Source organism: Dactylosporangium sp. NPDC049742 (assembly GCF_040674675.1).
Taxonomy (GTDB): Bacteria; Actinomycetota; Actinomycetes; order Mycobacteriales; family Micromonosporaceae; genus Dactylosporangium; species Dactylosporangium maewongense.
The window spans coordinates 56,071-110,664 of the sequence record NZ_JBFANF010000016.1 but is presented as its reverse complement, the minus strand read 5'-3'; the positions used below and the strand labels follow the sequence as shown (position 1 = coordinate 110,664).

Genomic DNA, 54,594 nt, shown 5'->3' with positions numbered 1-54,594 from the left:
GAAGTACGTGCCGGGCCACATCTTGCCGAAGTTGTAGTCGAAGCCGCCGTCGAGGCAGTACGCCTCCTCGGAGCACGGGTGGTGCGCGAGCGGCACCTCCCGCCAGCCGGGCTTGGCCTTGATGAGCCGGGTGTAGAAGCCGGTCTTCTCGTCGCGGTGCAGCAGCTTGATGAACAGCCCCGGCACCGGCGTGCCGCCGAGGTCGAAGCGCATGGGGGAGCCGTCCTTGACGTCGATCCACGGCATCTGGGCGCTGTCGAGCACGACGAGCTTCTGGTCGGGCCGCACGGTTTCGCGGTCCTTCGTTTCGGGGTGGAAGTGCCAGTCGCCGTACTCGCGGAACAGCAGGATCTCCGTGCCGGCGGCCGCCGTGACCGGCGGGGTCCACACGCCGGCGGGCGCCGTCCAGTAGCCCTCCGGCCCGAGGACGGTGTCGCCGACGACGACCTGGCCGGACAGCACGAACCATTCGGTGTCCGCGTCGTGTACGCCGGCCGGCCGCGACCAGTCGCTGGTGAAGCGGACCTTCAGCGAGGCCGACCCGTCCTCCTCGTCGTAGCTGAGGTTGCGCTGCTCGGCGGTGCCGGCGGCGTGCTGGAACTCGGCGAGGTGCCAGATCAGGTCACGCTCGTCGACGATCTCCACGTGCGGGCGCATGGGTGCCTCCAGGCTCGGCAGCAGTTTCCGGTGCGGAATGTATCGCTTAATAGTTTCGCGTACAAGGTGTACCGTCAACGCTCGTGACCCGACCTGGCCGCCCCGCCGGCCCCACCTCCGACACCGAGACCGTCGTGCTGACCGCGGCCCTGGAGCTGCTGCTGGCCGAGGGCGCGGCGGCGCTGACCGCGCAGCGGCTGCACCAGGTCACCGGCGTGTCCCGGTCGACCATCTACCGGCACTGGCCCACGCCCGGCGCGGTGCTCGGCGCGCTGATCGACGTCGCGCCGCTGCCGCCCGGCGCGCCGACCGGCGAGCCGGCGCAGGACCTCCACGCCGCCGTCGACCAGCTGTGCGACCGGCTCCGCGACCGGCCCGTCGGCGCGTTCCTGCAGGCCCTCGTCGTCGCCGCCGCCTCCGACCCGGCGGCGGTGCCGCTGCGCCAGCGGTACGTCACCGACCTGCTGGCGCCGTTCCACACCGTGCTGCGCGCCGCGGGCACGTCGGCGAAGGACCGTGAGGACGCCGTCGCCGCGATCGTCTCGCCGCTTCTGCTCGACGCGCTGCTGCTGGACCGACCCGCCGCCCGCGCGCGGGCACACCGCATGGTCTCCCTCGTCTGTCAGGAGCTGACCGCATGACCAACGCCGTCGGGCCGCGCGCCGTCTTCGGCGTCATCGTCCCCAGCACCAACACCGTCGTCGAGCACGACTACTGGAGCGCCCGGGTGCCAGGGGTGGCGTTCCGCGCCGGCTCCATGCACATCCCGAACCCCGCGATGGGCGACGACGCCGGCTTCGAGGCGCTGCTGGTGCAGATCCGCGCCTCCATCGGCACCGCCGTGCGCGACGTCCTCACCGCCGAACCCGACCGCATGGTCATGGGCATGTCCGCGGAGACGTTCTGGGGCGGCGTGGAGGGCAACGCCGCGTTCGAGGACCGCCTGCGCGCCCGCACCGGCCTCCCGGTCACCACCGGCGCCAGCTCGTGCCGCGCCGCCCTGCGGGAGCTCGGCTGCCACCGGATCGCGGTGTTCTCGCCGTACCAGCCGATCGCCGACCGCGAAGTCGGCCGGTTCTTCACCGAGGCGGGGTTCGACGTCGCCGCCATCACGGGCCTGCGCTGCCCGACCGCGACGGACATCGCCCGCGTCCCCTCCGCACGCCTCCGCGCCGTCGTCGCCGAGCTCGACGCCCCGGACGTCGACGCGATCGTGCAGGTCGGCACCAACCTGTCGTTCGTCGCCCTCGCCGACACCCTGGAGGAGGAGCTCGGGAAGCCGGTCATCGCCATCAACGCCGCCACCCTCTGGCACGCCCTGCGTTCCCACGGTTTCCCCGACCAGCTCCCCGGCGCGGGCCGCCTGCTCCGCTCCCACTGACCGGCAGGACCTCACGCCCGCCGCCGCGGCAGGGCGCTGCCGACGGAATGCACGCGCCCTGCACTCGTACCTGGTCACCCTGGACGGCAGGATCCCGGCCGGACAGACAGGGAGCAGTCAACATCGACGCGACGCAGAAATTCATCATCGTCATGTTCTTCGGCTGTGCGCTGTGGGCGGCGTACGCCTGCTTCAGGGCGCTCCAGCGGGTGTATGCCGGGCACCACACGTCGGTCGACATCGGCAGGGCCGCCATGCTGTTCGTCATCCTGAGCGTCGCCGTCTACGCCCTCGTCGTCTGCTTCACCGCCTGACGAGCGACCGTTCACGACCTCCTCGGGCATCGGCGTCGGCGTCGGTACGCCTTTCGAAACCGGTCCCGCTCTTCCGGGGGTACTCATTACCTTGAATGCGACCTGACCCCGCCAGGAAGGGCGTGCTGCTCAAGGCCGCCCGGCAGGCGAACACGCTGGTGCAGACGTACCCGACCCGGGCGGTCGCCGAGCTGAACCGGCGCAACGTGCGGATCGTGATGATCGCGCGGGGGGAGCGGATGAGCTCCATCCCCGAGGTGTTCCGGGACGCCGGCACGTCGATGGATGAGCGGTACTGGGCCGGGATGGGCGGGCCGCTGACCGTCGGCACCGAGGCGAACCTGATCGACAACCAGGGCGGCGAGAACGTCTTCATCCACGAGTTCGGCCACACGGTCGACGGGTGGGGGCTGCGCTACGCCGACCCGCGGTTCGGTCCCGACCTCGACGCCGCCTACAGTCGCGCCAGGTCCATGGGCCTGTGGAACAACACCCATGCCGGCTCCAACGTCGGTGAGTACTGGGCCGAGGGCGTCCAGGACTACTTCGACCTCAACCGCGAGGGGCCGCCCGGCGGCGACGGCGGCCAGCTGTGGCATCTGGTCAACGGCAACCTGCGCAACCCGCAGTCGGGCAAGTGCCTGGACGCGGACGCCTGGGGGACCGCGAACGGCACGCAGCTGATCATCTGGTTCTGCGGCACCAACCAGTCCAACCAGACCTGGCGCTTCCAGCCGTGACAGTGACCGTGACCGTGCCAGTCCTGGGGCCGCGTCACGACGGGACGCGGCCCCAGGCGGAGATCATGGGGGAGGTGGCGAGGTCGAGGAGGCCGGCCTCGATGTTGGCGAGGTGCTGGTCGATCTCCGCGTCGGTGGCGAGGCCGGCCCTGGTCAGGGACGCGCGGATCTGCCGGGTGGTGGCGTGCTCCAGGGCGGCGCAGGCGGGCCCGGTGACGGGGAAGTACGCGTCGGCGGCGACGTCGACGAGGCCCGCCTCGCGCAGCAGGCGCGGCAGGGTGCGCCCGTAGGCGAGGTCGACGCCGCGGGCGGCCATGAGCGTGCGGAAGTCGTGCTTGAGCTTGTTCGCGAGGCGCTGCGGCGGGGCGTGCTCGTCGGGGCAGACGAGGGGCTGCAGCGACGGGTCCGCCTCCTCGAGCAGGAGCCAGCCGCCGGGCCGTACCGACGCCATCATCGCGGCGAGAGCGCGGGCGCGCTGCGGGACGTGGACGAGGACCAGGCGGGCGTGCACGAGGTCGAAGCGGTCGTCCGGCGGCGGGTCGACGCCCACGTCGTGGCGGCGGACCTCGTAGCCGGCGCCGCCGCCGGACCCGGTCCAGGAGGTGTCGATGTCGGTGGCGAGGACGTGCCCGGCCGGGCCGACGCGCGAGGCGAGCCAGGCCGGCACGCTCGTGCCGCCGGCGCCGACCTCCCAGCACCGCCAGCCGGCCCGAATGCCCAGGGCGTCGATGTGGCGGAACGTGGACGGGTCGAACAGCGCCTCCAGCGCGGTGAAGCGGGCGCCCGCCTCCGGCTGCTGGTTGTCGAGCAGGTACCCACCGCCGTCCGTCACGCCCGCATCATCGCATCATTCGCCGATGTTGATGGTGCGGCGGTTCGCCGCGTCCTTCGCCGCAGCCGCCCGTGCGGTCGTAGAGTGGGTCGGTGCCGACCGCCGCTCTCGTCTGCCAGGTCGAGCTCTCGCCACCGCTGGCATACGTGACGGTGAAGGGCCGCATCGACCCGCAAACCACACCGGAGCTGCGGCGCAGCGTGCTGGGCACGCTCGCCGCCGAGCCGGACGCCGTCCTCATCGACCTGGCCGGCGTCACCGGCACCGAGCCGATCGCGCTGACCGCGTTCGTGCCGCTCGCCCGGGCGGCCGCCGCGTGGCCGGGCGCCGACCTCGTGCACCACTCCGCGTCGCCGGCCCTGGCCAGGGAGCTCGAGGACCTCGCGATCGGCCGGCACGTGCCGCTCGCCGCGGACCGGGCGGCGGCGGAGGCCCTCGCCGCGGGCCGGAGCCGGCCGGTGCAGGTGCGGTGGGAGATCTCCGAGGGGCCGGAGGTCCTCGCCGGCGCCCGGGACGTGGTGCGGATGCTGTGCGCGCGGGAAGGGCTGAGCGCGCTGGCCGAGCACGCCGAGCTGGTCGTCATGGAGCTCGTCGTCAACGCGCTGGAGCACGGCGTGGGTCCGCGCACGGCACTGGCGTCGGTGCTCCGGCGCCGGCTGCACCTGGCGGTGTGCGACCACTCCCCGGCGATGCCCCGCCTCGGCGGCGCGGCGGAGACCGAGGCCGGCGACGGCGGTCGCGGGCTGGTGATCGTCGAGGCGTTCACGACCGCGTGGGGCGCCACCCCGACCCCCGACGGCAAGATCGTGTGGTGCACCCTCGGCGGGTAGCGGGCTATTCGGTCAGGCGGCGGTGCAGGGTCGACAGGGACTGGCGCAGCAGGCGTGACACGTGCATCTGCGACAGGCCGACCAGCGCGGCGATCTGCCCCTGCGGGAGGTTGCCGTAGAAGCGCAGGCTCAGGATCCGCTGCTCGCGCTCCGGCAGCTGCGCCATCAGCACCCGCAGCGACTCCCGGTGCTCGACCAGGTCATACGCCGGGTCCTCGGCGCCGACGATGTCCATCAGCGTCGTGTCGTCCTCGATGCCGGCGGAGGGCAGGTCCAGCGACAGCGGCTGGTGGCCGTTGCACGCGCCGATCATCTCGACGATCTCCTCCTCGTCGGCGCCGAGGCGCTCGGCGAGGTCGGCGATGGTCGGCCAGTGCCCGCGCAGCTGGGTCAGCTCGTCGCTGACCCTGTTGACCGACAGCCGCAGCTCCTGCAGCCGGCGGGGCATCCGGATGCCGTTCGAGCGGTCCCGGAAGTACCGCTTGATCTCGCCGAGGACCGTCGGCGTCGCGTATGCGCCGAACTCCACCCCGTGCGCGGGGTCGAAGCCGTCGACGGCCTTGACCAGGCCCAGCGCCGCGACCTGCGTCAGGTCGGCGGTCGGGCTGCCGCCGCCGCTGTAACGCCGCGCGAGGCGGTGGGCGGCGGGCAGGCACAGCTCGATGACGTCGTCGCGGGCCGGCGCCGGGCGGGGTCGGCGGGATCCAGCTCGCGCAGCCGCATCAGCAACTCGGTCGTGTTAGCCGGCCACTCGCCGTGACCGACGCGCATGCCGCCGAGGTCGACGGGTTCCCGTTGTCGCCGGTGTACCGGGCAGGCCAGCTCGTCGTAGACGCCCAGCTGCTTGGCGACGCCGGTGACCTCGAGGGTGGCCAGGACGGTGCCCCCGGCCTCCACGAGCCGCAGGTCGCCGCCGAGCTGCTCGGCGCGGCTCTGCGGGTACAGGAACAGCTTGATCGAGGCGGCATCCAGCAGGCGCAGCCCGGACAGGCCCACGACGATCTGGCGTCGGTGGTCGTCCAGCAGCTCGAACACGACGTGCCGCAGGTACGGCACCGACGCGTAGTCGAGGATGCCCGTCAGCTCGACAAGGTCCTCGTCGTCCCAGGAGCTGCACACGAACCGCGGCTTTCCGTGCGCTTCCGACAGATCCGACTTCGCCGTGCGGCGTACCGTGCTGCTCCTGACATTGTGCGACTGAGTCGCGACGTCCGGTAGGCCACGTCACGCGGGTCCCGCCGTCGGGGTCGACCGCGATGGACACGCCCGTCTCCGACGGTAGCGGATCGCCGACCATCAGTTCAGCGAATGGCCGGGCCCGACCGTCATCGACGCCGTCACGGCACCGGCGGAGCCGGGCCGCCGGCACCAGGGCGACCTCAGCCCAGGATGCGCGCGGTGCCGAAGCCGGCGGCGAGGGCCGACCCGGCGGCGAAGCGGCCGGGTGAGAACCGCTCGAGCCGCGGGTCGGCGTCACCGGTGAGCAGCCTGGCCACGTGGTCGCCCCACACGGGTGCGAGCTTGAAGCCGTGCCCGCTGGTGCCGGCGTCGACGTAGACGCGATCGGTGACCCGGCCGGTGACCGGCTGCCAGTCGGGGCTGACGTCGTACAGGGACGCCCAGCTGCGGTCCGCCGCCGCCCGGGCCCGCACCGGCGCCCGCCGCGCCGCGCGGGCGGCGAGCCACGCGAACTCGGCGCCGGTCACGTCGGGGGAGAAGTCGTCGGGGTCGGTGGCGGCGGTCGGAGCGAGCGGGCCGAGCAGGAAGCGGTGCGCGCCGGCCGGCCGGGAGTAGTACCCGTGCTGGACGTCGATCAGCACGTACGGCACCGCGTGCGGGACGGCCTCCGGCGGGTGCGCCAGCCCGGCGACGACGTGGCGCTCGGCGGTCAGCGGCAGTGTGACGCCGACCTGCGCCAGCAGCGGCCCGGTCCACGGACCGGCCGCGACGAGCAGCCGGCCGACCTCGTGCCGGCTCCGGTCGGCGAGCACGACCCGGACGGACCGCGGGCCTTCGTCGACGACCCGCACGGCGGCGTGCTCCAGCAGCGTCGCGCCGTGTCGTACGGCCGCGGCGGCGTACCCGAGTGCGGTGCGGTACGGGTCGGCGTACCCCGCGCGCTCCTCCCACACGCCGATCGCGGTCCCGTCGAGGTTCAGGTAGCTGAAGCGCCCCGCGAGGTCGTCGGTCAGGATCTCGTGGTCGCCGCCGGTGCGGAGGACGTCCGCGAGGTCGTCGGGGCCGTGCAGGTACAGCCCGCCGGTGCGCACATAGCCGCTCTCGCCGCCGACCTGCTCGGCGAAGTCGGCGAGCACGGCCGTGCTGTCGCGGGCGACCTCGGCCAGGAACCGGTTGGTGTAGTAGGCCCGCACCACCCCACTGGCCCGGCCGGTCGGGCCGGCGGCCCGCGTGCCGCGCTCGAACACGACCGTCGACACGCCCCGCCGGGCCAGGTGATACGCGGCGCTGAGGCCGTGCACCCCCGCACCGACGATCCCCACCTCATGGAAACCCACGGAAGTAATCCTATCGTTTGAGTATGAGATTCGCTACGCTGACCCGTATGGCGCTCGCAGGACAGCTCACGGGGCACGCGGCGGTCACCCGGCTCGCGAACCGGGTGATCCGGTTCGGCCACCGCCTGATCGGTTTCGGCGTGGCTCCGGCGGAAAGTCTCCCGGCGGAGTCCTGCCCGCCCGCCCTGACTGACGCGGCGGTGTGGGCCGAGATGGCGTCGGAGCTGCGGCTGCGCGCCCTGACCAGCACGGAGCTGTGACGATGGAGACGTGGGATGCGGTGCGGTCGCGACGTAACGTCCGCGAGTACAGGCCGGACCCGGTGCGGGCGGAAGACCTGCGGCGCATCGTAGAGGCGGGCTGGCGGGCGCCGTCGGCGTCCAACCGGCAGCACTGGGACTTCGTCGTCGTCACCGACCGCGAACAGCTGACCAGGCTCGCGACGGTCTGGCCCGGCGCGCAGCACGTCGCCGGCGCGGCGGCCGCGATCGCCCTGGTGCTGCCCGAGGCCCCGGACGAGCGGACCCGCCTCACCGACCGGTACGACCTCGGCCAGGCGACCTACGCCATCCTCGTCGCCGCCGCGGACCTGGGCATCGGCACCGGCCACGCGGGGGTCGGCGACCAGGAGAAGGCCCGCGAGATCCTCGGCGTGCCCGGCACCCACACCGTCGCCTACCTGATCGGCGTCGGCTACCCGGCCGACCGGCCGCTCCAACTGATCCGCAACCCCGCCCGCCGCCCGTTCGACGAGGTCGTCCACTACGGCACCTTCGCCTCCACCTCCTCCTCCTGAAGCCCTCCCGTCCTGAGGCCGCCCGTTCTGGAGCCGTCCCTGCCGGAGTTGTGCTGTCCGGAGCCGGAGTTGTGCTGTCCGGAGCCGGGGTAGCGTTGCTCCGGTGAGCGGCGGGGCGGCGCGGGTCTGGACGGTCGGGCACGGCGCGCGGCCGGTCGAGGCGCTGCTCGACATCCTCGCCGCGGCCGGCGTGCGCACGCTCGTAGACGTGCGCAGGTTCCCGGGGTCCCGGCGGCACCCGCAGTACGGGCGGGAGGCCCTCGCCGAGGCGGTGACCGGCGCCGGGCTGCGGTACACCTGGCAGGGCGAGACCCTCGGCGGGCGGCGGCACTCCACCCCGGGCTCTCGGCACACCGCGCTGCGCAACGCCGCGTTCGCCGCGTACGCCGACCACATGGACACGCCGGCGTTCCGCACCGCCGTCGACGATCTCGTCGGCCGGGCCGCGACCGAGCTGCCGGCCGTGCTGTGCGCCGAGACGCTGTGGTGGCACTGTCACCGCATGCTCGTCGCGGACGCGCTCGTCATGCGGGGCGCGGCGGTCGAGCACCTCGTCGACGCCGGCACCCGGCAGGCGCACCGCCTGACGGAAGGGGTCCGCCGGGGCGCGGACGGCTGGCCCGTCTACGACGATCAGCAGACGCTGCCCGGCCTATGATCCGCACCGGCTAAACCCCAGCCGTGCCCGCTTGCGTCTACCGGGGTGGAACAGCGGCCACCGGAGGGGGACGACGCGGGTGCGGGTCGACGAGGAGCACGAGTACGTCGAGTACGTACGGGCGCAGTTGCCTCGCCTGCACCGGGTCGCGTGGCTGGTCCTGGGCGACCGGGACCGCGCCGAGGACGCGGTGCAGAACGCGCTGACGACGCTCTACCGGCGCTGGGCGCGGCGCGGCGAGGTGGACAACCTCGACGCGTACGTGCACTCGATGGTGGTCCGGGCGTGCCTGAGCGACCAGCGCCGGCCGTGGACGCGGGTGTTCCTGCGGGACACGCCGCCCGATCACGCCGTCGAGGCGGCGATCGGGCAGGTCGACGAGCGGCTGCTGGTGCAGGACGCGCTGCGCCGGCTGCCGGAGCGGCAACGGATCGTGGTGGTGCTGCGGTTCCTGTGCGACCTGCCCGTCGCCGACGTCGCCCGGGTGCTGGGCCGCTCGGAGGGCACGGTCAAGGCGCAGACGTCGACGGCGCTGCGGGCGCTGCGCGAGCTGTTCGCGGCGACGCCGGTGACCGGCGCCGACCTGTCGATGAGGAGGCCCGCGTGACCCCCGAAGAGGTGCTGCGGTCCCACGCGGAGCGGGAGGCCCCGCCGGTGCGCCTGCTCGCCGACGACGTGCTCGCCAGCGCCCGCCGGAGCGTGCGGCGCGGGCGGATCAGGGCAGCGGCCGCGGCCGGGGTCGTCGCCGCCCTGGTGGTCGCCGGGGTGGTGGTCGGGTCGACGCTGCGCCGCCCCGACGGCGGGCCGCCCGCGGTGACCCCGACGCAGCCGGTCGCCCCGAGCCGGTCGGCGGTGCCGCTCACCTGCACGGCCACCGCGGTGCCGACCCCGGCGGGTCTCGCCGCCGGGCAGTGGGCGGTCTACACGGTCGACCCGACCGGGCGGTACATGGTCGGCGGCTACGCGTCCGCGTCCTCGGTGACCGGCCTGCTCGTCTGGACGGACGGCGTGCCGAGCCGGCCGGCGGCGGCGACCGGGTTCGCGCCGAACGCGGTCAACCGGGACGGCACCGTCGCCGGCGCCACCCGCACGGCCGGCGGCGAACGCCGGGCGGCCCTGTTCCGCGACGGCGCGGTGGTGCAGTTGCCGCTGCCGCCGGGCGCGACCGGCAGCGAGGCGGTCGCCGTCAACGCCCGCGGCGACGCCGCCGGATACGCGGTGGTCGGCGGCGGCAGCGTCGGGCTGCTCTGGCCGGCCGGCGGCGGGTTCGTCGAGCCACCCGCCGGCGAGGGCCGCAGGGCGCAGGTCGCCGGCATCAACGACGACGGCGTGGCCGCCGGCGCGTCGGTCGCGGACGGCGCGTCGGTCGCCTACCGGTGGGGCGGGGACGGCACGCCGCTGGCGAAGGGCGCCACCGGGGCGGTCACGGCGGTCGGCGGCGAGTGGGCGGTCGGGACGGCGCCGCTGACCCGCCCGCGCGACCCGGACGAGCTCGGCCCCTGGCACGCCCGGTGGAACCTGCGCACCGGCGCCGTCGAGCCGCTCGGGCTCTTCACCCCTCTCGCCGTGAGCGCCGCCGGGACCGTGCTCGGCATTTCCACGGAGCGCGCGTCTGGCCTGGCCCTGTGGCGCGACGGCGCGGTCACGGCGCTGCCCCCGCTGGACCCGGACCGTCCGTGGCGCTGGCGGGCCGGCATCACCGGCGACGGCACCACGGTCGTGGCCAGCATGGTCGAGGGCGACCGCCACGACCAGTTCGACAACACCCGCTGGACCTGCCGATGACGATCCACCTGAAGGAGACGACGAGGATGCGATTCGCCGGTGCGGTGCTGGTGGTGGCGCTCGCCACCGTCTCGGGCTGCTCTGTGCCGGCCACAGGGCCGGCCACCCCGGCTGCGCCGCCTCCCGGCGGGGGTGCCTGTGCCTCGTCGCCGCTGCCGCTGCCGCCGGACGCCAACGGGCTCGACATCCGCGGCGTGGACCCGGCCGGCCGGCTCGTGGTGGCGGTCCCCAACCACAACGGGTCGGAGCTGGGGGCGATGCTGTGGACCGACGGCGGGTCGCCGCAGCCCCTGCCCGCCGGCAAGGACATCTCGGTCGCGGGCGTCAACGCCTCGGGCGTGGTCGCCGGCTCGCGGCACGTGCCCGGCGTCGCGGGCGGGCAGGCCGTCCTCATCCGCGACGGCAAGGTGGTCCCGTTGCCGATGCCGGGCGCCGCGACCGCCACGTCCGCGGCCGGCATCAACTCCCGGGGTGATGTCGCCGGTACGGCGACGCTCAAGACCGGCGGGGAGCGGGCGGTGCTGTGGCCGGCCGGCGCCGCGACCCCGGTGCTGCTGGCCGTCGAGGCCCGCGACACCAGCGCCGTCGGCATCAACGACGACGGCGTCGTGGTCGGCAACGCGGGCCAGAACCGGCACGGGTACCGCTGGACCCCGGACGGCACCGCGACGGCCCTGGCCGTGCCGGACGGCTACCTGCGGGTCGCCGCGGTCGCGGTGGGTGGTGACTGGGCGCTCGGCGTGTCCGCGGCCGAACCCGTCGAGCGGGACGGGAAGCTGGTCGACGACCCGGCCCACCCGAGCCGCGGCGTGCGGTGGAACCTCCGCTCCGGCGCCGCCGAGATCCTCGACAAGATGGTGGGCCCGATGGCGATCGGCGCGTCGGGGGTGGCCGCCGGCGCGATCGACGGCACCGGTCGCCCGGCCGTCTGGCACGACGGCGCCGCCCTCGTGCTGCCGATGCCGATGCCGGACCCCGCGCCGAGCATGATCGACTGGGTCGGCCCGGACGGCCGCACGATGATCGGCACCGTGCGTCACGACGACCTCGGCGCGCAACTGGCCGTGTGGCGCGGCTGCTGAACGCCCGGATCCGGGGCGAAATACCAGGTCGTTGGTAGGCTGTACACAGGAAGCCGGGGCACTCTGAGGTCCAGTCGAGCACCATGATCGAACTGGAAGGACACTTACCGTGCGTCGCACTGTGAAGATCAGCCTCGCCGCCGCCGGCACCGCCGCGGCGGGCGCGCTCCTTTTCGGCATCCCCGCGGTCGCCGCCACTACGGCGCCGCCGTCCCCGTCGGCCAGCAGCTCCACCGCCCCCGGCCACCATCGCGACGGCGGCGGTTCCCGCACCGCCGTGACCGGTGACGAGCTGGCGAAGGTGACGGCGGCGATGAAGGAGAAGGACGCGTCGGTGACGGTGAAGGGCGTTCGGAAGGATTCGGACGGCTCCTACGACGTGTTCGGCACCAAGGACGGCGCGAAGGTGATGTACGAGGTGAGCGCCGATCTCAAGACCTTCACCGCCAGGACCGGCAGGGGCGACCACGACGGCAAGGGCCGCGGCGGCGCCGGCACGGCCGTGACCGGTGACGAGCTGGCGAAGGTGACGGCTGCGATGAAGGAGAAGGACGCGTCGGTGACGGTGAAGGGCGTTCGGAAGGATTCGGACGGCTCTTACGACGTGTTCGGCACCAAGGACGGCGCGAAGGTGATGTACGAGGTGAGCGCCGACCTCAAGACCTTCACCGCCAGGACCGGCAAGGGCGACCACGACGGCAAGGGCGGCGAGGGCGGCGGCGGCAGGGGCCCGAAGCCCACCGCCACCGCCAGCCCGACGAGCTGAGCCACGCCGGCACCCGGGTCAGGAACCGGTGACGCGGGTGCCGGGAGTGTCGCCGGGCAGCTGGCTCGCGTCGGCCTCCGCGACGTGCAACGGGGTGGTCGCCATCACCTCGCCGCCGGTCGCGTAGGCGGTGACGACGGCCGGGCTGCCCGGCGGGACGGTCGTCTCACCCGACCCGGACGCGTCCAGCGGCACCGGCACCGGCGCGCCGCCGCCGAACGTGACGGTGACCGACGCGGCGCCGGGTGGGGCGACCACGACCACCCGGTCGGTCACGGTGTCGCGGCCCTCGGCGAGCAGCCGCCACGCGTACGGCCGCTCGAAGGCGCCGTCGGCCGGCACGAGCAGCCGCAGGTCGAAGCGGTGGAGGGTGGTGTCGCCGTGAAAGGCCCACACGACGACGCCGCCGCCGGACGGTTGCAGGGTCAGCAGGCCGGCGGCCTTGCCGTTCACCGTGCCGGTCCACAGCAGCCTGAGGGTCACGTCCCGCAGGTGCAGGCGGCTGAGGTGCAGCGCCGTGACGGCGAACGTCAGGAACACCTGGTTGTCCAGGCCCGGGCCCCGGGCGCCGCGGGCGGCGGCGTCGAGCATCTCCGGCGTCGGGTCCTCGATCTCGCCGGTGCGGCCGGACCAGCCGCCGTTCAGCGGGCCGGCGTAGTACGGCGTGCCGTCGACGGTGACCTGCGTGGCGACCTCAGGCTCGCGGCCCGGCGGCAGCGCGACCACCGCGACGCCGCCGGCGCCGGTGGACGTGGCGAGCGTCCGCCGGACGACGGTGCCCTCGGCGGTGTAGACGGCGCCGCCGTTGATCGTCACCGCCGACCCCGGCGGCCCGACGACCAGGGCGAACCCGCCGCCGGTCACCGAGCCGTCGAACAGCGTCGCGACCGGCTCGCGGGCGTCCAGGGTCGCGTCGAACGTCATGCGGTCGGGTGCGGCGCCCGCCGGGCCGCCGTACCAGGCCATCGTCCAGCCGCTGACCAGGCCGAGACGCACCGGTAGCAGGGCGAGCGCGAGCCGGTGCCCGGGGACGTCGCCGGCGAACACGATCCGGATCGCGCCGCGGTCCGCGATCTCCCACAGCCCCTCGGGCTCGGTGATGCCCGGGATCTGGCGGCGCAGCCCGTCCAGCCAGGCGGTGTCGCCGGCGAGGCTGCCCCGGGTCGGCCCGACGGTCAGCCGGGAGGGTGCGGCGGCGACGGCGACGGCCGGCATCCAGCCCGGCAGCGGGACCACGTTGGTCTGGACGCCGACCAGCACCGCCAGGACTCCCGCGACCGCGGCGGCCGTCCGGCGCCGCCGCACCCGCCGGTGCGCCGACTCCCGTGCCGCGAAGCGGGGCCACGGGTCCTCGGGCGTGGTCATCCTGGCCGCCTCGCCGGCCAGGGCGTCGTGCAGCGCTGTCGTGACGTGGTGGGTCATGCCGGGTCCTCCTGCAGGCTGGTGGGGACGACGTGGTCGCGGAGGCGGGCGAGCCCGCGGGACGCCTGGCTCTTCACCGAGCCGGTCGAACAGCCGAGCACCGCGGCGACGTCGGCCTCGCTCAGGTCCTCGAAGTACCGCAGCACGAGGATCGCCCGGGTCCGCGGCGGCAGCCGGCGCAGCGCCGCGAGGAGCTGCTGCCGGTCGTCGACCCGGCCGTACTGGTCGTCCGCGGGTGTGTCGTCGGCCGGTAGCAGCGGCACCTCGGCGAAGCGTTTCCGCCGGCGCCACGAGATGGCGGTGTTGACCATCGCCCGCCGCACGTACACCTCGGGGGCGTCGGAGCGCAGGATTCGGCTCCATCGCCGGTGTGCCTTCTCCAGCACCGACTGCACGAGATCCTCGGCGGCGCCGCGGTCGCCGGTCAGCAGGAACGCGGTGCGGGTCAGCGGCCCCCACTGCGCCGTGACGAACGCCCGGAAGCCGTCATCGTGCTCGCTCATGCAGGGTATGACGCCTCCCGTGGCCCGGAGGGTTGAGCGCGGTCGCTCTTGACACCGGAAGTGTTATCGCTAACATTCTCGGAAAGTCACGCATCGACGGGCGTCCGCCACTCGGCCGTCGGTGGCACCCCTTCGTCGTCATGCGCAGATCGGTCGCCCGCGCCGCCAGGCGTGCGGGCGGCTGTCTGCGGCGCTCCATGTGAGCGCTAACAAGCACCCCTGCAGAGAGGTCTGCCATCGTGCACCTTCGTCGTCGTACCTTCGTCCAGCTCACCGGGTTGTCGGCCGCGGCCGCCGCGGTCGGGGTCGCCGCCACGCCCCGGGCGGCGCTCGCGGCGAACAGCGCCTACGTGTTCGTGTACTTCACCGAGACGCCGAACCAGAGCGGCGCCAACTACGGGCTGCACGTCGCGGTGAGCACCGACGGGCTCAACTGGGCGCCGCTGAACCAGAACAACCCGGTCGTCACCCCGACCGCCGGGACGCTCGGCCTGCGCGACCCGTTCATCCTGCGCAAGCAGGACGGCACGTTCGTCATCCTGGCCACCGACCTCAACGGCACCGACTTCGGGCAGAACAACCAGTACCTGCACGTGTGGGACTCGACGGACCTGACCAGCTTCACCGGCTACCGGCGGATCAAGATGCACGGCCTGGCGACCCACACGTGGGCGCCGACCGCCTTCTGGGACGCCTCGCGCGGCCAGTACGGCATCGTCTACTCCGCCAACAACGGCAGCGACGTGTTCATGGTCAACTACACGTCGGACTTCCGGACCGTCAGCGCCAACCAGGTGTACTTCAGCCCCGGCTTCTCCGTGCTCGACGGCGACATCGTCGTGGACGGCTCGACGTTCTACCTGTACTACAAGAACCTCGCCAACGGGCTCACCTACGGCGCCCGCTCCTCCACCGGCGCACCCGGCAGCTACACCACGTACACCGCCGGGCTGAAGCAGGGCAACGCGATGGAGGCGCCGATGCTGGTGAAGGCCAACAGCGGCTCCGGCTGGTGGCTGTGGGGCGACTCGTTCAGCCCCGTCAACAACGACTACTACGCCTGGTCGACCAGCAACGTCGGCGGCGGCGCGTGGACGGTGCTCAACCAGCGCGACTACACCCCGCCCCTGAACGCCAAGCACGGCTCGATCGCGGGCATCACCAGCGCCGAGTACAACGCGGCCGTCACCCGCTGGGGGCTGCCGGGCTGGGTGCGGCTCAAGTCGTCGAACTTCCCCGACCGGTACGTGCGGCACGCCAACAACGTCGCCCGCATCGACCCGTACCCGTTCGACCCGTACCAGGACCAGCTGTGGAAACTGGTGCCCGGGCTCGCCGACAGCGCGGGCGTGTCCTTCCAGTCGGTGAACTACCCGACCCGCTACCTGCGCCACTACAACTACGAGCTGCGCCTGGACGCCAACGACAACACGGCCGCGTTCCGCGCCGACGCCACCTTCCACCGGACCGCCGGGCTGGCCGACTCGACGTGGTCGTCGTTCCGCTCGTACAACTTCCCCGACCGCTACCTGCGGCACGCCAACTACGTGCTGCGCATCGACCCGCTGAGCGCGTCGTCGAGCGCGACCGACCGGCAGGACGCGACCTTCAAGGTCACCTCGTGAGACGGGTCCTGCTGGTCGTCGCGGCCGTCCTCCTGGCGGCGTTTGCCGCTCCTGTACGAGCCGAGGCCGGCCCGGCGTTCACGAACCCGTTGAACAGCTCGGGTCCCGACCCGTACATGACCTGGTACAACGGCAACTACTACCTGATGACCACGCCGTGGAGCGGCCCGCTGACGATGCGCAAGGCGCCCACGATCGCCCAGCTGAAGACGACCACCCCGACCGCCGTGTTCAGCGCGCACGCCGCCGGCCGGGACCGCAACGTCTGGGCGCCGGAGTTCCACCTGCTCAACGGCCCCAACGGGCAGCGCTGGTACATCTACTACTCGGCCGGCAACGGCGACATCGAGGGCCAGCGGGTGCACGTGCTGGAGAGCGCCGGCCTGGACCCGATGGGCCCGTACACGTACAAGGGCATGGTCTTCGGGTCGAACAACTGGTGGGGCATCGACGGCAGCGTCATGACCATCGACAACCAGCTCTACTTCATGTGGTCCGGGGTGCCGACCGTGCTGTGGCGCGACAGCGACCCGCACATCTACCTCGTCGCGATGAGCAACCCGTGGACGGTCACCGGCGCCCGCACCGCCATCTCCGAGCCGATCCTGGACTGGGAGCGGCAGGGCACCCCGATGAACGAGGGACCGGTCGCGATCCAGCACAACGGCCGCACGTTCATCACGTACTCCGCGAGCGCCTGCCAGGGGCCGGACTACAAGATCGGGCAGCTGACGTACACCGGCGGTGCCGTGCTGGCGGCGTCGTCGTGGGTGAAGAAGTCCACGCCGATCTTCCAGCGCAACGACGCCGCCGGCGTCTACGGCCCGGCGCACCACGGGTTCTTCAAGTCCCCGGACGGCACCGAGGACTGGATCGTCTACCACGCGAACGCCTCCGCCTCCGACGGCTGCGGATCCACCCGTACCACCCGGATCCAGCGCATCAGCTGGAACGCCGACGGCACCCCGAATCTCGGCGTCCCGGTCGCCACCGGGACCGTGCTCGCGCCGCCGTCCGGTGAGCCCGCCGGGCCCGCCGTGACGACGTGGCGGCTGCAGTCGTACAACTTCCCGGACCGCTACGTGCGGCACGCCGACTACGACGTCCGCATCGACCCCAACGTGAGCCCCGCCGCGGACTCGCAGTGGAAGGTCGTGCCGGGGCTGACCGGCGGCACCGGGTACGTCTCGCTGGAGTCGACGAACTTCCCCGGCTACTTCCTGCGCCACTCGAACTACGACTTCTCGCTGGTCCGCAACGACGGCAGCGCCGCGTTCGCCGCCGACGCGACCTTCCGGCAGGTGGCCGGCCTCGCCGACGCCGCCGGGGTGTCGTTCCAGTCCTACAGCCACCCCGACCGGTACATCCGCCACTACAACTACCTGCTGCGCCTCGACCCCGTCAGCACGGCCACCGCCCGCGCCGACGCGACGTTCCGGCTCGTCGCATGAGGCGCGCCGTCCTCCCGGTGCTCCCGGTGCTCGCGGTCCTGGCCGCGGTACTGCCGGGCACACCCGCTCTCGCCGCGCCGACCGTACCTACGGGCGCGCGCTCACTGGAATCCGTCAACTACCCCGGCCGGTACGTGCGGCATCTCGGCGGCCTCGGCCAGCTCGACCCCGTGTCGGCGGCCGGCGACGCCCAGACGAAGGCGGACGCGACGTTCACCGTCGTCAACGGGCTCGCGTCCCCGGCGTGCTACTCGCTGCAGACGAAGAGCGGGCTGTTCCTGCGGCACCGCGACTTCCGGCTGCGGGTCGACGCGAACACCGGCGACCCCACGTTCCGCGCCGACGCGACCTTCTGCCCCGCCGACGGCTCCGTGGCCGGGTCGGTCGCGTTCACCTCCTACAACTATCCGTCCCGCCGCATCCGGCACCGGGACTTCGCGCTGTGGCTCGACCCGTTCCAGGACACCGCCGCGTTCAAGGCCGACAGCTCGTTCCGCGTCACGGCGCCGTGGACCCCCAAGACGAGCAAGGGCCCGGTGATCCCCGGCCTGTTCGCCGACCCGCACCTCACCGTCTTCAACGGCCGCTACTACCTGTACCCGACCACCGACGGGTACGCCGGCTGGAGCAGCCCCTACTACAAGGCGTTCTCCTCCACCGACCTGATGAACTGGACCGACCACGGCGTGATCCTCGACCTCGGCCCCGACGTGGCGTGGGCCGACAACTCGGCGTGGGCGCCCGCGGTCGCCACCCGCAACGGCCGCTACTACCTGTACTTCAGCGGCGGCGCGGCCACCGGGGCGAAGCAGCTCGGCGTCGCGGTCGCCGACACCCCGACCGGCCCGTTCCGCGACGCCCTCGGCCGGCCTCTGGTCCGCGGCGACCAGTTCAGCGGCGGGCAGGCGATCGACCCGATGGTGTTCACCGACACCGACGGCCAGTCCTACCTGTACTGGGGTCAGGGCGTCGCCCGCGCCGTGCGGCTCAACGCCGACATGACGTCGTTCGACCCCGCACAGGTACGGGTCGTCACCCCGGCCGGCTACAACGAGGGGTCGTTCGTGTTCAAGCGCAACGGCACCTACTACTTCATGTGGTCGGAGAACGACACCCGCAGCGAGGACTACCGGGTGGCGTACGCGACCGGGCCGTCACCGCTCGGCCCGTGGACGAACCGCGGCGTGGTGCTGCAGAAGCGCCTCGACGCCGGCATCAAGGGCACCGGCCACCACTCCGTCGTGCAGGCGCCCGGCACCGACACCTGGTACATCGCCTACCACCGCTTCGCCGTGCCCGCCGGCAACGGCACCAACCGCGAGACCACCATCGACCCGATGACGTTCAACGCCGACGGCACCATCCGCCCCGTCGTCGTCTCCCTGTAGGAGCATCATGCGCAAACTGCTCGTCGCGATCCTGCTCGCCGCGTTCGCGGTCGCGTTCCCCAAACCCGCCGCCGCCGCGGACCCCTTCACCGGCTACCTCATGGCCCACTTCACCGGCGAGTCGTCGACCGCCCAGCAGATCTACCTCGCCCACAGCAAGGACGGCCTGCGCTGGACCGACCTCAACAACGGCGGTCTCGTGCTCAGCTCCAACGTCGGCACCCGCGGGGTGCGGGACCCCGCACTGGTCAGGTCGCCGGCGGGGGACCGGTACTGGATCATCGCCACCGACCTGTGCATCGGCTGCGGCCAGGACTGGCCGACGTCCATCAACAACGGCAGCCGCAACCTCGTCGTCTGGGAGTCCACCGACCTGGTCAACTGGTCCGCGCCGTGGCTGCTCAACGTCGCCGGCGCCATCCCCGACGGCCGCAACGCCTGGGCGCCCGAGGCGATCTGGAACCCGGCCACCAACGACTACGTCCTCTACTGGGCCACGAACGTGCCCCTGAACGGCGCGACCAAGCACCGCATCTACTACGCCCGCACCTCGAACTTCCGCACGATCACCACGCCGCAGCCGTACATCACCCGCCCCGGCGCACAGGAGATCATCGACACCCAGATCGTCGAGGTCCCCGCCGGCGTCGGCAACTACCGTTACGTCCGCACGTCCGGCGACGGCCAGATCACCATCGAGGGCAGCAACTCGATCCTCGGCACGTGGACCACGCTGGGCAACCTCTCCGGCATCGGCCTCACCGGCTCCCAGGTCGAGGGCCCCATGTGGGTCAAGTTCAACACCGGCAACTCCTGGGCGCTCTACCTCGACCAGTACGCCTCGGGCCGCGGCTACATGCCGGTCCTGACCGGCAACCCGTCCAGCCCCGCCGCCTACCAGCTGCCCGCGTCCGGCTCCTACAACATGGGCGGCACCAAGAAACGCCACGGCGCCATCCTCAACCTCACCGCCGCCGAGGAGAGCCGCGTCCTGTCCCGCTGGCCCAGCACCACGACGATCAACCGGCTCCAGTCGTACAACTTCCAGGACCGCTACGTGCGGCACGCCAACTTCGACGTCCGCATCGACGCGTCGGTCTCGCCCGCCCAGGACGCCCAGTTCCGCCTCGTCCCCGGCCTGACCGGCACCGGCACCGTCTCCATCCAGTCCGTCAACTTCCCCAGCTACTACCTGCGCCACTCGAACTACGACTTCGTCCTCGCCGCCAACGACGGCACCGCCACCTTCGCCGCCGACGCCACCTTCCGCCAGGTCGCCGGCCTCGCCGACGCGTCGTGGACGTCCTTCCAGTCGTACAACTTCCCCGACCGGTACATCCGCCACAGCAACTACCTGCTGCGCATCGACCCCATCACCACCGCCACCGCCCGCGCCGACGCCACCTTCCGCATCACCACCTGAGACCGGCGGCCGGCGCCCACCGCCAACGGGCGCCGGCCGCCGCCAGTAGGGTTGCCCAGTGCCCGCCGAACGCTTCCGCATCGCCGCCGCCGTGTACGGGATCCTGCGCGCCGACGGTCGGCTGCTGCTCCTGCGGCGGGCGGGGACGACCTTCCGGCACGGGCAGCTGAGCCTGCCGGCCGGCCACCTCGACGGCGGCGAGGACGCGCTCACCGGGCTCGTGCGGGAGCTGCGGGAGGAGCTCGGCATCGAGGCCGACCCCGGCGGCTGCCGGCTGGCGCTGCTCCTGCACACCGCCCCCGAGGACGCCGACGACCAGGAGTACTTCCACATGTTCTTCACCGTCGACCGGTGGACCGGCGACCCCGTCATCAACGAACCCGGCAAGTGCAGCGAGCTGCGCTGGGCCGACCCCACCGACCTCCCGCCCGACGTCGTCGACTACGTCGCCGAGGCCCTGGCCGCCATCACCCGCGGCGAGACCCTCGCCCTGCGCGGCTGGTGACAGGCCCGTGACGGTAGTGGGCATCGACGCCGACGTTCCCGCCGGCCGGGTGGTGGTCGTGATCGACGTGATCCGGGCGTTCACCACGGCGGCGGTGGCGTTCGAGCGCGGAGCGGCGGAGATCGTGTGCGTGGGGTCGGCCGCGGAGGGCAGGGCGCTGCGCGACCGGCACCCCGACCGGCTGCTCATCGGCGAGGTCGGCGGGCTCAAGCCGGACGACTTCGACCTCGGCAACTCACCGCTCGACATGGCAGGAGCGGCCGTCGGCGGCCGCAGCCTGATCCAGGCGACCTCCAACGGCACCCGCGGCCTCGTCCGCCACCCGCACGCGGTGGCGCTGCTCGCGGCCTCCGCCGTGAACGCCGCCGCCACCGTGCGCTGGATCGCCGAGCACCACGCGGGCGTGCCGTGGACGATCGTGTGCACGGGGCGGAGCGCCGAGGACTGGGCCTGCGGACGGCACTTGGATCTTTTGCTGGGCGGGTCCGCACCTGACAGGGCTGAACTGGTCGCCGGCATCAGGGAGGGCGCCGCCCAGCAAGCGCTCCGGTCGGCGGGCCGCCCCGCGGAAGAACGCGTCGACCTGACTCGCGACCTGCCGCTGTGCTGCGACGTCGACCGGTCGGCGTTCGCCATGGTCGGCGAGCTCCGCGACAACCGCGTCACCCTCGCCGCCGTGCCCTGCTGAACATCCCGCGCCCGAAAGGGCGTCAGGGACCTCCGGCCCGGCGTCGCCCTTACACTGCGCGGATGGTGACCCCCACGCTGACCGAGCGCCTGCCACCCTGGGTCGTCGTCACCACGGCCGACGATCCGTGGGTGAGCGACGAGATCGCCACACTGCGGCGGCTGGGCGGAGGTGTGGTCCGCCTCGACGGGCGGGCGCTGCAGGATCCGAGGTCGCTGTTCGTGGAGTTCGCTCGAGTACTGGGTTTCCCCGGCTACTTCGGCCACAACTGGCACGCACTCGTCGACTGCATCGCGGACTGGCATGGTCACGGCATGCCGAGCAGGGACGTCGCGGTCCTCATCGACGCCGCCGACGAGCTCGCCGACGCCGACTTCCTCCGCTCGTTCATGTGGGCGTTGTGCGAGGGGGCGTGGAACGCCAATCTCCAGCTCGACGCCGACGGCGTCCCGCACGGGGACTACCGGCCACCGTTCACGCTGCACTTCGTGCTGCTGCTTGACCAGACCGCGCCGGCGGCGTTCGCCGAGCCGGTGGCGAAGGACCCGTACGTCACCGTGGCCGCGGCCGGCGAACGCCTGACCGTCACGCTCGCGGATCCGCTCTAGGGCCCATCGACCTGCCGTCGGGCCGGACATGAAGCCGCCACGCGTCGAAGACCTGCCCGTTGGCGGACAGCGCGGCCAGCAGCGGCCCGTAGAACTCGCTGAGCTGCTGGTTGACCCGGGCCAGGCGTTCCTGGCGCCGCGCCAGATACATGTTGGTCAGATACGTGCCGACGATGCCGACGAAGGCGAGCACGATCGCGAGCGTCGCGGCTGACATGCCGGCCAGCATATAGAGCGGCCGACATGCCCGGCCGGCATCGAGAGGCGCGGAACTCAGTCGGAGAGGGCGGCGGCGAGGAGGGCCTGGGCGGTCCGGCGTACGGTCTCGGCGGCCTCGGCGTGGGTCTGGCCGGCGATGTCGAGCAGCCAGATGAGGGTTTCGATGCCGGTCGCGGACCTGATGGCGACGGCGAGCGCGCGGAGGTCGACGTCGGGGTGCGTGTCGCGCAGCGGGGCGAGGGCGTCCTCGATCCAGCCGATCGCCCGACCCTGTCGCAGCGCCGGGCGGCCGCCGCTGCCCCCGCTGCCGCCGGCGCCTGTCGCGTCGAGTGAGAGTCGCAGCGAGGTGCGCAGCTGCGGCTCCCAGTCCATGTTGTACCGGCTGAACGCGGCCATGAACGCGTCGAGCCGCGCCCGGGGCTCCCGCGGTGCGTCGGGGCCGAGCAGCGTGTCCGGCGAGATCTGCGGGTGGGCCGCCATGAGCAGCGAGCGCTGGTTGGGGAAGTAGCGGTACGCGGTCGTCCGCGACACCCCGGCCCGCTCGGCGGCGTCCTCGACCTGCGGGGTCGAGCCCTGCGCGAGCAGCTCGCGGGTCGCGTCGACGAGAGCCTGCCGGGTCCGTGACTTCTGCTGCGTTCTGCCCGTCGCCTCATATGGTACCGCCATGTCCATCATGGTACCGTAATCCCATGAACGGTCAGGACCCGGTCGTCACCGACCCGAATCTGTACAGCGTCCTGTTCGAGAACGAGCGGGTGCGGGTGCTCCAGTACCGCGACCGCCCGGGCGACCGGACCCACCCGCACCGCCACCCGGACAGCGTGATGGTCACGCTCAGCTCCTTCCAGCGCCGCGTCTCCAGCGGCGACCGCCACGCCGACGTCGAGCTGCCCGCCGCCCAGGCCCGCTGGGTCGGCGCCCAGGAACACGCCGGCGAGAACATCGGCACCACCGACACCCACGCCGTCTTCATCGAGCTGAAGGAGCCGGCCCCCACCCCGTCCTTCGGCGCCGCCCCGCTCGGCCCGTCCAACCACTGACCGCGTCGCGTCAGTCCTCTTCTGCCGCCCTGGCGTCGTGGACCGCGATGCTCCACCGCGGCATGCTAGACCTGGGGCGACTCGCGGCGGCCGACGCAGTCGTGGTCCCAGAAGGCGGCTGAGTAGACGAAGGTGCCGGTCATCCAGGGTTCGTAGGCGGAGAGGCGGATGACCTGGAAGCCCTGGTCGGGGATGCGCAGGGACGGTTTGCGGAAGCCGTGGTCGCCCGCGGGGTGAAGCCGGCGCGGGAGTAGTAGCGCGGGTCGCCCTCCAGGAACACCAGTGGGGCGCCGCGCTCGTCGAGCAGGTGCAGGCCGGCCTGGATGAGGGCGGAGCCGATCCCGCGGCGCTGCAGGTGTGGCGCGACGCTGAGCGGGCTCAGCGACTGCACCGGGACGAGGCGGCGCGGGGCGTCCAGCAGGCCGCGGCTGAACATGACGTGCCCCGCGATCTCACCGTCCTCCTCGGCCACCAGCGAGAGGGCGGCCGGGTCGTCGCGGCGGAGGGCGTTCACCAGGTCGGCCACCGCGCCGCCGTGCTCGCCGCCGAAGGCGGCCCGGTGCAGTGCGCCGACGGCGGCGTGGTCGCTGGGTTGCTCATCGCGGATCGGCATGGGCGGCAACGTAGCGACCCGCACCGCGCGGTGCCAACGGCTTTCAGCGCAGCTCGACCTCGGCGCCGTCGTTGGTGAGCCAGGAGACCAGGCGGTCGAAGGTGATGGCCTCCCTCCATGCCTTGCGGTCGTAGCCGGGGACCAGGTGGGCACGGGCGACCTCGGCGTCGTGCCAGACGAGGCGGAAGCCGGGGGTGGCGCCCGCGTCGCCGACGGCGCACTCGTGCAGCCAGAAGCCGTCGCCGCCGAACCAGCCGCCGGGGCCGTTGATCGCCTCGCCGATCGCGCAGTAGAAGGCGTCGTAGTCGGTGACGTGCCGGCCGTCCAGGTGGTACACGGTGCCGGCGGGCTTGTCCGGGGCGTGGATCCGGTGCGCCTGGGCGGCCCCCACCCAGAGGTAGCGGTCGCTGCGCTCCAGTCCGGCCCACTGGTTGGGCGCGGCCGGACCGCCGGCGCGCCACATGTCGTACAGCGGCCGCTCGTTGGCCGACAGCGGCGAGTCGAGCCGCGCATCCAGCTCGACGTCGACCAGATCGTCGCCCAGCGCGGACGGGCGCGTCGCCACGACGTCGCCGAATACCCAGTGGTGCAGCACGTGGGCCGTGCCGTCGACGCGGACGTGCGCGAGCTTGGCGTTGAGCAGGCCGGTGGGGACGGCGCGGCAGCCCAGCAGGGCCAGCGGCGGACCCGGCGGCCAGAGGTCGGGCCGCTCGTGGAACACGCCCGCGACGTCCCGGCAGTCGCCGGCCGGAAGGAGCCCGTCCGAGCCGTCCGGCGCGGGCCAGACCTGCAGCCGGTAGCCGGAGACGGCCGGCGCGACGGTCCCGTTGCGATTGTTGGGCTCGTCGCGGCGATGACCCTCGAGCTCGACGTCGAGCAGCCCGTCGGCGGCCTCCGTGTGGCCGACGACCCGGACGTCCAGCAACTCCTCGCCGGTCTCGTAGCAGGTCCGGCAGTTGGCGAGGCCGGAGCACGAGGCGTGGGCGCCTTGGAGGTAGATGTTGCCGAGCCAGGCGGGGCCGGTGCCGTCGACCGCGGCCCGCAGCGATCCTTCCGGCGTGCAGCCCAGCAGCGTGTACCGCTCGTACACCGGCTGCACAGGAAACACGCGATCGGTGAACAGTCCGTCGATGTCGTCGCACTCGGCGATGACAGCGTCGGTGTCGTAGTCGAGCAGGCGCCAGCGCGACGGGATCGGCACGGCCCCACCCTATCCGGTGGCCCGCAGATGAAATCTCCGTGCATCCATTGATATCAGTGGATCGGGGTGGATAGCCTCGACGGACTCACATCGACGGGGGAAGGTGGACCGGATGATGCGGCCCAGGGTGCCACCCTGCTGCGGCGCGGACGAGCAGCCGGCCGGCGGGCTCAGCCGCCGCGGCGTGCTGCGCGGTGCGGCGCTCGCGGCGGGCGGCGGCGTGGTCCTCGGCCTGCCCGGCACCGCGTACGCGGCACCGGTGATCGACAACCCGTTCGCCGGGTACACCATCACGCAGACCTGGGCGCAGCACCGCGCGAACGGCTCGCTCGGCGGGATCGACTTCGCCATGGCGGTCGGCACCGGGCTGCCCGCCTGCGGCGCCGGCACCGTCACCAACATCCCGAACAACGGCACCGGCGGGCACACCGTGACGATCGCCCACGCCGACGGGTACAAGAGCCAATACCTGCACCTGTCGGCGTTCGTGCTCGCGAACGGCACGCCGGTGGCCCGCGGCGCGATCGTCGGCCGGTCCGGCGGCGCGGTCGGCGCACCCGGGTCCGGCTCGTCGACCGGCCCGCACCTGCACTGGCACATGATCGACCCGGGCGGCACCCGGATCAACCCGCTCGAATACGTCGCGCAGCACCCGTCGGCGGGCGCGCTGCCGAAGACCGCCACCGAGACGACCGGCACGCCGGATGTGACGTGCTACAAGCGGATGCAGAACTGGCTGCGCCTCACGAACGGCTACACCGGCCCGATCGACGGCGCCCCCGGCACCGCCACGTACTCCGCCCTGCAGCGGGCGATGCGCGGCTACGGGTACACGGGACCCATCGACGGCGTCATGGGCCCAAACTCGTGGCGCGCCGTGCAGAACCTCGCGTCCGGCTACGGGTACACCGGCCCGCTCGACGGCGTGATGGGCCCCAACTCGTGGCGCGGCTTCGCCCGGTTCCTCAACCAGAACGCCTGGGACTGATCAGAGGCCGATCTGCCCGCCCGATAGCATGCGTCGCGTGATCGAGGACCTGATCAGGAAGACCGCCGCCGATGACGACGACGCGGCCGAGGAGCTGACGGCGATCGCCGCCGCCGACCCGCAGCGCCTGGCGCCGCACCACCACCTGATGCTCGACCTCGACGTGTTGTGGCCGGCCGCGCTGTACCGGGGAGCCGGCGCCGACGTCGTGGCCCGCGTCGTCGAGCGGGTCGACGGCGGCCAGACCCCCGACGCGCTCAACCATCTGCTGCTCGTCCTCGCGCACAGCGGCCACCCCCTCGCGGAGCAGGCGATGCGCCGCTGGGAGACCGCCCCACCGCCGGGCTCGGACGCCCTGCACGTCGGTCCGCTGCGGTACGCCGAGGAAGCCGGCTGGACCGTCGCCCCCGACGGCACCCGGCGCTCGCTGTGCGGCGACGTCGCCTACGAGTGGCACCTGCGCCCGTCCACGCCCGAGCCGGACGACGCCGCCTGCCCGTGGTGCACGTCGCCGCTGTGGACGGCCGCCGACCTCCCCGACGCGGGCGATGCCCTGGCGCACACCGGTTGGGCCGGCCGCCTCGCCGTGCGGACCTGTCACTTCTGCTCCTGCTACACGACGCTGTTCACGGCCGTCACCCCCGACGGCGGCAGCACGTGGTGGCCGGGCAACGTCCGCCCCGACTACATCGGCCGCGACGCGGGCCCGGAGGATCCGCCGGCGCTGCTGCCGGTCGTGGGCCCGCGGCGGCAGAGCCCGTTCCAGGCGAGCGCGTGGCACGACGGCGGCTCGACGCTCGGCGGCCACCCCGAGTGGATCCAGGACGCCGACCACCCGGCCTGCCCCGGCTGCGGCCTGCTGATGGACTACGTCGGCCAGCTGTACGGCGGCGACTTCGACGAGTATGGCGAGGGCGCCTACTACCTGCACCTGCACGCCCCGTGCGGCCTGGCCGCCGTCAACTACCAGCAGAGCTGACGTCAGATCGGCTGCTCCCACGGGACCAGCTGGTGGAAGGCCCGGCCGAGGAGGAGCCGCAGCCCGGCCGCCTGCGCCGTCAGGTGCGGCAGCAGCGGTGCGCCGGGGTCGCGGGGAGCGGGCAGGTCCGCCGGGTCCAGCCCGCACAGCTCCAGCAGCGCCCCATCCCCGTCCCCGTCCTCCTCGAAGGCACCGAGCGCCGACCGCAGCGCGGCCGGGTCCGGCGGCGACGGCCGGTTGTCGCACCACCACTCGATCGTCAGCCAGGCACCGGGCGACCACTGCAGCGCCTGGCGGAGCAGGTCGGCGTGGGTCGTCACGGGCGGCCCGAACATCCGGTCGAGCGCCGGGACCGCCGCCACCAGGTTCGCCAGGCCGCGCTCGCGCCCCACCAGCGGCGCGCCGGCCGCCCCCCACGGCGTGTCACCCAGGCTGACGTCACCCGCACGGAACAGCGCGAGCCACAGCAACGGCACCGCACCGTCGGCCATCGCCGCGACCTGCTCGGCCTCGAAGCCCGGGTCCTGCTCCATCGGGTAGATCCCGGGCCGGTCACCGGCGTGCAGGTACACGGTCGTCGCGCTCACCAGAGGCAGACTACCGACCTTCCGACCACGGCGGGGGCTATGGTGCTGGGGTGCTCAACAAGATCGAACTGCGGCTCCGGGAGACCGCTCCGGGTGAGCCGGCACGCCTGCTGAGCCGTCGGCTGGACTGGCGGGCCGAACACGGGATGTCGCGGTCGGCGCCGCTGCTGGAGCTCGTGGCGCGGCTCGCCGACCGGTTGCGGGGCGACGGGGTCGCCGTGACCAATCCGTCAGGCTCCTCGTTCTTCAGCGAGCTCGACGTGTACGACCTGTTCGTGGCCGAAGGGATCCCGTTCGAGCTGGACGAGCCGCGGCAGATCGAGCTGTCGGACTGGTTCGCCGACGACGGGCCCGGCCGGCGGCCGCTGCTCAGCCTCGGCACGCACCCGGTGTTCGAGGCCAAGTTCCGGCAGACCTGCCTGTGGCTGCTCGGCGACCACCGGTTCGGCGCGGACGTCGGCGGCTTCCCGATCCACCCGAACCTCCTGGAGCGGGCGCTGTCGGTCCCCGGTGTCGCCGCGGCGCTGACGGCCGAGGTGGACGCGCTCACCGCTTCGCTCGGCGCCGCGCCACTCGGTGAGGTGCAGCGCATCATGTACCGGCTGGGCACGCTGCGAAGCCCGGCCGGCTACGCCGCGTTCGGGCCGTTCCTGGAGCGGATCGTCGCCCTGGACGCGTCGGCCGCGCTGGCACGGACGTTGCGCTGCGGGCTCCCCGAGGAGCTGGTGTGGCCGCCGTACGAGCAGGCGTCCGCCGCGCTCGACGCCGGGACCATGCGGACCGACCAGGAATGGCCGCTGCTCGCGATCCACGACGCCGGCACGGCGGTCGTGCTCGGCCCGTCCGGCGTCGTCGCCCGCCACGAGCTCGCGGTGCCCGCCCGCGACGGCATCGAGGGGCGGCTCCCGCCGCGCTGCACCCTCCACGACGGACGCCTGCTCGTCAGCTGGCAACAGGACGGCGGCAAACGCGGCTACTGGGCCGACACGCCGGGCGTCGAGTTCGCCGCCGACCTGGGTGGGCTGGTGCTCGGCCCGATGACCCGCCTGCCGGTGTCCGAGGACATCGTCCCCGGCGGCCGGTTCGAGCCGGTGCCTGACGCAGGGCCGGTCCGCATCCGCCGGCGTCGGGACCTGTGGCCGGACGCGCCCGCGGTGTTCGGCGCCGCGGACGGCGTGACCGGCTGGGACGTCGTCGACACCGCCGCCGGCGCGGTCGTCCGCTCGGTGGACGGGCGTCAGGTGCCGCTACCGTCAACGGTGCGCACGGCGACCATCGTGGGCGTGCTCGCCCTGCCCGGCGGCGGCGACCGGCTGGTGACGGTCGACCAGTTCGGCGCCGTCACGGTCTGGGATCCGGCGACCGGCACCCCCGCGTACGGCCCGGCAAAGCCGGAAGGGCTGCCGCCGGCCGGCTGGTGGGACCTGCTGCGCCCGCGCGACCCGGCCGGCTCGGCGGCGCTGCGCACCGGCGGACCGGTCACCGCCGTCACCGACCCCGTCCTGGCCGCCGCGGTCGAGCGACAGGCCGCCATCGCCGCCACCCTCGCGGCGACCGTCGAGCAGTTCCGCGCGCTGCGGCACGAGCTGGCCCGCCCACCGGTCCCGGTGGCGGCCGATGACATCACCATCGCCGACGCCCTGTCCGGCCTCACCTACGCCTCCCAGTTCATCGAGCACCGCCGCGCGTCGAGGACGTCGAGGGTTCCCGAGTACCAGCTGATGGCGTTCCTCGAGGCCCTGCCGGCGGCGCTGGACGGCGAGCGGCAACGCCCGTCGGCCGGCGTGACGGGCTGGACCCGCGTGCTGGCGGGCCTCGGCGCCGTAGCGCTGCGCGCGGCCATCCCGACGACCCCACCGGCTGAGCGGGACGCCCTCGCGGCGCTGCTGACCGCGCTCGCCGTCGCCGGCCTCACCGACGGGTCCGCCGGCCTGTCGGTGCTCACCGTCGTCACCGACGAACAGCTCACCGCCGAGCGGGCGGCCGGGCTCGGCATGAGGGCCGTCGTCGCGGAGAACATCGGGGGCGGGTTCGGCCTGTCCTGCTGCCGGCTCATCGTCCACGGAACAGTCCCCGACCGCCCCGACCTGCGGGTGGTGGAGCGGACCCCGCTCGGCGGCTGGGGCACCGCCCGCACGGTGCGCCAGTTCGTCGACCTGCTCGCCGAGCGCGGGCCGGTCACCTGGCGCCCGGAGTGGGCCGCCTCGTTCCCCGACCTCCCCGCCGAGCCGGCGACGGTCCTGCTCACAGGGGCGACGTACTGCGCCGCCTCCGATGACGTCACCGTGCCGCCCTCGTACCTGGAGGTGACGGGCCTGAGCGCGGTCGCCGCTCGTACGGCATCGGACGCCATCGCGGCGCTGCCGAAGGGCCGGCTGCTCCACCTGCTCAACGCCGCGATGCCGCTGGACCCCGCGGCGCTGTGGGAGTCCGGTCCCGACACCGCCCGCCTTGCGTCCGCGTGGAGCGAGCCGTCCCCGCCGCCCTACGAGTTCCAACCCTGGCTGGAGTGACCGGTGCCGACCACCCCGCCACCACCCGTCGACGTCACCATTGCGGTGCCTGCCCTCGCGGCGTACGCGCGGCAGACGGTCCGCCTGCACCCACGCCCCGGCGCGCCGACCGTCGCCGACAGCTCGCTCGGCGGCCCGCTTGCGTGGCCCCTCGGCGAACCCTGGCCGTACTGCCACCCCGGCAGGTGGGACCACACCTTCGACGACGCCCCACGGGAGCCTGTGCCGTTCGTCCCGGTCCTGCAGATGTACGCCCGCGACGCGCCGCAGCTGCCGTACCCGCCGGGGACGGACCTGCTGCAGGTCACCTGGTGCCCGTTCGACCACAACCCGTACAGCGCGCCGATCCCACGCCTCGACTGGCGCGACAGCGCGGGCTTCCTCCAGCCGGCAGCGATCCCTGCGCCGCACCACGCCAGCCCCCGGACCACGGTGCCGGCCCCGTGCACCGTCAGCCCGGAGCCCGTGCTCGAGTACCCGAGCTGGGACCTGCCCCGTGACCTGTACTACGCCATCCAGTCGGCAACCCCGTACGACTTCGACGCAGAGCTGTCCGTCGCCCCAGGCACGAAGCTGGGCGGCTACCCCAGTTGGTGCCAGCTGCCGGAGTGGCCGGCCTGCCCGGCGTGCGGCACCACGATGGAGCATCTGGCGACGGTGGCGAGCTTGGAGTACAACCCGTGCGGGGAGCGCTGGCTGCCGGCCGGGTCCCGCCTCGGCCAGCCGTCGGGCCTGATGCTCGGCGACGTCGGCAGCATCTACCTGTTCACCTGTACCGCCTGCCCGCACCGCCCGTACGAGTCGGTCTTCCAGAACTAGGAGGCCCGCCCGAGGCCCCGGCACGGTCACCGGCGTGCGGACCACCGACCTGTGCAGCCGCCCGGGGGTCGTGCCCCCGGGCGGCTGTGGTCGGTCGATGTCAGCCGAGCTGCCGGAACCAGGCGAGGGCCGCGGCGGTGCCGGCGATGTTCGCGCCGAGGTGCGCCGAGCCGTTGTACGGGTGCGTGCCGACGTCCACGACCGTGCCAGCGCGCAGGCGGGTGGCGCAGTAGACGCTGTTGGCGACCGGCACCTGCTCGTCGGCGCGGTCCACGAGCAGCCGGGCGGGCGCGCGGATGCCGTCGCAGGACGCGTCGTGCACGGCCAGGGCGTCCGCGAACGGCCCCGACGGTGCCCGCAGCACCGCCAGACCCCGCGGGGTGAACAGCTCCTCGGGCGTGCCGGGCAGCGTCGCCGCCAGGTCCTCGCCGGTGTGCACGCCGTCGAACAGCGCCTCGACCTTCCCGGCGTACGGTGCGGCGAAGAACTCCTCGGGTCGCTGGTACAGACCGTGCAGCCGGTTCCACGCCACGACCAGGTAGGCGGTGTAGCCGACGTTGTACGGCGGCGCCACCGTCCCGCCGATGAGGGCCGGCAGCTCGACGCGGCGGGCGTCGAACGCGCCGGCGATCGGTGCCAGCGCCCCCAGCCGGAACCAGCCGTCCCCGCCGCGCTCCAGCACCTGGCCGAGCGCCGTCGCGGCGCTGCCACCCTGCGAGAACCCGGTCGCGTACACCTCGCGGCGCAGCGTGCGCTGCTGCCCGGCGGCGACGGTCCTGGCCGCCCGCAGCAGATCCAGCGACGCCGACGCCTCGGTCGTGACGTCGAGGAACGGGTGCGGCCCCGGCCCGAGCCCCATCCCGAGGTAGTCGGGCGCGACGGCGGCGTACCCGGCCGACGCGTACGTCAACGCCGGCGCGACCGCCCAGCCGTCCCGCCACATCGACGGCGCGTCGGTCCGGTTGAGCTCCGTGCCGTGCGCGTACGACACCACCCGCAGCTGCCGCTCACCGTTGCGCGGCAAGGCGAGCAGCCCACTGGCCACCGTCGCCCGTTGCCGCGCGTCGACGGTGCGGTACAGCACCTGGTACACCTCGACGCCGTGCCGCACACCGCCCGGGTCGAACTGCGCCGCGCCGAGCACGTCCCGCACCCCGCCGGCGTCGAGCTCCCGCAGCGGCTGCACCGCCACGACCTCCCCACGCCATCCGTCCCCGCCCCGTTCCGGCTGCGCCCCGGCGGCCGCGGCGCTCGCCGCGCCCACCCCCAGCACCAGCCCGAGCACCATCGTGTGCCTGAGAAGTCTCATGCCCACGACGCTATGACTCCCAGCGACCGACCTCGATCCGGTTGCCCCGCCTGTTCCCGGTAGGGCCACCCCCACCGCAGCAGGCGGCGCCGGACATGTGCCGAGCGCTGCTCCAGCCGCACGATGCACCCCACCGGCCCGAAGCCGCCAGCAACGTAAAGGACTGCACGTCCTTGGCGAGGTGTCGGAGTGCGGTCACCCAGGTCCGTTCGACCGGCGCACCTGTAAGGCCATTACCGGCACCGGCTGAATCACCGTCGAACCTTGACCAGCCGGCCGCCGACCCAACTGAACGGCATCGTCGCTAGTCCGGCTCGACCCCACCGGCGCGGAGGATCGTTCGTACCCGATCGCGGGAGTAGCCAGACCGCCGGATGATGTCGACCTGCGGGGTGCCGGCGAGGGCTTCCGCGACGATCGCCGCATGGAGCGCGGCCCGCGCATCGATCCGCGCCTGCCGTGCTGCCTCGATGCGCTGCGCGGCCTGCTCCTTGACCCTGGTCAGCGCTGTATCCGCTGCCCGGAATGCCTTCGCCGCGTCATCGAGTTGGCCCATCAGTCAAGGCTTGCACGGCACCTCATATGCCTTTGGTGTCGGGCACAACAAGGCCTTATAGATGTTGTCGACAAGGCCTTTCAATACTAGACTACAAGGCGCTGAACCTTTGTCGTCCATGGGTATTGGGAGGTCCAATGACCAGCGCATCTCACCCCGCATGGTGTTCGCCCGAAGCGTGCAGTGTCGCCGACCCGAGGCTTGAGCCATATCACCGCTCGGAGCAAGTAGTCCTGCCCACAGACGATCAGGACGCCTCGCTGTACCTCTACCGCGAGGCGTTCGGCGACTGTTCGGCGGAATTCCTCGTGATGGCGAAGCTCGAAGTCACCGACGAGGTGCCGTGGTACCTGACCGAGCCGCAGGGCGGTAGGGAGATCAGCGTGCTCAAGGATGAGGTGGAGAGCACCACGAAGGCGATGGCCTCGTTGTTCTGATCCGCAACCGCAGAGGCAGGGGCGTTCGACTACGGCAGGACGCCTCTGTGGAGGTGCGACGTATCGGGTGGACAGCACCTTGGTGACCTGTTCGGTGCTCAACGTGCGGTGCTCGTCGAGCAGGTGGGCGATGGTGTGGTCGCGGCGGGGTTCGAGTCGCCGGACGAGGGCGCCCAGCGGTGCCCAGCCGAGGGGTTGTGGGTTGGGGGAGGGCTTTGAGCGTCGTACCCCCGGTCGGGAGATGTCCCCCTGAAGGACATCTCGGGTTTTGCCGGCGTCGTCGGTCATGGGCTCCTACCTGCGCTGTTGGCGTCGGTTGGGCGGCTGCGGCGGCGGTTCTGCCCGCCTAGGGGTCCGCCTAGGGATCCGCCCGGGGCTGCACCCGGGTCTGGGCCGATGCGCTTGGGCGGTCTCTATGGCACCGCCGGGCAGGCGATCAAGAACCCCGTCTACGCCGGCCGGTGGTCCGGTAGCGGCCGTACCCGGTGGCTGACGCGTCTGGCCGAGCGTCCGGTACCGCCGGGCACGACCGGTCGTTCCCGGCGCTGCCATGCGGGACGGCGCCGTGTCGCCAGGTCCGCGGTACGGCGACGGCTGTCACGGTGACGGCGTTCCGGGCCGGCGGGCCGTCGGAACGGCAACGATGCCAGTTGCGAGGACCGTACCGGGACGGGAACCGACCCGCCATCGACCCGGCGGGCCGCCGCTAGATCTGCCGGCTGTGTGGCCCGGCATGCTCGTGACCAGCCAGGACGTGCGGCGTTCCCGTACCGGCCGCCGCCGTACCCGGTTCGGCAGGGACCGATCCGAGGTGGAGCGGCGCGGGATTCGGGCACGCCGCGGTCCGCGTTCCCGTCCCGAGGTTCCGTACCGGCAAGCCGCGTCTTACGCGGTCGGCGTGGCCGCATCCACCCGCTGCGTTCCCGTGTCGGTCGGGGCGGGGCCGGTACGGGAACGGGTCCATGTCGCGGCGGAACGGGTACGGGAACGCCCGCCGTACCGCACGAGGCGGCCATGGGAACGGCCGTGCCGGGCCAGCGTCGTTCCCGCAACGAGCCACCGTTCCCGTGACGAGCGCCCGTACCCGTTCCCCGGTCACCACAGCCGGCGGAACCGTTGGGCAACGACCAGCGCGATCACCAACACGTTGCCCAACGGGTTGCCCAACGCCCACCGACGGCCCGCCAACGGGTTGCCCAACGCCCACCGACCGCTCGCCAACGGGTTGTCCAACGTGTTGGGCCGGCGTTGGGCAACCAGGGTCGCGGTTGCCCGCGGTTGGATCGGGACCAGTCGCGGCATCGACCAACAGGGTGCTGGTTGGGCCATGCATACGTATGAACGCCACTCCATCGTCGCGGGAGCCGCGAGCCTCGCCGCGCGCCGGCCGCTGCTGCCGGACACACCGCAGCACCCAAACCCCACGCCGTCGTCGGCGACCGACGACACCCCCGGCGCCGACCCGCATGCCGCTCCGTACCACACCGACCGCTGCCGTCCCGGGGGCCGATGGGCATCCGAGTCATGACCTGGGTGCGGGACTACAGCCTGGTCGGCGGCAACGAACGCCTCCTCCTGCCGGCCATCGCCGCCTCGAGGCAGGCGGACATCTGCACGGCGCCGCTGGCCCCCGCGGCGCGAACCGGTACACCGTCATCATGCAGCCGCCCGCACCCAGCGACGGCGCTGGCAACGGCACGGTGGACAACGTTGTGGATAACAAGGCCGGCCCCCGGGGCGAAACGCCCGGGGGCAGTCCTCCCCGGGGGACCACACCCCGGGGACCCCGGACCAGTTGCGTACCGGGGTCCCCGGACGCAATACCGCCCGCAGAACATCCAGTACGTCAGGAAACGATCCTCACGCGCGCGAGCCTGCGACCTCGCCGCGCTCAGGGGCGCGGCCCCGTCCATGGAGGACAGGGCCGCGCCTTCTCACCCCGCGACGTGCCTCAGTTGACGAACACCAGCGGACTGCCGGCGACGGTGGTGTCCTTCACCGGGCCGTAGGCGGCGCTGAAGTAGCCGTTCGGGAAGCACGCGGACGGGCCTGAGAAGCGGTTGAACTTCTGGTTCGTGAACGTGATGGACTGGCCGACGTTGTTCGCCACGCCGACCACCTGGTTGAGGTCGGCGCGGTAGACGCAGGTGATGGTGCCGAGGCCCGACGTGAGCTTCATGGTCGTCTGGATCGGCAGGGTCGCGGTGCCGGTCACCTTGACCTGGTTGCTCGGCGGCGAGGTCACGGTGGTGGCGTACGGCAGGTTGTTCACCACGATGCTCTGCACCGCGGTGACGGTCGGGATGCCCGTCGGTGTGCACGACGAGAAGTTCTGCAGGGTCAGCGACTCGCCGGCGGTGCCGGGCGCGGGCACGTTGCTCGTCACGGTGGCGCCGAAGTTCGACACCGTGCACGTGATGAAGCTGGAGCTGCCCGGGGTGCTGTAGAACGTGGCCGTGGTGCCGGTCTTCAGCGGCGCGGAGACCGCGTCGCCGTTGGCCACGTTGGGGCCGCCGACGCTGACGGTGGTCAGCACGTTGACGGTCGCGGCGTGCGCCGCGGCGGGGAGCAGCCCGGCCGCCAGGACCGCGGTGAGCGCGGCGGCGGACAGGGTCCAGAGCTTGCGCATGGAGGAGCCTTTCTCGTGCGGGTACCGCGGCCGTTCAGTGCGCGGACGCGGCGATGGCCTGCTTGAGGTCGCCGAGGCTCGAGTCGACGGCCAGCGACGTGTCCGTCTGGCTGAACACGACGGTGTTGCGTCCGGCCGCGGCGGGCAGGCCGAACACGGTGTTGATGACCCAGTCCAGCGAGCCGCCGATGCCGCAGCCGTTGGCCACCGGCACCCTGACGCTGTTGTCCACCAGCGTCGCGCCGGAGAACGACACGACGAAGGCGCCGAAGCCGTTCGGGTCCGAGGCGAGGTCGATGACGCCGGCGTCCCCGGTGATCGGGACGTTGGGCGGCGGCGGGCTGGTCGTGCCGGTGGTCGGGCCGAGCACGATCGGGCTGCTGTTCGAGCCGATGTAGCAGCGCAGCCCGAAGAGCGCGTTGAACAGGTGGAGCTTGATCGGCAGGCGGAACACCGGGGCGGGCTCGCCGGTGGCGAGCGGGATGAACTCGGTGATCGGACCGGCCAGCTCGACCTGGGCGAACGCGCTGGTGACGCCGGGCAGGAAGTTGGCCAGCCCCGGGATCGGGACCTGCAGCGGCGACGACGTCAGCGTCTTGCCGTCGGCGGACGGCACGGTGCTGAACACGTTGGCGACGGTGCCGTCCGGGAACTCGACCGTCGGACCGCTCGCCGGCCAGTACACGCCGAACTGCAGCGTGATCGGCTGAGTGAGCGCGACCGTGGTGGAGCCGATCGTGACGCTGCCGCCGCGGGTCACCGAGATGACGCAGCCGACCTGCTGGTTGCCCGGGTCGGCGAGGACCGGGCTGGACAGCGGGCAGTTGCCCATCCCGGCGTAGATGCCGGTCGGCTTCGCAGCCGCCGCCGGTTGTGCACTTGCGGGGGTGCCGAAGACCGCGAGGATGCCGGCGGCCATCACCGCGGTCGCGGCGGACACACGTTTGGAGCGCATGGAACCTCCTGCTGGATTTCGGCGGGGTGTGACGAGTTGTAAACCCGTCGAGTATCTAACGTCAAGAATGACCTGTTCCCGGAGATCGAAAACCGCCGGAGTTTTCAACCGGTGAAATACGGGTGACCAGGGTTGACCCGATCAATACCCGCGAGTAACTTCCGGGTGACCGCCGTCCGTCGAGTGCGTGGAGGTCCCGCCATGACCCAGGCCGAAGATCAGGAAGAACAGCCACAGGGAAAGACCCGCTGGCGCCGATTCGCATTGACGATGGGCATTTCCACGGCGGTTACCGCCGGACTTGTGGTGCTCACCGGTCAAGGCGTCATCGCCGCGTCCTTCTCGGTGTCCGGGCTGCCGTTCGTGGTGACCGCGGACGAGCTGCAGGGCACGGGCTTCGAGCAGTACGCGGTGCTCGACACGATGGAGCCCGGCAGCCCCAACGAGGGCGACACCGGGGGCCAGCTGATCCTCATCGTCTCGGCGGTGGACAACGCCAAGCTGACCAACCTGTGCCAGAGCATCAACCTGGGCGGGACGAACCTGAAGCTGACCGCCGGCGACGCCCAGCACCCGGTCACCGCCACCAAGCTCATCGTCGACTCGGACCTCATCTCCGGCGACGCCAGCTTCACCTCGATCGACATCGGCCAGGACGCCAGCACGCTGACCCGGGTGCCCGGCGCCACCGGCGGGATCGGCATCTTCGGCCAGCAGGCCGAGACCGTGCGCATCCAGCACCTGCGGCAGAACAACTACGCCACCACGGCCGCCACCTTCATCCTGCCCAACCTGCACATGAGCTTCAGCGACGAGGGCTGCTGAGTTGCGCCGCTCCTTCCGCCGCTGGCGACGCACCCGCCCCTTCTGGGGCGGCCTGTTCATCGTCGTCGCCGCCGTCGAGATCTTCCTGACGGTCAAGGCCCCGCTGCCGGTGGTGGTACACATCGGCATGCAGGGCCTGGCCGGCTACCTCGTGCCCATCATCATGCTGCTGTGCGGGGTCCTGCTGTGGTTCAGCCCCGAGAACCGCACCTTCTACTCGATCCTGGCCCTGCTCATGGCCCTCGCCTCCTGGGTCACGTCCAACCTCGGCGGCTTCCTGATCGGCCTGCTCCTCGGCCTGCTCGGCGGCTCCCTGGCCTTCTCCTGGCAGCCGGTACCCCCGAGAAAGCCCGACCCGGACGCCATACCTGCCGAGCCTCAGCACGAGAACGACACACCGCTGGAGGCCGAACGCGCCGAGCCGTAGCCGGTCGGTTCGATCGCCGGCTGCGGCTACCGGTGGTCCAGTTGGTACCGCACCACCGGCGGCACGAGATAGCACGATGCGGCAAACGCGTGGCTCGGCTGCGTCGACGACACCAACCAGCCCAGGCCGCGCACTTCGAACAGCCGACCTGGTTCCGTCTGGCCACCGACAACGAGATCGACCGCAGTCCCACCCGACGCGGCGATTCCCGCCAATTCGGCGGCCGCGGCGCGCAACGACATCCCAGTGTCCTCCGCCAACCGCACAGCAAAGATCAAACCTGCGTGGCGAACCGGCCAGCCACTGTCCCCGGCGAGCCGGTCAACGGCGAACGACCACACCGTCACGCCAGGCGCAGCGGCCGGACCGCCGAGATCGTCCGGCGATGCCCCACGCACTCGAGAGACCGCGTCGACGCTGCCGCCGCGCTTGATCGTCCCGTCCGCCATTGGCGACCTGGGCAGATCGACCACCGCATCCCAGACCGGGAAAGACACCGTCTCCTCCACTTCGATCACGCCCGCACCGTATGATCACCGCCAGCGATCAAGACATTACGCGGAAAGTTCAGTCAACTGGCGTCACATACGCTCGGACAAACCAGTGCGAGACAACCGCGCGGTGCAGATGCCCGACCACCGTCCGTCCCTCGCCGCCGGCGGAGACGTGGATGTGCACCGCGCCATCGACGACCTCGCCGGTGCCGGTGATTTCGAACGGGTCCTCGTAGTCGGTCAGGATGTCGTCGGTCTCGTCAGCCTTCGGCATGACGGAGATGGTGCAACCTTTGACGGCGCCGATGATGACCAGGGAAGCGTCCGTGACGTTCTTATCGGCCACCTGACGAGTAATGGACTCGATGACTTCCTCGCCTGTGCCGACGCGGGCGACGAACATGTGCGGGTCTCCTTCAGCTGGCGAGCGGGTGCGGGTCAGCGAGCGCGTAGCCGTTGACTGTGCCCGTCGGTGCGGTAGGCGTGGATGCGGTCCCGCAGACCGAGCTACGACCAGCGGTTCGCGATTCCGTGAGGCCGGGCAAACTGCCGTTTGAGCTTCGAGCAAGAGAGGATGCTCTCGTTCTAGCGGCTGAACGTGCGGAAGCGCTCCTGGATCCCATCGAGCGTCCCGAGACGAGGAGAAGTGCGGTGGACGTGGCCGGTGTGCGCTATGAGATGAGCGACCCTCCGGCGCCCGAGGCTGACGTTCATCGGCTGGAAGCGCTCGTCGGGCGGGACCTGCCGGGTGAGTATCGCGCCTATCTGGCAGCGCAGGACGGGGGATGGCTCGAAGACAACGTGTATGCAGTCAACGCGATCTTCGGTGTCCGTGAGGACGCCTCCTACCCGACGAACATCTGGAAGATGATCCAGGTGTTTGATGGACGACTGCCCGTGTGGATGCTTCCGGTGGCGTCGGATGTTGGCGGCAACCTCTACGCGCTTTCGATGCGAGACGCAGACTTCGGAAGCGTCTGGTTCTGGGACCATGAAGAAGAGGAACCGGAGGCGGGAGAGGAGGAGCTCATCTTGGAACTTGGCATCGAGAAGGTTGCGGACGATTGGAACTCTTTCCTCGAAGGACTGCAACCGATCGCACACGAGTGACGCGCCACGCCGATGCGCAGGCAGGTGTCGGCTGACACCGGGTGATGGCTCACCGCTGTAGTCGATGCGGCGGCAACGGAATTACGCGGCGCCGGTGCGGTGGGCGTAGATGACGGCGTGGATGCGGTCGCGGAGGCCGAGTTTGGCGAGGATGCGGCTGACGTGGGTTTTGACGGTGCCTTCGGAGATGGTGAGGCGGGTGGCGATCTCCTGGTTGGACATGCCCTCGGCGATCAGGTGCAGGACGTCGCGTTCGCGGGCGGTCAGGACGTCGATGGGGACGAGGTCGGGCGGGCGGGGGTCGGTGGAGACGAAGTGCTGGACCAGGCGGCGGGTGACCGTCGGGGCGGCGACGTTGTGGCCGCCGGCGACGGCGCGGACCGCCTGGGTGAGCTCAGTGTCGAGGGCGTCCTTCAGGAGGAAGCCGGCGGCGCCCGCGCGGAGGCCCGCGTAGACGTACTCGTCGAGGTCGAACGTGGTCAGGATGATCACGTGGGGTGGGGCGGACGGGGGGAGGGCGGTCCGGAGGCGGCGGGTGGCCTCGATGCCGTCGACGCCGGGCATGCGGACGTCCATCAGGATCACGTCCGGGGACACCGACGCGGCGACCGACAGGGCCTGCAGGCCGTCCGCGGCCTCGCCGACCACGACCAGGTCGTCGGTGCCGTCGAGGATCATGCGGAAGCCGGCGCGGACGAGGGACTGGTCGTCGGCGAGGAGGACGCGGATCATGCGACGAGCGCCAGGGGCAGGAATGCCGACACCTCGAAGCCGCCGTCCAGCGCAGGGCCGGCGGTCAGGACGCCGTTGAGGGCGGTGACCCGTTCCGTGATGCCCCGCAGGCCGTTGCCGGGCGTCAGGGGTGCAATGAAGCGGCCGTCGTCGCAGACGAGGATCCGCAGGCCGGAGGGGTCGAAGGTGAGCTCCACCGTACAGGAGGCGCCCGGCGTGGCGTGTTTGAGCGTGTTCGTCAGAGCCTCCTGGACGATCCGGTAGGCCGCCAGTTCGATCACGGCGGGCAGGGTCGCCGGGGCGCCGGCCACGCTGAAGGTGACCGGCACGCCGCTGGCTCGGACCCGGTCGATCAGCTCGGGGAGCGTGGCGAGGCCGGGCTGCGGGGACAGGGATGCCGGGGCGCGGACCAGGTTGAGCAGGCGGCGCATCTCGGCGAGGGAGGCGCGGCCGGTGGTGACGATGGTGGTGAGGGCGGCGTCGGAGCGCTCGGGGGAGCGGTGCAGCTGAGCCTTGGCGCCCTGGGCCTGGACGACCATCACCGACAGGCCGTGCGCGACGACGTCGTGCAGCTCGCGGGTGATGCGGCCGCGTTCGGAGGCGACGGCGAGGGCGGTGCGCTGCTCCTGCTCGCGTTCCAGGTCGTCGGCGCGGGCCTGCAGGACCGCGACGTGCAGCCGCCGGGTGCGGGCGCTGTCGGCGACGGCCCAGGTGGCGGCGAGCAGCAGAGCGGGCACGGCCGCGGACTGCAGCGCGCGCACCAGCATGGGCAGCGCGTCGCCGTGGACGGCGGCGTACAGGGCCTTCGACGCCCGGCCGAGGTAGTCGGCCACGGACGTCAGCGGGCGGGCGGGGTCCGGCACGAGGCCGACCCCCTGCGCCAGCGCGCCGGACAGCAGCAGCGCCTCGGTCGCGACCAGGGTCGCCAGGACCGTCTGGCGGCGGTGGTCCGAGCTGGTCAGGGCGTACATCGTGATCAAAACCGCGACGTCGGTCGGCGGCGACTTGAGGACCGGGTCGAGGAGGTGCACCTCGGCCGCGCAGATCGCCAGGATCGTCGCGGTGAGGGGCCAGCGGTGCCGCAGGACGATCGCGACCGCCGACGGGATCGCGGCGAGGCTCCACCAGAGCGTGTGCAGCCGCCAGGCGGCGACGGTGCCGTACGCGGCGAGCACCTTGAAGTCCGGCTCACCGAACAGCAGGAGCGCGTCGCTCCACAGCAACGTGGCGGCGACCAGCACAGCGATGAGCGACGCGTCCAGCAGGCGTTGCATCGTCCGAGCGTACGTGCGTCGCGCCGGATGCGGATCTGTCGCACGACAGACCCCGAAGATCGGTCTGCGGCCAGACGCGGGTGATGCCGGTGAGCGGCGACCGTGAGCACATGACATCGAGACCGTTCCTGGCGCTGGTACTGGTGGCGCTCCTGGCCGGCTGCTCACCGGCGGCCGAGAAGCAGGACCCCAGCGTGATCAACACCCAGCAGGCCCTCGACGTGGGCCGCCGCCTCTCCCAGTGCGCCCGCGACCACGGGTACCCGGACATGCCGGACCCGGTGATGGACGGCGACCGCCTCGCCTGGCCGGGCGACGGCCCCGACGTCAAGGAGCGGCTACGGACGCTCAGCGAGCAGGTCCCCGAGTGCAAGGCGATCATGGACGAGATGGCGGCGCTCGGCACGCCCCGCTCCGCCGAGCCGCCCAGCGCCGCGGACATGGAGAAGCTCAAGGCGTTCGCCAAGTGCATGCGGGACCACGGCATCGACGGCTTCCCCGACCCGAAGGCGGACGGCACGTTCCCGCTCGTCGGCACGCCGCTGGAGAGCGAGGGCAAGAGCGAGCGGGTCCTGACCGCCTTGGACGCCTGCAAGAGCATCTACGACAAGAAGATCGCGATCTCATGAGGGTACGAGTGGTCGCGGCCGGCGGCGCGCTGCTGGCGGCAGGAGTGGCCGGCTGGGCGATGACCCGCCCGCAGAAGCCCGAAACCGTCGCGGCGCCCCAGGTGCGCACGACGACGGCACCGGTGACCCGCGGCGACGTCGCCGCCCGCGTCCAGGTCGCCGGCGTGCTGGGCTTCGACGGCGCGTACACCGTCGTGAACCAGCTGCCGGGCGGCGTCGTCACCGCCGTGCCGGCGCCCGGGACCGCCGTCGTCCGCGGCGCCGACCTCTACGCGGTGGCCGGCGTCCCGGCGACGCTGCTCTACGGCGCGGTGCCGGCCTACCGGGAGCTGGCCGCGGGCATGAGCGACGGCGTCGACGTGCTCCAGCTGGAGCAGAACCTGGTCGCCCTCGGCATGGACCCCGGCCACGGCATCACCGTCGACCGGCACTTCAGCGACGCCACCGCGACCGCGGTCCGGCGCTGGCAGGCGGCCCGCGGCCTGCCCGTCGCGCAGCGCACCGGCCGGCTGCCGCTCGGGCAGGTCGCGTTCCTGCCCGGCGCGGTGCGGGTCGGCGCGGCCCTCGTCCAGGTCGGCGCGTCCGCCGGGCCGGGCGAGCCGATGCTGTCGGCGACGACGACCGCCCGCGTGGTCCGCGTCGCACTGAGCGCCGGCCGGCAGGGCACCGTCCACGCCGGCGACCCGGTCACCGTCAACGTGCCCGGACTGGACGCCCCCGTCCCGGGCACCGTCCGCGAGGTCGGCACCGTCGCGACCGCGCCCGAGCAGGGCAACAACGGCCCGCCGGGGCCGGCCACCGTGTCGATGGTGGTGACCGTGACCATGCCGCCCGGCGCGCCCGCGCTCGACCAGGCGCCCGTCCAGGTGTCGATCACCGGGTCGCAGCGCAGGAATGTGCTGCGGCTGCCGGTCACCGCGCTGCTCGCCGCCGCCGACGGCGGCTACCAGGTCGCGGTCGTCGACGGGTCCGGCCGGCGCCTGATCACCGTCACGACCGGGCTCTTCGACGAGAACGCCAGCATGGTCGAGATCACCGGCGGCGGCCTCACCGAAGGCATGCGCGTCGAGGTGCCAGTGACATGACCGATGCCGTTCTGGCCTTGGTACAGGCGGCGCGCACGTACCCCGGCACCCCGCCCGTCGAGTCGTTGCGGGGCGTGGACCTGACCGTCGCCGCCGGGGAGATGGTCGCCGTGGTCGGACCGTCGGGCTCCGGCAAGACCACGCTGCTGAACCTCGCCGCCGGGCTGGACCGGCCGACGAGCGGCTCGGTGCGCCTCGCGGGGCACGCCGTGGAGGACCTGACGGACGGGCAGCTGTCCGGCCTGCGGGCGCACACGCTCGGCGTCGTGTTCCAGCAGTTCTTCCTGATGGACCACCGGTCCGCGGTCGACAACGTGGCCGACGGCCTGCTGTACCGCGGCGTGCGTGCCTCGTCGCGACGGCGGGCGGCGGCCGACGCCCTCGACCGGGTCGGCCTCGCGCACCGCGTCGACCACCCCGCCGGCAAGCTGTCCGGCGGCGAACGGCAGCGCGTCGCCATCGCCCGCGCGCTCGTCGGCCGTCCCGCGCTGGTCCTCGCCGACGAGCCCACCGGCAACCTCGACAGCAGGACCGGCGGGCAGATCCTCGTACTGCTGCGGCAACTGCACGCGGACGGCGTGACGCTGCTCGTCATCACCCACGATGCCGTCGTCGCGGAGGCCTGCCCGCGCCGGGTCGACCTCCGCGACGGCCGGATCGTCGCCGACACGCTGACTGGACGGTCCGGATGAGATCCCGTGTACGCGCCGCCGACCTGCTCCCGCTGGCGAGCATCGGCATGCGCAGCCGCCCCCTGCGCGCCGCACTGTCCACATTGGGCATCGCGATCGGCGTCGCCGCCATCGTCGGGGTCCTCGGCATCACCCGCTCCAGCCAGGCCGACCTCCTTGCCCGCATCGACCACCTCGGCACCAACCTGCTCACCGTCGCCAACGGCACCCGCATCGGCGGCGACGAGGCGAAGCTGCCCACGTCGTCGGCGACCGGCGCCGCCCGGACCGACGGCGTGCTGAAGGTGACGGCGACCGCGGGCGTGCCGCGCCTGCAGGTGTTCCGCACCGACATGGTGCCCGCCTACCGCGGCGGCGGCGTCGAGGTCCGCGCCACCGAACCGTCGCTGCTGGACACGCTCGACGGGCACCTGGCGACCGGCGTCTTCCTCAACGACGCGACCGCCCGGTATCCCGTGGTGGTCCTCGGCCACGACGCGGCGACGGCGCTCGGCATCGCCCACGTCGACGCCGGTACGCGCGTCTGGCTGGGCGAGCACTGGTTCACCGTCGCGGGGGTGCTGCGCCCGTTCGAGCTCGCCCCCGAGATCGACCGGGCCGCGCTGATCGGCCTGCCGGTGGCCGCGTCGTACTTCGGCTACGACGGCCACCCGACGCGCCTGTACGTCCGCGCGGACACCGCCCGGACGGCCCCGGTCGCGAGGATACTGGCCCGCGCCGTCAACCCCGCCGAACCGAACAGCGTCAACGTGAGCCGCCCTTCCGACGCCCTGGCCTCCCGGCTGCTAGTCGCGGACTCCATCACGTCCCTGCTGCTCGGCCTCGGCGCGGTGGCCCTGCTCGTCGGCGGCGTCGGCGTCGCCAACGTCATGGTCATCTCGGTCCTGGAGCGCCGCACCGAGATCGGCCTGCGCCGAGCCCTGGGCGCCGCCCGCCGCCACATCACCGCCCAGTTCATGACCGAGTCCCTCCTGCTGTCCCTGCTGGGCGGCCTCGCCGGCGTCATCCTCGGCACGGCCGTCACGCACGCCGTCGCCGCGTACCGCGACTGGCAGCCGCTCGTGCCGCTGTCAGCGGTCGGCGGCGGCTTCGCCGCGACGCTGCTGATCGGTGTGGTCGCGGGCGTCTACCCGGCGGTCAGGGCCGCCCGCCTCAACCCGACGGACGCGCTGCGGACCGCGTGAGCTGCTCGCGGAGGATGTCGCCGTGGCCGGCGTGGCGGGCGAAGTCCTCGATCAGCAGCAGGTAGACGAACCGGAGGCTGACGTCGCCGGCGACGGGGTGGGGCCTGGTGTCGTCGAGCCCGAAGCCGGCGGCGATCGTGCGGGAGCGGTCGCTCGCCCGCTCGAACTCGGCGATCACGTCCGCCAGGGTCTCGTCGCCGGCGACGGCGAAGCTGCCGTCGCCGCCGACGGCGGGCCCGTCGCAGTCGGCCGCGTCGAGGCCGAGCAGCACCCGCTGGAACCAGATGCGTTCGGCGGTCGCGGCGTGCTTGACCAGCCCGATCGGCGTCGTCAGCGACGCCACCAGCCGCTGCCGCGCCTGCGTCTCGGACAGCCCGCGCGCGGTGTCGGCGAGCGCCTGCCGGGCGCGGTCGAGCATGTGCTCCAGCAGGAACCGTTCGGGCCCGGCGGTCACCGTCGGCATCGTCCACATAGGTCGTCCGTCCTTCCGGCTGCACGCCGTGGCATCGGGTTGGATCGTTGGGCCGGAGACAGAAGGTCCTCGGCGACGTTTCCGTCCAGAGCCGAGGAGGCCCGATCGAAGCCAGGGTACATCGAGACGTGCCGGTTTAGGATCGGTGCCGAACCACTGTGTTCCGACTGCCGCTGCGACGGTCCGGGGGTGCCATGGCTCACGCGTTCGGGCAGGCCCGCGGTGGTGTGGTGCAGATCTGGCGCGACGGCACCTTCAGGGGCTCCGGCTTCTTCGTCGCGGAGAATCTGGTGGTCACCTGCTCGCACGTGTTCCGTGACGGGACCGAGGGCGTCACGGTGGTGTGCCGCGACCGGGTCGTCGCCGGTGAGGTGCTGTTCCGGGAGCCGGTGGCCAGACCCCGGATGGGCGGCATGTTCGACTTCCCGGACGTGGCCTTCGTGGGCCTGCGGGAGCCGGTGGACGCGCCGGTGCGGTACCTCGACGACGGCCTGGTCGAGGACCGGCGGCAGCTGGAGATCGTCGGCTTCCTGGAGCAGCCCGGCCAGCCCGGCGTTTCCGCGGCGGAGCTGCCGGTCGAGGTCACCGGCACGTTCGGCAACTACCGCGCCGTCGACGCCCGCACCGCCATTCCGGGCGGGCTGAGCGGATCGCCGGTCATCGACCTGACGACCGGCCACGTGCACGGCATGTTGAAGGCGGGCGCCGGGGACGGCCTGCACGGCGGGCTGTACGTCAAGGCGGGCGACATCCGGGCGGTCATGGCGGAGCAGTCCGCGCTGCTCGCGGCGCCGATCACCAGCGCGCCGCTGCGGCGGCCCGATCCGTCCTCGTGGCAGCACCGGCTGCTCGTCGCCCAGCAGAACCGGGCCCGGACGGGCTACCCGTACGAGATCGCCCGGCCGAGCCGCCGGGACCTTCCCTCGCCCATCTCCGTCTACGTGGAGCGGCGCACCCAGCGGCGGGCGAAGCCACGGCTGCGGCGCCGGTCGACCTCGCTGCGCTCGGTGAAACCCGACGTCATGACGCCCGAGGAGATGATCAGGAAGCATCGCAACGCCCTGGTGACGGGCGTGCCCGGCAGCGGCAAGTCGACGCTGCTCGGCCATCTCGTGTACCAGTGTGCCGACTGGTGGCTGCACCACGCCGGTGCGGAGCCGGCCGGGCAGGAGGACCAGGACGGGCGGACCTGGCTGGGGCCGGTGCTCGCCGTGCGCTGCGCGGCGACCGACCTCGTCGGGCCGCGGCCCTGGCTGGAGTCGGTCGCCGCGGCGGTCAGCGCCGGCCTGGGCGGCGAGCAGAACCTCACCCTGCCGCCGTCCGTGTTCGCCGAGGCGCCGATGCCGGGCGTCGACTGGCTGCTCCTCGTCGACGGGCTCGACGAGATCCACGACCTGCGCCGGCGGGAGGAGCTCATCAGGACGCTGAGCAACCGGATCGCGGCCTACGGCTCGCCGATGCGGATCGTCATCGCCACGCGCGAGCTTCCCGAGCACGAGCTGAAGCTGCTGCGGACCGGCCTGCTCGGGCCGGCCGCCAACGCCCGGCTCGGCGACTTCGTCCTGCGCCTGTTCGACTGGGAGCGGGTCGAGGAGTTCGCGCAGAAGTGGTACCGGCCGGAGCAGGGCGAGCATTCGGCCGTTCCTCCTGAGGACTTCCTGCGCCAGGTCCGCTCCAGCGGCCTGCAAGGGGTCGTCACGGTGCCGTTGCTGGCGACCATCGCGGCGCTGGTGTACGAGGAGTCGCCGACGTCCCCGCTGCCGATCGACCGGGCCGGCCTGTACGAGGGGTTCGTCGACGCGCTGCTCAACGGCCGGCTGCTGCGCACCGACAGCCTGGCGATGCTGAAGGAGCACGTGAGCCGGCACGGAAGCTCCGCCGAGACGTTCGTCAACTTCCTGTACGAGCAGCGCCTCGCCTGCCTGGGAGACCTGGCGCTGCACCGGATGCGAGGGGACGGCCGGCCGTGGCCGGAGCTGCTGGCCGGATGGCTCGCGGAGCAGGACCGCCGGCCGCCGCCCGGCATCACCCAGGTGCATCTGCGGGAGGTGCTGCTCAGCACCGGGCTGCTGTTCCCCCGCGGCGACGACCTCGCCTTCATCCATCAGAGCTTCGCCGACTACCTCGCCGCGTTCGCGGATGCCGCCGCGTTCGACGTGGACGGATGGCAGCGGCGGATCGCCCGGGACGGGCCGGACAGCGCGGGCCTGTTCGCGCTGGCCGTCTGGAGCCGGGGTGGCAATGACCCGCTGCCGATCTTCGCGCGTCTCCTCCGGTGGTCCGGTGCCGATCACCCCGACTGGCTCGGCGTCGTCGCGGCGCTGATCGAAGACGGCGGACCGCTGGTCCGCGTCAGCCATCAGCGGTTCACGGCGACCATCGAGCAGGGCATCAGGCGCATGCCGGTGCCGGCCGACCGGGCGCTGCCGTCGCTGGACCGCGTCCTGCGCGGGGTCCTGCAGCGCACCGGGGACAGCGCGTTCCTGCACCGGCTCGCCGCGGGCCGGCGGGTGGACGCCGTGAAACGGGTGGAGGCGGCCCGGGTGCTGGTCGAGAGCGGCGGCGCCGCCGACCGGGCGGCTGGGCTGCGGGTGCTGGTCCGGCTGGCGCACGAGGACCGGGTCGACGCCGACGACCGGCTCTGGGCCCTGCGGACCCTGGGCGAGGTGGGCGGGCCCGACGAGCGCCGGGCGGCGGTCCAGCGGATGACGCAGACCGTGGAGACCACCGCGTCGGAGGCGACCCGGGTCCGTGGACTCATCCTGCTGGCCGGCATGAGCGAGCTTCCGGCGGCCACCTCCGCGCTGGTGCGCCGGGGCGTGGACGGCAGGCGGTCGCTCGGCGACCGTCTCGGCGCGCTGGAGACGCTCGGCATCCTGCATTCGGCGGTACGCCAGGACGGCCGCGGATGGCAGGACGCCGAGGAGTACGCGGGCGGGCTGACGGCCACCAGCGACGTGTGGCGGCCACCGCGGCAGGCGGACGGCGACGACCCGGTCGCGCGCGCCGACTCGCTGGCCAGCTACGCCGCCCGCGTCGCACTGGCGATCGGCACCGTGCGGGAGTACGACCCGGAGCGCACCGACACGTTCCTCGCGGTGGTGATGCGCGACCGGGCACTGACCTGGTTGCAGCGGGTGTCGATCGTGCGGAAGCTGCACGGGTCCTCGTCGGTCCCGACCACCCGCCGCGCGCTCGACCATCTCGCCGCCGACGCGCGCGACAACGCGGCGAACCGGGTCGCGTCGATGTGGCTGTTCGCCGATTGGCTGGAGCACGACGAGACGGCCGACCGGGTGCGGAGTCTGGCGCGTGACGCCGACGCCTCGATCGAGCTGCGGCGCGAGGGCCTGACCTCACTGATGCGCAACCGTGGCTGGGAGGACGGGTTCTTCCACGACTTCGTCGGCGACCGGCGGCAGCCGCCGACGCTGCGCGTGCACGCGGCGCTGCTGCTCATCCGGGCCGACGAAGCGCCGGCCGGCGCGACGTCGCTGCTGCGGGACCTGCGCGCCGAGTTCAAGGGTCGGCCGGGCCCGCTGCTCGCCGTCACGTCGGCGTCGGCGTCGCTCGTGGGCGACCGGGTGTTCGAGTGGCTCGTCACGCGCGTCGGGGTGCTGGTGGAGCGGCTCCTGGAGCGGCTGGTGAGCTACGACCCCCGCAGCGACTCCCGCGACAACTCCGGCGACAACTCCGGCGATGGCTCTCGCGATGGCTCCGGCGATGCCGACCGGCGCGACCAGGTCAGGGCATGACCAGCTGCAGCCAGGCGCTCATCGGCCCCGTGCAGCCGGCGGAGGGCACCCGGCCGCAGTATCCCGAGTCCCACCACCAGACCAGCGCGAGCACCAGCAGCAGGATGAGGCCGCCGGAGAGTCCCCGCAGCCGCACCGTCCGGGTCCGCAGCATGGTGAGCGAGGACTGCGCGGCCCTGGTCGCCGTGACGAGCGTGTCGCCCAGCCCGTAGACGATCGCGGGCGGCCGGAGCCGGCAGAGCCGGAAGAGGGAGGCGAGGAGGAAGTCGACCCCGAGCAGCAGTACACCGATCAGCACCGTCACCGCATCGGCGAGCATCAGGACGTACCGGAGCAGCACCGGCAGGACGAGCCGCAGGGCCGTGCGCGCCGCCAGCAGCACACCGATCGCCGTGACGGGGAAGGCGAACAGCGACCCGCCGTCGTCGAGCGGACTGGACAGCGTGGTGAACAGCCATGCGTAGAGACTGTCGAGCGCCGTCATCCGTGCTGTCCGGAACGGCCGTCCGACGTCCGCTCGCCGAGCACCTCCACGATCTCGCCGAAGCGGGTCACGACCGCACGGAGCGCCGCGGCCCGTTCCTCCGCCGGGATCCCGGCCGCCGGATCGAGGGCCCGCGCCGCGGCCTCGGCCATGTCGCGGTCCAGCCGCACGGCCGCCGCGAACGCGTCGGCGTCACCGGCCAGGTCCGCCGGCTCGGACCCGCCGGTCTCCAGCAGCTGGTGCAGCAGCTGGCGCTCGCCGGCCTCGGCGGCCGTCGCCACCCAATGGAGGCGCAGATCGGTCAGCTCGACACCGCACGGGAGCGTGACCGCGCCGGGGAACACCTGGCGCAGCCGGTCCGGGCCGGCGTCCGGCGCGTGGCCGAGCCGCCGGTGCAGTTCCTCCCGCAGGCCGTCGGCGCAGACGGACGGGGCGTCGGTCACCCGGTGCCGGACCACCGCGACCGGATCGACCACCCGCATCGTGCCGGAGCCCGCGACGGCGAGGACACCGGCCGGGCCCGTCGCGACCTCCAGCTCGAACTCGACCGGGCTGGGCCGCACGTCGACCTCGTAGACCAGGTAGGGACCCCGCCACCACAGCTCGCCGGCGGTGTAGCCGCCCCGGGGAGCGCTCAACCGCCCACCGGCGCTGCGGTAGACGAACACCGTGCCGGGCGCGCCCGGCCGCCGTGCGATCAGCGGCAGGCGGCGGAGCTCCTCCACGTACAGGACGGGATTGTGCCCGGGCATCATCGATGGCCTTCCTCAGGTCGACGTCGTCGCACGCAAGGTAGGCAACGTTGTACCGCATGTGATCGGCACGGGCAATGGCGGACCTTCGACGCGGTTCGCGGCGGTGCACGGAAGGTTACGATGCGAGCACCGCGGCTCGATCGGAGGGCGACGATGCACGTCGAAGACGGACAGCAGCTGGTCGGCAAGGACGTCCGGGACAAGGACGGCGACCGATTGGGCCTGGTCAGCGCGATCCACGTCGATGTCGACAGCGAGGAGGTGCTCCTGCTGCAGGTGACCGCCGACGCCGATCTGGAGGCGGTCGTCCCGGCGACGACCGCGCGCTTCGACGCGGCCGGCGGAGCGATCGTGCTGCCCTACACCGCGACGAAGGTGCACCACGGCCCGGTCCTGCGGTCCGGTGCCACCATGTCCATCGGTGAGGCCGCCGCGGTGTTCGACTACTACGACGCCGGCGCCGTCGACCTGCGCGGCACCTCGCTGACCGAGCGGATCACCGGCCTCGGCGACGTCAGCGCCACCCATCGCAGCGTCCGTCCGTTGCCGCCGATCGTGGTGACGCGCCCGTCGCTGGGACCGGCCGACGGCGCCGTCGCGGCGGTCGGGGACGACCAGTGAACGACAGCGACGCGGCCGACCCCCTGGAGCGGGCGAACGACCGGATCCGGGACGCGAGCAAGTGGCTCGTCGCGAGCGCCGCCGCCGTCGGCGCGGCCCTGATCGCCGGCAGCCAGCTCTCCGACATCGGCCGCCTGCCGGTCGGCGCGCCGACCTCGGTCGAGCACGCCCGGCTCTGGGTGGCGGTGCTCGGCGCGGTCCTCGGACTCGTGGCGGTCGTCCACGTCATCTGGCGCGCCGTGCAGATCCTGCTGCCCGCGCTCGTCACCATCGAGGAGCTCGACGCGGCGTGGGCCGCGCCGCCCCGTGACCTGCGGCCAGTGGTCGCGTTCTTCCGGGCCCGGCCCAAGTACCTGCAGGGCTTCAGCACGCCCGGGGAGCTGATCGAGCACCGGGCCGAGCGGGCGGACGCGTTGGCCGGCACGGCGGAGCGGTCCGGCGGTGTCGGCGAAGAGGAGGAGATCCGCGGCGAGATCACCGACCTCGACCAGCGGATCACGACCATCGAGATGATGGCCGCCCACGAGCGGTTGAAGTCGCAGTTTCACGGCGCGCTTTCCCGGCTGCTGGTGTCCGCGGCGGTGGCCGCGCTCGGTGTGACGGCGTTCGCCTGGGCCGCCAACCCGCCCGATCGGGAGGCCGGCGCGGATCTCCGCAACGCCCGGCTCGTCGGTGCGTTCCTGCGGGACGGCGACCTGCGCAACGCCAAGCTGGACCACGCGGACCTGACCGGGGCGGACCTCACCGGCGCCGACCTCACCGGAGCGTCTGTCGTGGGGACCATCTGGCGCGACACGACCTGCCCTGACGGCAGGAACAGCGACGAGGTGGGCGGAACCTGCGCCGGCCATCTTTCGTGACCGGTCCCGGTGCCGCCGGTGGCGTCACCCGTCGCCGAGGAGAGCGTCCAGGACGGTGTCCAGGCCGGACCTGATGCGGTCGGGGGTCAGGTCGAGCACGCGCTGCTGGTGGTCGAGGACGGCGGGCTGCAGCAGCGCCAGCAGGACGCTGGCGGTGTAGGCGGCGTCGCGGGCCGGGTCCAGCTCGTCGAGCAGCGTCACCAGGTGCAGGTGATAGGTCTTGTACGGGCCGCTGCCCCACCCCTGCGCCGTGGTCGTGGCCAGCAGCCGCAGCTCCCACTGGTCGCGCTGCAGGTCCAGCAGCGCGTGCAGGAACGCGCGGATGCGGGCGGCGGGGGGCGCGCCCGGGCCGAGGGGTGGGGGACCGCCGAGGAACGCCTCCTGGAAGCGGACCTCGTGGCCCTCCATCAACGTGTACGCGAGGCCGCTCAGATCCCCGAAGCGCCGGTACGCGGTGCCCACGCCCACGCCGGCCTCGCGGGCGACCTCGTCGAGCGCCAGCCCGGCGACGCCCCTAGCCGCGACGATCCGTAGCGCGGCGTCGACGAGCCGTTGCCGGTTGCGGGCGGCGTCGGCGCGCTCCGCGGGCGGCTGGCCGGCCATGGGCAGTGGTTGCACGTGACGATCCTCCCATCCCTTGTAAGTGGAACTCATTCCACTTAGGCTCGTGACGTAAGCGGAAAACATTCCACTTGGAGGACCGTCATGGGTGCCAAGGTCGCCGTCGTCTACTACTCCGCCACCGGCAACGTCCACACGCTCGCCGAGGCCATCGCGGCCGGCGCGGCCGACGCCGGCGCCGAGGTGCGCCTGCGGCGGGTGCCGGAGCTGGCCCCGGACGCGGCGGTCGACGCCAACCCCGCCTGGCGGGCACACCTCGACGCCACCAGGCACGTCGAGGTCGCCACCCACGACGACCTGATCTGGGCCGACGCCTACGCCTTCGGCTCGCCGACCCGCTACGGCAACATCGCCGCACAGCTCAAGCAGTTCATCGACACCACCGGCGGGCTGTGGGCGGCGGGCCGGCTGCAGGACAAGGCCGCGACCGCCTTCACCAGCGCCGCCAACCCGCACGGCGGCAACGAGTCGACGCTGCTCGCCCTGTACAACACCTTCTACCACTGGGGCGGGTTCATCGTGCCGCCCGGCTACACCGACCCGGCCATCCACGCGGCCCGCGGCAACCCCTACGGCATCGCCCACCCCGGTGCCGAGGGCGCCCCGAGCGCCGCCACCCTCGCCGCCGCCCGCCACCAGGGCCACCGCCTCGCCGTCACCGCCGCCCGCCTCGTCGGCACCCTCACCGCCGCCCGCTAGAGCGCGTCGGAGGCGGGCCGGCGGAGGGTCAGTCGAGCGGCTGGCGGGACAGGGCCGGGGCCTCCTTCCCGGCCAGGAGCCAGCCGCCGGTGTACGCGACCGCCGGCAGCCCGACCAGGATCGCCGCGAGCGCGACCGACGGCGGGTGGCCCAGCCAGTGCAGCGCCCGGTGGTGCCAGGAGAGCAGCGCCAGGTAGGCGCCGGCCGTGCCGAGCAGCGCGCCGAGCAGGGCGAGCGCCCCGGCGGTCGCGGCGGTCAGCGCCCGGCGGGTGCGGCGCGGCGCGCCCGCCGCGGTCAGGGTGCGCAGGTCCCGGGCGGTCTCGCTGCGGATCAGGCCGACCGTCACGGCGAGCACGCCGAGCGCGACCGCGATCCCGATGGCGGTCGCGAACAGCGCCACCCGGGCCACGTCCGCGCCCGTCGGGCGGGTCTCCACGGTGAGGCCGGACCGCTGGGCCGTCTCCTCGGCCCGGTCGATCTGGGCCTGGGTCAACGGGCGCGGGGCGCGGACCAGCCAGCCGCCCGGGACCGCCTGCAACCGCAGCGTGGCCATGGCGTGGGCGGTGATCAGCGAGCCGGGCAGCGACGGGTACGCCGGCAGGTCCGCGTGCTGCACCTTCGGGCGCCAGTCGTGCTGGTCGGTGGGGAACAGGTTGTACCCGTCGTAGCTGGCGCGGAAGGTGACGATGTCGGTGTCGGCGGCGATGCTCGACGGGTCGATCCCGTAGTGGCGCAGCACCTCCGGCGTCGCCACGAACAGCGGGTCGGCCTCGGAGCTGCTGTACTGGGTCCTCGCGCGGCCGCCGATCGTCTCGCGGTGGGGGATGCCCATCTGCGACACCGGACGCCCGCCGCCGGGCTCGCCTGCCTGCGGCCCGTGCGGGTCCATCGCCGCCTGGAGCGGGAGCACCGACGTGGCGTGCAGCGCGGCGGCGATCGCGTCGACCTGCTGCCGGGCGGCGGCCTCCTGTTCCGGTGTCGTCGCCGGTACCGGTCCGTCGAGGCCGGACGGCGCGAGCCACACGACGAGCTGGTCGGCCGGCAGGTTGCCGCCGGCCGG

General features: G+C 72.9%; 61 protein-coding genes (2 of these 61 cut by a window edge). 36 read left to right on the top strand and 25 right to left on the bottom strand.

All coding sequences use genetic code 11. The annotated features are described in order from the left end of the window. Positions 1–657 carry the 5' portion of a DUF4437 domain-containing protein gene (locus tag AB0J72_RS21595; protein ID WP_363401313.1) on the bottom strand. The gene continues 237 nt to the left of window position 1, outside the view, so the window shows 657 of its 894 coding nt (coding positions 1–657); its start codon is at positions 655–657; its stop codon lies off the left edge, out of view. A gap of 83 nt (positions 658–740) precedes the next feature. On the opposite strand from AB0J72_RS21595, the gene AB0J72_RS21590 reads away from it, so the two are divergent. The 4 genes from AB0J72_RS21590 (at position 741) to AB0J72_RS21575 (ending at position 3,092) form a co-directional block, all read left to right on the top strand. Then, positions 741–1,298, top strand: coding sequence for a TetR/AcrR family transcriptional regulator C-terminal ligand-binding domain-containing protein (locus tag AB0J72_RS21590; RefSeq protein ID WP_363401311.1), 558 nt, complete (start codon positions 741–743; stop codon positions 1,296–1,298). Then, entirely contained in the window at positions 1,295–2,038 is a 744-nt protein-coding gene (locus tag AB0J72_RS21585) for an arylmalonate decarboxylase (protein ID WP_363401309.1), read from the top strand. Before AB0J72_RS21590 ends, AB0J72_RS21585 begins: the two co-directional genes overlap by 4 nt. 152 nt (positions 2,039–2,190) lie before the next feature. Beyond that, the gene (locus tag AB0J72_RS21580) at positions 2,191–2,352 is read left to right on the top strand and encodes a hypothetical protein (protein WP_363401307.1); all 162 of its coding nucleotides are present in this window, start codon (positions 2,191–2,193) and stop codon (positions 2,350–2,352) included. A 95-nt stretch (positions 2,353–2,447) separates the two neighbouring features. Next, positions 2,448–3,092 carry a ricin-type beta-trefoil lectin domain protein gene (locus AB0J72_RS21575; RefSeq protein ID WP_363401305.1) on the top strand — a complete coding sequence of 215 codons (645 nt, stop codon included), beginning with the start codon at positions 2,448–2,450 and terminating at the stop codon, positions 3,090–3,092. Positions 3,093–3,126: 34 nt separating this feature from the next. Here AB0J72_RS21575 and AB0J72_RS21570 read toward each other — a convergent pair whose 3' ends face one another. Continuing rightward, on the bottom strand, positions 3,127–3,924 hold the full coding sequence (locus AB0J72_RS21570; protein ID WP_363401303.1) for a methyltransferase domain-containing protein: 798 nt from the start codon (positions 3,922–3,924) through the stop codon (positions 3,127–3,129). A 92-nt stretch (positions 3,925–4,016) separates the two neighbouring features. On the opposite strand from AB0J72_RS21570, the gene AB0J72_RS21565 reads away from it, so the two are divergent. Then, on the top strand, positions 4,017–4,754 hold the full coding sequence (locus AB0J72_RS21565; RefSeq protein WP_363401302.1) for an ATP-binding protein: 738 nt from the start codon (positions 4,017–4,019) through the stop codon (positions 4,752–4,754). 4 nt (positions 4,755–4,758) lie between these two features. On the opposite strand, the gene AB0J72_RS21560 is transcribed toward AB0J72_RS21565, so the two are convergent. The 3 genes from AB0J72_RS21560 to AB0J72_RS21550 all read right to left on the bottom strand — a co-directional run bounded on the left by AB0J72_RS21560 (position 4,759) and on the right by AB0J72_RS21550 (position 7,270). After that, positions 4,759–5,406, bottom strand: coding sequence for a SigB/SigF/SigG family RNA polymerase sigma factor (locus tag AB0J72_RS21560; RefSeq protein ID WP_363401438.1), 648 nt, complete (start codon positions 5,404–5,406; stop codon positions 4,759–4,761). After that, a complete protein-coding gene (locus AB0J72_RS21555) occupies positions 5,343–5,873 on the bottom strand; it encodes an STAS domain-containing protein (RefSeq protein ID WP_363401300.1) in 531 nt (176 codons plus the stop codon). Before AB0J72_RS21555 ends, AB0J72_RS21560 begins: the two co-directional genes overlap by 64 nt. Before the next feature lie 260 nt (positions 5,874–6,133). Beyond that, positions 6,134–7,270, bottom strand: a complete 1,137-nt coding sequence (locus AB0J72_RS21550; RefSeq protein WP_363401298.1) for an FAD-dependent oxidoreductase — start codon at positions 7,268–7,270, stop codon at positions 6,134–6,136. A gap of 23 nt (positions 7,271–7,293) precedes the next feature. On the opposite strand from AB0J72_RS21550, the gene AB0J72_RS21545 reads away from it, so the two are divergent. The 7 genes from AB0J72_RS21545 to AB0J72_RS21515 all read left to right on the top strand — a co-directional run bounded on the left by AB0J72_RS21545 (position 7,294) and on the right by AB0J72_RS21515 (position 12,357). Then, positions 7,294–7,530: a hypothetical protein gene (locus AB0J72_RS21545; RefSeq protein WP_363401296.1), complete on the top strand. Its 237-nt coding sequence runs from the start codon at positions 7,294–7,296 to the stop codon at positions 7,528–7,530. Between the two features lie 2 nt (positions 7,531–7,532). After that, the gene (locus AB0J72_RS21540) at positions 7,533–8,066 is read left to right on the top strand and encodes a nitroreductase family protein (protein ID WP_363401294.1); all 534 of its coding nucleotides are present in this window, start codon (positions 7,533–7,535) and stop codon (positions 8,064–8,066) included. A gap of 103 nt (positions 8,067–8,169) precedes the next feature. Next, positions 8,170–8,724, top strand: a complete 555-nt coding sequence (locus tag AB0J72_RS21535) for a DUF488 domain-containing protein (protein WP_363401292.1) — start codon at positions 8,170–8,172, stop codon at positions 8,722–8,724. A gap of 79 nt (positions 8,725–8,803) precedes the next feature. Beyond that, positions 8,804–9,331 (top strand): SigE family RNA polymerase sigma factor, encoded by a 528-nt coding sequence (locus tag AB0J72_RS21530; protein ID WP_363401290.1) that lies wholly within the window; start codon positions 8,804–8,806, stop codon positions 9,329–9,331. After that, positions 9,328–10,509 (top strand): hypothetical protein, encoded by a 1,182-nt coding sequence (locus AB0J72_RS21525; RefSeq protein WP_363401288.1) that lies wholly within the window; start codon positions 9,328–9,330, stop codon positions 10,507–10,509. Before AB0J72_RS21530 ends, AB0J72_RS21525 begins: the two co-directional genes overlap by 4 nt. After that, positions 10,506–11,591: a hypothetical protein gene (locus AB0J72_RS21520; protein WP_363401286.1), complete on the top strand. Its 1,086-nt coding sequence runs from the start codon at positions 10,506–10,508 to the stop codon at positions 11,589–11,591. Before AB0J72_RS21525 ends, AB0J72_RS21520 begins: the two co-directional genes overlap by 4 nt. A gap of 109 nt (positions 11,592–11,700) precedes the next feature. Continuing rightward, positions 11,701–12,357, top strand: coding sequence for a hypothetical protein (locus tag AB0J72_RS21515; RefSeq protein WP_363401284.1), 657 nt, complete (start codon positions 11,701–11,703; stop codon positions 12,355–12,357). Positions 12,358–12,375: 18 nt separating this feature from the next. On the opposite strand, the gene AB0J72_RS21510 is transcribed toward AB0J72_RS21515, so the two are convergent. Next, positions 12,376–13,779, bottom strand: a complete 1,404-nt coding sequence (locus AB0J72_RS21510) for a hypothetical protein (protein ID WP_363401282.1) — start codon at positions 13,777–13,779, stop codon at positions 12,376–12,378. Beyond that, positions 13,776–14,282: a SigE family RNA polymerase sigma factor gene (locus AB0J72_RS21505; protein ID WP_363401281.1), complete on the bottom strand. Its 507-nt coding sequence runs from the start codon at positions 14,280–14,282 to the stop codon at positions 13,776–13,778. The genes AB0J72_RS21510 and AB0J72_RS21505 overlap by 4 nt, the downstream gene beginning before the upstream one ends. Before the next feature lie 239 nt (positions 14,283–14,521). Here AB0J72_RS21505 and AB0J72_RS21500 point away from each other — a divergent pair, with 239 nt between their 5' ends. From AB0J72_RS21500 to AB0J72_RS21470, 7 genes are all read left to right on the top strand, one after another. Beyond that, a complete protein-coding gene (locus tag AB0J72_RS21500; RefSeq protein WP_363401279.1) occupies positions 14,522–15,907 on the top strand; it encodes a glycoside hydrolase family 43 protein in 1,386 nt (461 codons plus the stop codon). Further along, positions 15,904–17,358 carry a family 43 glycosylhydrolase gene (locus tag AB0J72_RS21495; RefSeq protein WP_363401277.1) on the top strand — a complete coding sequence of 485 codons (1,455 nt, stop codon included), beginning with the start codon at positions 15,904–15,906 and terminating at the stop codon, positions 17,356–17,358. Before AB0J72_RS21500 ends, AB0J72_RS21495 begins: the two co-directional genes overlap by 4 nt. Further along, complete coding sequence (locus AB0J72_RS21490; RefSeq protein ID WP_363401275.1) at positions 17,355–18,746, top strand: family 43 glycosylhydrolase; 1,392 nt, start codon at positions 17,355–17,357, stop codon at positions 18,744–18,746. Before AB0J72_RS21495 ends, AB0J72_RS21490 begins: the two co-directional genes overlap by 4 nt. A gap of 7 nt (positions 18,747–18,753) precedes the next feature. Further along, positions 18,754–20,169: a glycoside hydrolase family 43 protein gene (locus tag AB0J72_RS21485; RefSeq protein WP_363401273.1), complete on the top strand. Its 1,416-nt coding sequence runs from the start codon at positions 18,754–18,756 to the stop codon at positions 20,167–20,169. 58 nt (positions 20,170–20,227) lie between these two features. Next, the gene (locus AB0J72_RS21480) at positions 20,228–20,674 is read left to right on the top strand and encodes an NUDIX domain-containing protein (protein WP_363401271.1); all 447 of its coding nucleotides are present in this window, start codon (positions 20,228–20,230) and stop codon (positions 20,672–20,674) included. A 7-nt stretch (positions 20,675–20,681) separates the two neighbouring features. Beyond that, the gene (locus AB0J72_RS21475) at positions 20,682–21,362 is read left to right on the top strand and encodes a 2-phosphosulfolactate phosphatase (RefSeq protein ID WP_363401269.1); all 681 of its coding nucleotides are present in this window, start codon (positions 20,682–20,684) and stop codon (positions 21,360–21,362) included. A gap of 62 nt (positions 21,363–21,424) precedes the next feature. Beyond that, the gene (locus AB0J72_RS21470; RefSeq protein ID WP_363401266.1) at positions 21,425–21,970 is read left to right on the top strand and encodes a barstar family protein; all 546 of its coding nucleotides are present in this window, start codon (positions 21,425–21,427) and stop codon (positions 21,968–21,970) included. Here the strand turns inward: AB0J72_RS21470 and AB0J72_RS21465 are convergent. After that, positions 21,948–22,187: a hypothetical protein gene (locus AB0J72_RS21465; protein WP_363401264.1), complete on the bottom strand. Its 240-nt coding sequence runs from the start codon at positions 22,185–22,187 to the stop codon at positions 21,948–21,950. The two genes, AB0J72_RS21470 and AB0J72_RS21465, sit on opposite strands and share 23 nt — an antisense overlap. 56 nt (positions 22,188–22,243) lie before the next feature. Further along, complete coding sequence (locus tag AB0J72_RS21460; protein WP_363401262.1) at positions 22,244–22,855, bottom strand: helix-turn-helix domain-containing protein; 612 nt, start codon at positions 22,853–22,855, stop codon at positions 22,244–22,246. A gap of 23 nt (positions 22,856–22,878) precedes the next feature. Between AB0J72_RS21460 and AB0J72_RS21455 the strand changes: the two genes are divergently transcribed. Continuing rightward, on the top strand, positions 22,879–23,229 hold the full coding sequence (locus AB0J72_RS21455; RefSeq protein WP_363401260.1) for a cytoplasmic protein: 351 nt from the start codon (positions 22,879–22,881) through the stop codon (positions 23,227–23,229). Positions 23,230–23,368: 139 nt separating this feature from the next. On the opposite strand, the gene AB0J72_RS21450 is transcribed toward AB0J72_RS21455, so the two are convergent. Then, a complete protein-coding gene (locus AB0J72_RS21450; protein WP_363401258.1) occupies positions 23,369–23,842 on the bottom strand; it encodes an N-acetyltransferase in 474 nt (157 codons plus the stop codon). A gap of 43 nt (positions 23,843–23,885) precedes the next feature. Continuing rightward, positions 23,886–25,043 (bottom strand): hypothetical protein, encoded by a 1,158-nt coding sequence (locus tag AB0J72_RS21445; protein ID WP_363401256.1) that lies wholly within the window; start codon positions 25,041–25,043, stop codon positions 23,886–23,888. A 112-nt stretch (positions 25,044–25,155) separates the two neighbouring features. Between AB0J72_RS21445 and AB0J72_RS21440 the strand changes: the two genes are divergently transcribed. Together AB0J72_RS21440 and AB0J72_RS21435 are read left to right on the top strand one after the other, a co-directional pair. Further along, positions 25,156–26,031: a M23 family metallopeptidase gene (locus tag AB0J72_RS21440; RefSeq protein WP_363401254.1), complete on the top strand. Its 876-nt coding sequence runs from the start codon at positions 25,156–25,158 to the stop codon at positions 26,029–26,031. A 37-nt stretch (positions 26,032–26,068) separates the two neighbouring features. Further along, a complete protein-coding gene (locus tag AB0J72_RS21435; protein WP_363401252.1) occupies positions 26,069–27,010 on the top strand; it encodes a hypothetical protein in 942 nt (313 codons plus the stop codon). 2 nt (positions 27,011–27,012) lie between these two features. On the opposite strand, the gene AB0J72_RS21430 is transcribed toward AB0J72_RS21435, so the two are convergent. Then, positions 27,013–27,597, bottom strand: coding sequence for a hypothetical protein (locus AB0J72_RS21430; RefSeq protein ID WP_363401250.1), 585 nt, complete (start codon positions 27,595–27,597; stop codon positions 27,013–27,015). Positions 27,598–27,647: 50 nt separating this feature from the next. On the opposite strand from AB0J72_RS21430, the gene AB0J72_RS21425 reads away from it, so the two are divergent. Continuing rightward, positions 27,648–30,110, top strand: a complete 2,463-nt coding sequence (locus AB0J72_RS21425; RefSeq protein ID WP_363401248.1) for a hypothetical protein — start codon at positions 27,648–27,650, stop codon at positions 30,108–30,110. A 3-nt stretch (positions 30,111–30,113) separates the two neighbouring features. Beyond that, the gene (locus AB0J72_RS21420) at positions 30,114–30,929 is read left to right on the top strand and encodes a hypothetical protein (RefSeq protein ID WP_363401246.1); all 816 of its coding nucleotides are present in this window, start codon (positions 30,114–30,116) and stop codon (positions 30,927–30,929) included. A 100-nt stretch (positions 30,930–31,029) separates the two neighbouring features. On the opposite strand, the gene AB0J72_RS21415 is transcribed toward AB0J72_RS21420, so the two are convergent. Together AB0J72_RS21415 and AB0J72_RS21410 are read right to left on the bottom strand one after the other, a co-directional pair. Continuing rightward, entirely contained in the window at positions 31,030–32,238 is a 1,209-nt protein-coding gene (locus AB0J72_RS21415; RefSeq protein ID WP_363401244.1) for a lipase, read from the bottom strand. 304 nt (positions 32,239–32,542) lie between these two features. Continuing rightward, entirely contained in the window at positions 32,543–32,794 is a 252-nt protein-coding gene (locus AB0J72_RS21410; protein WP_363401243.1) for a hypothetical protein, read from the bottom strand. Positions 32,795–32,931: 137 nt separating this feature from the next. Between AB0J72_RS21410 and AB0J72_RS21405 the strand changes: the two genes are divergently transcribed. Next, the gene (locus AB0J72_RS21405; RefSeq protein ID WP_363401241.1) at positions 32,932–33,231 is read left to right on the top strand and encodes a hypothetical protein; all 300 of its coding nucleotides are present in this window, start codon (positions 32,932–32,934) and stop codon (positions 33,229–33,231) included. A 1,951-nt stretch (positions 33,232–35,182) separates the two neighbouring features. Here AB0J72_RS21405 and AB0J72_RS21400 read toward each other — a convergent pair. Together AB0J72_RS21400 and AB0J72_RS21395 are read right to left on the bottom strand one after the other, a co-directional pair. Further along, a complete protein-coding gene (locus tag AB0J72_RS21400) occupies positions 35,183–35,860 on the bottom strand; it encodes a Tat pathway signal sequence domain protein (RefSeq protein WP_344505513.1) in 678 nt (225 codons plus the stop codon). Positions 35,861–35,894: 34 nt separating this feature from the next. Further along, positions 35,895–36,815 (bottom strand): hypothetical protein, encoded by a 921-nt coding sequence (locus AB0J72_RS21395; protein WP_344505512.1) that lies wholly within the window; start codon positions 36,813–36,815, stop codon positions 35,895–35,897. A 306-nt stretch (positions 36,816–37,121) separates the two neighbouring features. Between AB0J72_RS21395 and AB0J72_RS21390 the strand changes: the two genes are divergently transcribed. Together AB0J72_RS21390 and AB0J72_RS21385 are read left to right on the top strand one after the other, a co-directional pair. Continuing rightward, a complete protein-coding gene (locus tag AB0J72_RS21390) occupies positions 37,122–37,640 on the top strand; it encodes a DUF6230 family protein (protein ID WP_363401238.1) in 519 nt (172 codons plus the stop codon). A gap of 1 nt (position 37,641) precedes the next feature. Continuing rightward, positions 37,642–38,067: a DUF6114 domain-containing protein gene (locus AB0J72_RS21385; RefSeq protein WP_363401236.1), complete on the top strand. Its 426-nt coding sequence runs from the start codon at positions 37,642–37,644 to the stop codon at positions 38,065–38,067. Positions 38,068–38,093: 26 nt separating this feature from the next. On the opposite strand, the gene AB0J72_RS21380 is transcribed toward AB0J72_RS21385, so the two are convergent. Together AB0J72_RS21380 and AB0J72_RS21375 are read right to left on the bottom strand one after the other, a co-directional pair. Continuing rightward, a complete protein-coding gene (locus AB0J72_RS21380) occupies positions 38,094–38,585 on the bottom strand; it encodes a hypothetical protein (protein WP_363401234.1) in 492 nt (163 codons plus the stop codon). 49 nt (positions 38,586–38,634) lie between these two features. Further along, the gene (locus AB0J72_RS21375; protein ID WP_363401232.1) at positions 38,635–38,964 is read right to left on the bottom strand and encodes a PPC domain-containing DNA-binding protein; all 330 of its coding nucleotides are present in this window, start codon (positions 38,962–38,964) and stop codon (positions 38,635–38,637) included. A gap of 248 nt (positions 38,965–39,212) precedes the next feature. Between AB0J72_RS21375 and AB0J72_RS21370 the strand changes: the two genes are divergently transcribed. Next, the gene (locus AB0J72_RS21370; RefSeq protein ID WP_363401230.1) at positions 39,213–39,671 is read left to right on the top strand and encodes an SMI1/KNR4 family protein; all 459 of its coding nucleotides are present in this window, start codon (positions 39,213–39,215) and stop codon (positions 39,669–39,671) included. Between the two features lie 81 nt (positions 39,672–39,752). Here AB0J72_RS21370 and AB0J72_RS21365 read toward each other — a convergent pair whose 3' ends face one another. Both AB0J72_RS21365 and AB0J72_RS21360 read right to left on the bottom strand, forming a co-directional pair. Next, on the bottom strand, positions 39,753–40,403 hold the full coding sequence (locus AB0J72_RS21365; protein ID WP_363401228.1) for a response regulator transcription factor: 651 nt from the start codon (positions 40,401–40,403) through the stop codon (positions 39,753–39,755). Beyond that, the gene (locus AB0J72_RS21360) at positions 40,400–41,677 is read right to left on the bottom strand and encodes a histidine kinase (RefSeq protein ID WP_363401226.1); all 1,278 of its coding nucleotides are present in this window, start codon (positions 41,675–41,677) and stop codon (positions 40,400–40,402) included. The genes AB0J72_RS21365 and AB0J72_RS21360 overlap by 4 nt, the downstream gene beginning before the upstream one ends. Before the next feature lie 110 nt (positions 41,678–41,787). Between AB0J72_RS21360 and AB0J72_RS21355 the strand changes: the two genes are divergently transcribed. From AB0J72_RS21355 to AB0J72_RS21340, 4 genes are read left to right on the top strand one after another with little or no spacing between them, the layout of a single operon-like run. Then, positions 41,788–42,306: a hypothetical protein gene (locus AB0J72_RS21355; RefSeq protein ID WP_363401224.1), complete on the top strand. Its 519-nt coding sequence runs from the start codon at positions 41,788–41,790 to the stop codon at positions 42,304–42,306. Then, on the top strand, positions 42,303–43,391 hold the full coding sequence (locus tag AB0J72_RS21350; protein ID WP_363401222.1) for a peptidoglycan-binding protein: 1,089 nt from the start codon (positions 42,303–42,305) through the stop codon (positions 43,389–43,391). Before AB0J72_RS21355 ends, AB0J72_RS21350 begins: the two co-directional genes overlap by 4 nt. Then, entirely contained in the window at positions 43,388–44,083 is a 696-nt protein-coding gene (locus tag AB0J72_RS21345) for an ABC transporter ATP-binding protein (RefSeq protein WP_354895725.1), read from the top strand. The genes AB0J72_RS21350 and AB0J72_RS21345 overlap by 4 nt, the downstream gene beginning before the upstream one ends. Next, complete coding sequence (locus tag AB0J72_RS21340; protein WP_363401220.1) at positions 44,080–45,267, top strand: ABC transporter permease; 1,188 nt, start codon at positions 44,080–44,082, stop codon at positions 45,265–45,267. Before AB0J72_RS21345 ends, AB0J72_RS21340 begins: the two co-directional genes overlap by 4 nt. Here the strand turns inward: AB0J72_RS21340 and AB0J72_RS21335 are convergent. Beyond that, complete coding sequence (locus AB0J72_RS21335; protein ID WP_363401218.1) at positions 45,236–45,721, bottom strand: DinB family protein; 486 nt, start codon at positions 45,719–45,721, stop codon at positions 45,236–45,238. The genes AB0J72_RS21340 and AB0J72_RS21335 overlap by 32 nt on opposite strands. A gap of 212 nt (positions 45,722–45,933) precedes the next feature. On the opposite strand from AB0J72_RS21335, the gene AB0J72_RS21330 reads away from it, so the two are divergent. Next, positions 45,934–49,494, top strand: a complete 3,561-nt coding sequence (locus AB0J72_RS21330) for a trypsin-like peptidase domain-containing protein (protein ID WP_363401216.1) — start codon at positions 45,934–45,936, stop codon at positions 49,492–49,494. Here the strand turns inward: AB0J72_RS21330 and AB0J72_RS21325 are convergent. Next, positions 49,484–49,978 (bottom strand): hypothetical protein, encoded by a 495-nt coding sequence (locus AB0J72_RS21325; RefSeq protein WP_363401214.1) that lies wholly within the window; start codon positions 49,976–49,978, stop codon positions 49,484–49,486. The genes AB0J72_RS21330 and AB0J72_RS21325 overlap by 11 nt on opposite strands. Then, positions 49,975–50,733: a hypothetical protein gene (locus AB0J72_RS21320; RefSeq protein ID WP_363401212.1), complete on the bottom strand. Its 759-nt coding sequence runs from the start codon at positions 50,731–50,733 to the stop codon at positions 49,975–49,977. The genes AB0J72_RS21325 and AB0J72_RS21320 overlap by 4 nt, the downstream gene beginning before the upstream one ends. A 153-nt stretch (positions 50,734–50,886) precedes the next feature. Between AB0J72_RS21320 and AB0J72_RS21315 the strand changes: the two genes are divergently transcribed. Together AB0J72_RS21315 and AB0J72_RS21310 are read left to right on the top strand one after the other, a co-directional pair. After that, positions 50,887–51,354: a PRC-barrel domain-containing protein gene (locus tag AB0J72_RS21315; RefSeq protein WP_363401210.1), complete on the top strand. Its 468-nt coding sequence runs from the start codon at positions 50,887–50,889 to the stop codon at positions 51,352–51,354. Beyond that, complete coding sequence (locus AB0J72_RS21310; RefSeq protein ID WP_363401208.1) at positions 51,351–52,214, top strand: pentapeptide repeat-containing protein; 864 nt, start codon at positions 51,351–51,353, stop codon at positions 52,212–52,214. The genes AB0J72_RS21315 and AB0J72_RS21310 overlap by 4 nt, the downstream gene beginning before the upstream one ends. Before the next feature lie 24 nt (positions 52,215–52,238). On the opposite strand, the gene AB0J72_RS21305 is transcribed toward AB0J72_RS21310, so the two are convergent. Next, a complete protein-coding gene (locus AB0J72_RS21305; RefSeq protein ID WP_363401206.1) occupies positions 52,239–52,832 on the bottom strand; it encodes a TetR/AcrR family transcriptional regulator in 594 nt (197 codons plus the stop codon). An 87-nt stretch (positions 52,833–52,919) separates the two neighbouring features. Here AB0J72_RS21305 and wrbA point away from each other — a divergent pair, with 87 nt between their 5' ends. Continuing rightward, the gene (gene wrbA, locus AB0J72_RS21300) at positions 52,920–53,534 is read left to right on the top strand and encodes an NAD(P)H:quinone oxidoreductase (RefSeq protein WP_363401204.1); all 615 of its coding nucleotides are present in this window, start codon (positions 52,920–52,922) and stop codon (positions 53,532–53,534) included. A 28-nt stretch (positions 53,535–53,562) separates the two neighbouring features. Here the strand turns inward: wrbA and AB0J72_RS21295 are convergent, their stop codons facing one another. After that, positions 53,563–54,594: the end of an FtsX-like permease family protein gene (locus tag AB0J72_RS21295; RefSeq protein ID WP_363401202.1), read on the bottom strand. It continues 1,449 nt past the right edge of the window; 1,032 of the gene's 2,481 nt are visible here — the last part of the coding sequence; its start codon lies off the right edge, out of view — the gene reads right to left on this strand; its stop codon occupies positions 53,563–53,565.

What these genes read in the sequence shown, in the direction of transcription:
- AB0J72_RS21585 (WP_363401309.1), top strand. Translation starts at nt 1,295, where the DNA reads ATGACCAACGCCGTCGGGCCGCGCGCCGTCTTCGGCGTCATCGTCCCC.
- AB0J72_RS21580 (WP_363401307.1), top strand. Translation starts at nt 2,191, where the DNA reads ATGTTCTTCGGCTGTGCGCTGTGGGCGGCGTACGCCTGCTTCAGGGCG.
- AB0J72_RS21575 (WP_363401305.1), top strand. Translation starts at nt 2,448, where the DNA reads ATGCGACCTGACCCCGCCAGGAAGGGCGTGCTGCTCAAGGCCGCCCGG.
- AB0J72_RS21545 (WP_363401296.1), top strand. Translation starts at nt 7,294, where the DNA reads ATGAGATTCGCTACGCTGACCCGTATGGCGCTCGCAGGACAGCTCACG.
- AB0J72_RS21540 (WP_363401294.1), top strand. Translation starts at nt 7,533, where the DNA reads ATGGAGACGTGGGATGCGGTGCGGTCGCGACGTAACGTCCGCGAGTAC.
- AB0J72_RS21520 (WP_363401286.1), top strand. Translation starts at nt 10,506, where the DNA reads ATGACGATCCACCTGAAGGAGACGACGAGGATGCGATTCGCCGGTGCG.
- AB0J72_RS21510 (WP_363401282.1), bottom strand. Translation starts at nt 13,779, where the DNA reads ATGACCCACCACGTCACGACAGCGCTGCACGACGCCCTGGCCGGCGAG.
- AB0J72_RS21505 (WP_363401281.1), bottom strand. Translation starts at nt 14,282, where the DNA reads ATGAGCGAGCACGATGACGGCTTCCGGGCGTTCGTCACGGCGCAGTGG.
- AB0J72_RS21490 (WP_363401275.1), top strand. Translation starts at nt 17,355, where the DNA reads ATGAGGCGCGCCGTCCTCCCGGTGCTCCCGGTGCTCGCGGTCCTGGCC.
- AB0J72_RS21485 (WP_363401273.1), top strand. Translation starts at nt 18,754, where the DNA reads ATGCGCAAACTGCTCGTCGCGATCCTGCTCGCCGCGTTCGCGGTCGCG.
- AB0J72_RS21470 (WP_363401266.1), top strand. Translation starts at nt 21,425, where the DNA reads ATGGTGACCCCCACGCTGACCGAGCGCCTGCCACCCTGGGTCGTCGTC.
- AB0J72_RS21465 (WP_363401264.1), bottom strand. Translation starts at nt 22,187, where the DNA reads ATGTCAGCCGCGACGCTCGCGATCGTGCTCGCCTTCGTCGGCATCGTC.
- AB0J72_RS21460 (WP_363401262.1), bottom strand. Translation starts at nt 22,855, where the DNA reads ATGGCGGTACCATATGAGGCGACGGGCAGAACGCAGCAGAAGTCACGG.
- AB0J72_RS21455 (WP_363401260.1), top strand. Translation starts at nt 22,879, where the DNA reads ATGAACGGTCAGGACCCGGTCGTCACCGACCCGAATCTGTACAGCGTC.
- AB0J72_RS21450 (WP_363401258.1), bottom strand. Translation starts at nt 23,842, where the DNA reads ATGCCGATCCGCGATGAGCAACCCAGCGACCACGCCGCCGTCGGCGCA.
- AB0J72_RS21440 (WP_363401254.1), top strand. Translation starts at nt 25,156, where the DNA reads ATGATGCGGCCCAGGGTGCCACCCTGCTGCGGCGCGGACGAGCAGCCG.
- AB0J72_RS21415 (WP_363401244.1), bottom strand. Translation starts at nt 32,238, where the DNA reads ATGAGACTTCTCAGGCACACGATGGTGCTCGGGCTGGTGCTGGGGGTG.
- AB0J72_RS21410 (WP_363401243.1), bottom strand. Translation starts at nt 32,794, where the DNA reads ATGGGCCAACTCGATGACGCGGCGAAGGCATTCCGGGCAGCGGATACA.
- AB0J72_RS21405 (WP_363401241.1), top strand. Translation starts at nt 32,932, where the DNA reads ATGACCAGCGCATCTCACCCCGCATGGTGTTCGCCCGAAGCGTGCAGT.
- AB0J72_RS21400 (WP_344505513.1), bottom strand. Translation starts at nt 35,860, where the DNA reads ATGCGCAAGCTCTGGACCCTGTCCGCCGCCGCGCTCACCGCGGTCCTG.
- AB0J72_RS21395 (WP_344505512.1), bottom strand. Translation starts at nt 36,815, where the DNA reads ATGCGCTCCAAACGTGTGTCCGCCGCGACCGCGGTGATGGCCGCCGGC.
- AB0J72_RS21375 (WP_363401232.1), bottom strand. Translation starts at nt 38,964, where the DNA reads ATGTTCGTCGCCCGCGTCGGCACAGGCGAGGAAGTCATCGAGTCCATT.
- AB0J72_RS21365 (WP_363401228.1), bottom strand. Translation starts at nt 40,403, where the DNA reads ATGATCCGCGTCCTCCTCGCCGACGACCAGTCCCTCGTCCGCGCCGGC.
- AB0J72_RS21360 (WP_363401226.1), bottom strand. Translation starts at nt 41,677, where the DNA reads ATGCAACGCCTGCTGGACGCGTCGCTCATCGCTGTGCTGGTCGCCGCC.
- AB0J72_RS21355 (WP_363401224.1), top strand. Translation starts at nt 41,788, where the DNA reads ATGACATCGAGACCGTTCCTGGCGCTGGTACTGGTGGCGCTCCTGGCC.
- AB0J72_RS21350 (WP_363401222.1), top strand. Translation starts at nt 42,303, where the DNA reads ATGAGGGTACGAGTGGTCGCGGCCGGCGGCGCGCTGCTGGCGGCAGGA.
- AB0J72_RS21345 (WP_354895725.1), top strand. Translation starts at nt 43,388, where the DNA reads ATGACCGATGCCGTTCTGGCCTTGGTACAGGCGGCGCGCACGTACCCC.
- AB0J72_RS21340 (WP_363401220.1), top strand. Translation starts at nt 44,080, where the DNA reads ATGAGATCCCGTGTACGCGCCGCCGACCTGCTCCCGCTGGCGAGCATC.
- AB0J72_RS21330 (WP_363401216.1), top strand. Translation starts at nt 45,934, where the DNA reads ATGGCTCACGCGTTCGGGCAGGCCCGCGGTGGTGTGGTGCAGATCTGG.
- AB0J72_RS21325 (WP_363401214.1), bottom strand. Translation starts at nt 49,978, where the DNA reads ATGACGGCGCTCGACAGTCTCTACGCATGGCTGTTCACCACGCTGTCC.
- AB0J72_RS21320 (WP_363401212.1), bottom strand. Translation starts at nt 50,733, where the DNA reads ATGATGCCCGGGCACAATCCCGTCCTGTACGTGGAGGAGCTCCGCCGC.
- AB0J72_RS21315 (WP_363401210.1), top strand. Translation starts at nt 50,887, where the DNA reads ATGCACGTCGAAGACGGACAGCAGCTGGTCGGCAAGGACGTCCGGGAC.
- wrbA (WP_363401204.1), top strand. Translation starts at nt 52,920, where the DNA reads ATGGGTGCCAAGGTCGCCGTCGTCTACTACTCCGCCACCGGCAACGTC.